At 67.7% G+C, this 56,098-nt stretch carries 51 protein-coding genes (1 of these 51 running past the window's edge); 26 read left to right on the top strand and 25 right to left on the bottom strand.

Annotation, left to right across the window (positions count from 1 at the left end):
• On the bottom strand, nucleotides 1–373 hold the 5' portion of the coding sequence (locus SB771_RS00745; protein ID WP_041491437.1) for a hypothetical protein. The gene continues 11 nt to the left of window position 1, outside the view; the window shows 373 of its 384 coding nt (coding positions 1–373); it begins with the start codon at nucleotides 371–373; its stop codon lies beyond the left edge, outside the window.
• Nucleotides 374–1,074: 701 nt separating this feature from the next.
• Nucleotides 1,075–1,983 (bottom strand): LysR family transcriptional regulator, encoded by a 909-nt coding sequence (locus SB771_RS00740; RefSeq protein ID WP_082089641.1) that lies wholly within the window; start codon nucleotides 1,981–1,983, stop codon nucleotides 1,075–1,077.
• A 126-nt stretch (nucleotides 1,984–2,109) separates the two neighbouring features.
• On the opposite strand from SB771_RS00740, the gene SB771_RS00735 reads away from it, so the two are divergent.
• Nucleotides 2,110–2,862 carry an SDR family oxidoreductase gene (locus tag SB771_RS00735; RefSeq protein WP_011658554.1) on the top strand — a complete coding sequence of 251 codons (753 nt, stop codon included), beginning with the start codon at nucleotides 2,110–2,112 and terminating at the stop codon, nucleotides 2,860–2,862.
• Between the two features lie 256 nt (nucleotides 2,863–3,118).
• Nucleotides 3,119–3,841, top strand: coding sequence for a glutathione S-transferase family protein (locus tag SB771_RS00730; protein ID WP_175659428.1), 723 nt, complete (start codon nucleotides 3,119–3,121; stop codon nucleotides 3,839–3,841).
• A 247-nt stretch (nucleotides 3,842–4,088) separates the two neighbouring features.
• On the opposite strand, the gene SB771_RS00725 is transcribed toward SB771_RS00730, so the two are convergent.
• Genes SB771_RS00725 through SB771_RS00695 form a run of 7 tightly spaced genes read right to left on the bottom strand, consistent with a single transcriptional unit; the run spans nucleotide 4,089 to nucleotide 11,301 of the window.
• Nucleotides 4,089–5,153, bottom strand: coding sequence for a 2-aminoethylphosphonate aminotransferase (locus SB771_RS00725; RefSeq protein WP_175659427.1), 1,065 nt, complete (start codon nucleotides 5,151–5,153; stop codon nucleotides 4,089–4,091).
• Complete coding sequence (gene aepY, locus SB771_RS00720) at nucleotides 5,153–6,334, bottom strand: phosphonopyruvate decarboxylase (RefSeq protein ID WP_175659426.1); 1,182 nt, start codon at nucleotides 6,332–6,334, stop codon at nucleotides 5,153–5,155. Before aepY ends, SB771_RS00725 begins: the two co-directional genes overlap by 1 nt.
• Nucleotides 6,331–8,016 carry a phosphoenolpyruvate mutase gene (gene aepX / locus SB771_RS00715; RefSeq protein ID WP_126225216.1) on the bottom strand — a complete coding sequence of 562 codons (1,686 nt, stop codon included), beginning with the start codon at nucleotides 8,014–8,016 and terminating at the stop codon, nucleotides 6,331–6,333. The genes aepY and aepX overlap by 4 nt, the downstream gene beginning before the upstream one ends.
• The gene (locus tag SB771_RS00710; protein WP_011658559.1) at nucleotides 8,013–8,780 is read right to left on the bottom strand and encodes an NTP transferase domain-containing protein; all 768 of its coding nucleotides are present in this window, start codon (nucleotides 8,778–8,780) and stop codon (nucleotides 8,013–8,015) included. Before SB771_RS00710 ends, aepX begins: the two co-directional genes overlap by 4 nt.
• Before the next feature lie 36 nt (nucleotides 8,781–8,816).
• The gene (locus SB771_RS00705; protein WP_105830122.1) at nucleotides 8,817–9,818 is read right to left on the bottom strand and encodes an HpnL family protein; all 1,002 of its coding nucleotides are present in this window, start codon (nucleotides 9,816–9,818) and stop codon (nucleotides 8,817–8,819) included.
• The gene (locus tag SB771_RS00700) at nucleotides 9,815–10,624 is read right to left on the bottom strand and encodes a 2OG-Fe(II) oxygenase (protein ID WP_011658561.1); all 810 of its coding nucleotides are present in this window, start codon (nucleotides 10,622–10,624) and stop codon (nucleotides 9,815–9,817) included. The genes SB771_RS00705 and SB771_RS00700 overlap by 4 nt, the downstream gene beginning before the upstream one ends.
• Nucleotides 10,621–11,301, bottom strand: coding sequence for a CDP-alcohol phosphatidyltransferase family protein (locus SB771_RS00695; protein WP_011658562.1), 681 nt, complete (start codon nucleotides 11,299–11,301; stop codon nucleotides 10,621–10,623). The genes SB771_RS00700 and SB771_RS00695 overlap by 4 nt, the downstream gene beginning before the upstream one ends.
• 636 nt (nucleotides 11,302–11,937) lie before the next feature.
• On the opposite strand from SB771_RS00695, the gene SB771_RS00690 reads away from it, so the two are divergent.
• Complete coding sequence (locus SB771_RS00690) at nucleotides 11,938–13,452, top strand: acetyl-CoA hydrolase/transferase family protein (protein WP_011658563.1); 1,515 nt, start codon at nucleotides 11,938–11,940, stop codon at nucleotides 13,450–13,452.
• Nucleotides 13,453–13,662: 210 nt separating this feature from the next.
• The gene (locus SB771_RS00685; RefSeq protein WP_165752913.1) at nucleotides 13,663–14,088 is read left to right on the top strand and encodes a helix-turn-helix domain-containing protein; all 426 of its coding nucleotides are present in this window, start codon (nucleotides 13,663–13,665) and stop codon (nucleotides 14,086–14,088) included.
• A gap of 78 nt (nucleotides 14,089–14,166) precedes the next feature.
• Here the strand turns inward: SB771_RS00685 and SB771_RS00680 are convergent, their stop codons facing one another.
• Nucleotides 14,167–15,045 carry a helix-hairpin-helix domain-containing protein gene (locus tag SB771_RS00680; protein WP_105830119.1) on the bottom strand — a complete coding sequence of 293 codons (879 nt, stop codon included), beginning with the start codon at nucleotides 15,043–15,045 and terminating at the stop codon, nucleotides 14,167–14,169.
• A gap of 188 nt (nucleotides 15,046–15,233) precedes the next feature.
• Nucleotides 15,234–16,784, bottom strand: a complete 1,551-nt coding sequence (locus SB771_RS00675; protein WP_175705237.1) for a sigma-70 family RNA polymerase sigma factor — start codon at nucleotides 16,782–16,784, stop codon at nucleotides 15,234–15,236.
• 307 nt (nucleotides 16,785–17,091) lie between these two features.
• On the opposite strand from SB771_RS00675, the gene SB771_RS00670 reads away from it, so the two are divergent.
• Together SB771_RS00670 and SB771_RS00665 are read left to right on the top strand one after the other, a co-directional pair.
• Complete coding sequence (locus SB771_RS00670; protein WP_175659424.1) at nucleotides 17,092–17,541, top strand: hypothetical protein; 450 nt, start codon at nucleotides 17,092–17,094, stop codon at nucleotides 17,539–17,541.
• A 33-nt stretch (nucleotides 17,542–17,574) separates the two neighbouring features.
• The gene (locus SB771_RS00665; protein ID WP_175659423.1) at nucleotides 17,575–18,426 is read left to right on the top strand and encodes an SH3 domain-containing protein; all 852 of its coding nucleotides are present in this window, start codon (nucleotides 17,575–17,577) and stop codon (nucleotides 18,424–18,426) included.
• A 116-nt stretch (nucleotides 18,427–18,542) separates the two neighbouring features.
• Here SB771_RS00665 and ilvD read toward each other — a convergent pair whose 3' ends face one another.
• The 4 genes from ilvD to SB771_RS00645 all read right to left on the bottom strand — a co-directional run bounded on the left by ilvD (nucleotide 18,543) and on the right by SB771_RS00645 (nucleotide 25,166).
• The gene (gene ilvD / locus SB771_RS00660; RefSeq protein ID WP_175659422.1) at nucleotides 18,543–20,402 is read right to left on the bottom strand and encodes a dihydroxy-acid dehydratase; all 1,860 of its coding nucleotides are present in this window, start codon (nucleotides 20,400–20,402) and stop codon (nucleotides 18,543–18,545) included.
• A gap of 459 nt (nucleotides 20,403–20,861) precedes the next feature.
• The gene (locus tag SB771_RS00655; protein WP_175659421.1) at nucleotides 20,862–21,884 is read right to left on the bottom strand and encodes an Ldh family oxidoreductase; all 1,023 of its coding nucleotides are present in this window, start codon (nucleotides 21,882–21,884) and stop codon (nucleotides 20,862–20,864) included.
• Complete coding sequence (locus tag SB771_RS00650; RefSeq protein ID WP_175659420.1) at nucleotides 21,877–23,469, bottom strand: aldehyde dehydrogenase (NADP(+)); 1,593 nt, start codon at nucleotides 23,467–23,469, stop codon at nucleotides 21,877–21,879. The genes SB771_RS00655 and SB771_RS00650 overlap by 8 nt, the downstream gene beginning before the upstream one ends.
• Before the next feature lie 71 nt (nucleotides 23,470–23,540).
• Complete coding sequence (locus SB771_RS00645) at nucleotides 23,541–25,166, bottom strand: APC family permease (RefSeq protein ID WP_175659419.1); 1,626 nt, start codon at nucleotides 25,164–25,166, stop codon at nucleotides 23,541–23,543.
• Between the two features lie 630 nt (nucleotides 25,167–25,796).
• Between SB771_RS00645 and SB771_RS00640 the strand changes: the two genes are divergently transcribed.
• The 7 genes from SB771_RS00640 (at nucleotide 25,797) to SB771_RS00610 (ending at nucleotide 30,784) form a co-directional block, all read left to right on the top strand.
• Complete coding sequence (locus SB771_RS00640; RefSeq protein ID WP_138850182.1) at nucleotides 25,797–26,729, top strand: 4-hydroxyproline epimerase; 933 nt, start codon at nucleotides 25,797–25,799, stop codon at nucleotides 26,727–26,729.
• Nucleotides 26,726–27,853: an NAD(P)/FAD-dependent oxidoreductase gene (locus SB771_RS00635; RefSeq protein ID WP_175659418.1), complete on the top strand. Its 1,128-nt coding sequence runs from the start codon at nucleotides 26,726–26,728 to the stop codon at nucleotides 27,851–27,853. The genes SB771_RS00640 and SB771_RS00635 overlap by 4 nt, the downstream gene beginning before the upstream one ends.
• 100 nt (nucleotides 27,854–27,953) lie before the next feature.
• Nucleotides 27,954–28,187 carry a 2Fe-2S iron-sulfur cluster-binding protein gene (locus SB771_RS00630; protein WP_011658575.1) on the top strand — a complete coding sequence of 78 codons (234 nt, stop codon included), beginning with the start codon at nucleotides 27,954–27,956 and terminating at the stop codon, nucleotides 28,185–28,187.
• On the top strand, nucleotides 28,184–29,452 hold the full coding sequence (locus tag SB771_RS00625; protein WP_175659417.1) for an FAD/NAD(P)-binding oxidoreductase: 1,269 nt from the start codon (nucleotides 28,184–28,186) through the stop codon (nucleotides 29,450–29,452). The genes SB771_RS00630 and SB771_RS00625 overlap by 4 nt, the downstream gene beginning before the upstream one ends.
• Before the next feature lie 133 nt (nucleotides 29,453–29,585).
• Nucleotides 29,586–29,936 carry an ArsR/SmtB family transcription factor gene (locus SB771_RS00620; RefSeq protein ID WP_410721758.1) on the top strand — a complete coding sequence of 117 codons (351 nt, stop codon included), beginning with the start codon at nucleotides 29,586–29,588 and terminating at the stop codon, nucleotides 29,934–29,936.
• Nucleotides 29,926–30,360: a YeeE/YedE family protein gene (locus SB771_RS00615; protein ID WP_175659416.1), complete on the top strand. Its 435-nt coding sequence runs from the start codon at nucleotides 29,926–29,928 to the stop codon at nucleotides 30,358–30,360. Before SB771_RS00620 ends, SB771_RS00615 begins: the two co-directional genes overlap by 11 nt.
• A gap of 1 nt (nucleotide 30,361) precedes the next feature.
• Nucleotides 30,362–30,784, top strand: a complete 423-nt coding sequence (locus tag SB771_RS00610) for a DUF6691 family protein (RefSeq protein ID WP_175654950.1) — start codon at nucleotides 30,362–30,364, stop codon at nucleotides 30,782–30,784.
• A 125-nt stretch (nucleotides 30,785–30,909) separates the two neighbouring features.
• On the opposite strand, the gene SB771_RS00605 is transcribed toward SB771_RS00610, so the two are convergent.
• Nucleotides 30,910–31,260, bottom strand: a complete 351-nt coding sequence (locus SB771_RS00605) for a hypothetical protein (RefSeq protein ID WP_175659415.1) — start codon at nucleotides 31,258–31,260, stop codon at nucleotides 30,910–30,912.
• A 194-nt stretch (nucleotides 31,261–31,454) separates the two neighbouring features.
• Between SB771_RS00605 and SB771_RS00600 the strand changes: the two genes are divergently transcribed.
• Nucleotides 31,455–32,948 carry a PLP-dependent aminotransferase family protein gene (locus tag SB771_RS00600; RefSeq protein ID WP_410721169.1) on the top strand — a complete coding sequence of 498 codons (1,494 nt, stop codon included), beginning with the start codon at nucleotides 31,455–31,457 and terminating at the stop codon, nucleotides 32,946–32,948.
• Nucleotides 32,949–33,092: 144 nt separating this feature from the next.
• On the opposite strand, the gene SB771_RS00595 is transcribed toward SB771_RS00600, so the two are convergent.
• The gene (locus SB771_RS00595) at nucleotides 33,093–33,368 is read right to left on the bottom strand and encodes a hypothetical protein (protein ID WP_175659413.1); all 276 of its coding nucleotides are present in this window, start codon (nucleotides 33,366–33,368) and stop codon (nucleotides 33,093–33,095) included.
• Between the two features lie 96 nt (nucleotides 33,369–33,464).
• Nucleotides 33,465–34,811 carry a cytochrome-c peroxidase gene (locus SB771_RS00590; protein ID WP_175659412.1) on the bottom strand — a complete coding sequence of 449 codons (1,347 nt, stop codon included), beginning with the start codon at nucleotides 34,809–34,811 and terminating at the stop codon, nucleotides 33,465–33,467.
• 31 nt (nucleotides 34,812–34,842) lie between these two features.
• Here SB771_RS00590 and SB771_RS00585 point away from each other — a divergent pair, with 31 nt between their 5' ends.
• Complete coding sequence (locus SB771_RS00585; protein ID WP_175659411.1) at nucleotides 34,843–35,130, top strand: hypothetical protein; 288 nt, start codon at nucleotides 34,843–34,845, stop codon at nucleotides 35,128–35,130.
• Here the strand turns inward: SB771_RS00585 and SB771_RS00580 are convergent.
• Entirely contained in the window at nucleotides 35,117–36,580 is a 1,464-nt protein-coding gene (locus tag SB771_RS00580; RefSeq protein WP_175659410.1) for a metallophosphoesterase family protein, read from the bottom strand. The genes SB771_RS00585 and SB771_RS00580 overlap by 14 nt on opposite strands.
• 180 nt (nucleotides 36,581–36,760) lie before the next feature.
• Between SB771_RS00580 and SB771_RS00575 the strand changes: the two genes are divergently transcribed.
• Entirely contained in the window at nucleotides 36,761–37,609 is an 849-nt protein-coding gene (locus SB771_RS00575; RefSeq protein WP_175659409.1) for a class I SAM-dependent methyltransferase, read from the top strand.
• Between the two features lie 54 nt (nucleotides 37,610–37,663).
• Here SB771_RS00575 and SB771_RS00570 read toward each other — a convergent pair whose 3' ends face one another.
• From SB771_RS00570 to SB771_RS00555, 4 genes are all read right to left on the bottom strand, one after another.
• The gene (locus SB771_RS00570) at nucleotides 37,664–37,975 is read right to left on the bottom strand and encodes a hypothetical protein (RefSeq protein WP_105832692.1); all 312 of its coding nucleotides are present in this window, start codon (nucleotides 37,973–37,975) and stop codon (nucleotides 37,664–37,666) included.
• Nucleotides 37,976–38,345: 370 nt separating this feature from the next.
• Nucleotides 38,346–39,542 carry a porin gene (locus SB771_RS00565; protein ID WP_175659408.1) on the bottom strand — a complete coding sequence of 399 codons (1,197 nt, stop codon included), beginning with the start codon at nucleotides 39,540–39,542 and terminating at the stop codon, nucleotides 38,346–38,348.
• A gap of 118 nt (nucleotides 39,543–39,660) precedes the next feature.
• Complete coding sequence (locus SB771_RS00560; RefSeq protein ID WP_175659407.1) at nucleotides 39,661–42,081, bottom strand: glycoside hydrolase family 31 protein; 2,421 nt, start codon at nucleotides 42,079–42,081, stop codon at nucleotides 39,661–39,663.
• A gap of 27 nt (nucleotides 42,082–42,108) precedes the next feature.
• Entirely contained in the window at nucleotides 42,109–43,380 is a 1,272-nt protein-coding gene (locus SB771_RS00555; RefSeq protein ID WP_175659406.1) for an MFS transporter, read from the bottom strand.
• A gap of 186 nt (nucleotides 43,381–43,566) precedes the next feature.
• On the opposite strand from SB771_RS00555, the gene SB771_RS00550 reads away from it, so the two are divergent.
• The 10 genes from SB771_RS00550 to SB771_RS00505 all read left to right on the top strand — a co-directional run bounded on the left by SB771_RS00550 (nucleotide 43,567) and on the right by SB771_RS00505 (nucleotide 54,233).
• Nucleotides 43,567–43,833 carry a hypothetical protein gene (locus tag SB771_RS00550; protein WP_175659405.1) on the top strand — a complete coding sequence of 89 codons (267 nt, stop codon included), beginning with the start codon at nucleotides 43,567–43,569 and terminating at the stop codon, nucleotides 43,831–43,833.
• Nucleotides 43,830–44,780 (top strand): MurR/RpiR family transcriptional regulator, encoded by a 951-nt coding sequence (locus tag SB771_RS00545; protein ID WP_175659404.1) that lies wholly within the window; start codon nucleotides 43,830–43,832, stop codon nucleotides 44,778–44,780. Before SB771_RS00550 ends, SB771_RS00545 begins: the two co-directional genes overlap by 4 nt.
• Entirely contained in the window at nucleotides 44,777–45,784 is a 1,008-nt protein-coding gene (locus SB771_RS00540) for an isoaspartyl peptidase/L-asparaginase family protein (protein WP_105832697.1), read from the top strand. The genes SB771_RS00545 and SB771_RS00540 overlap by 4 nt, the downstream gene beginning before the upstream one ends.
• Before the next feature lie 27 nt (nucleotides 45,785–45,811).
• Nucleotides 45,812–47,713 (top strand): dipeptide ABC transporter ATP-binding protein, encoded by a 1,902-nt coding sequence (locus tag SB771_RS00535; protein WP_175659403.1) that lies wholly within the window; start codon nucleotides 45,812–45,814, stop codon nucleotides 47,711–47,713.
• A gap of 129 nt (nucleotides 47,714–47,842) precedes the next feature.
• Complete coding sequence (gene gsiB, locus SB771_RS00530; RefSeq protein WP_105832699.1) at nucleotides 47,843–49,405, top strand: glutathione ABC transporter substrate-binding protein GsiB; 1,563 nt, start codon at nucleotides 47,843–47,845, stop codon at nucleotides 49,403–49,405.
• 67 nt (nucleotides 49,406–49,472) lie between these two features.
• Entirely contained in the window at nucleotides 49,473–50,393 is a 921-nt protein-coding gene (gene gsiC, locus SB771_RS00525) for a glutathione ABC transporter permease GsiC (protein ID WP_040139637.1), read from the top strand.
• Nucleotides 50,394–50,400: 7 nt separating this feature from the next.
• A complete protein-coding gene (gene gsiD / locus SB771_RS00520) occupies nucleotides 50,401–51,294 on the top strand; it encodes a glutathione ABC transporter permease GsiD (RefSeq protein ID WP_011658594.1) in 894 nt (297 codons plus the stop codon).
• Entirely contained in the window at nucleotides 51,294–52,376 is a 1,083-nt protein-coding gene (locus SB771_RS00515) for a P1 family peptidase (protein ID WP_175659402.1), read from the top strand. Before gsiD ends, SB771_RS00515 begins: the two co-directional genes overlap by 1 nt.
• Nucleotides 52,373–53,200 (top strand): M55 family metallopeptidase, encoded by an 828-nt coding sequence (locus SB771_RS00510; protein ID WP_175659401.1) that lies wholly within the window; start codon nucleotides 52,373–52,375, stop codon nucleotides 53,198–53,200. Before SB771_RS00515 ends, SB771_RS00510 begins: the two co-directional genes overlap by 4 nt.
• Before the next feature lie 253 nt (nucleotides 53,201–53,453).
• Nucleotides 53,454–54,233, top strand: a complete 780-nt coding sequence (locus SB771_RS00505) for an AraC family transcriptional regulator (RefSeq protein ID WP_175659400.1) — start codon at nucleotides 53,454–53,456, stop codon at nucleotides 54,231–54,233.
• A gap of 440 nt (nucleotides 54,234–54,673) precedes the next feature.
• Here SB771_RS00505 and pcaG read toward each other — a convergent pair whose 3' ends face one another.
• On the bottom strand, nucleotides 54,674–55,267 hold the full coding sequence (gene pcaG / locus SB771_RS00500) for a protocatechuate 3,4-dioxygenase subunit alpha (protein ID WP_175659399.1): 594 nt from the start codon (nucleotides 55,265–55,267) through the stop codon (nucleotides 54,674–54,676).
• Nucleotides 55,268–55,270: 3 nt separating this feature from the next.
• Nucleotides 55,271–55,978, bottom strand: coding sequence for a protocatechuate 3,4-dioxygenase subunit beta (pcaH, locus tag SB771_RS00495; protein ID WP_175659398.1), 708 nt, complete (start codon nucleotides 55,976–55,978; stop codon nucleotides 55,271–55,273).
• Nucleotides 55,979–56,098: the final 120 nt, after the last annotated feature.

The following is a 56,098-nucleotide window of genomic DNA, read 5'->3' as shown; positions in this document are numbered from 1 at the left end:
CGCGCACTTCACCGGTTCCCAGCGCGCTCCGCTGCCGATTGACTTCCGCCCAAAGCTCATCGCTGTCGTCATCGCGCAGCACGATCATGCAGTCCAGTTGATCGTCAGTCACGCCGAAGTATTCCAGGATTTCCCGGCGAACCGAATCGACGAACTGCGCGTATTCCGGGGTTGCCTGGGCCTGAGCGTGCAAGGCGTCGTATGCTGCATCGTCCGCATCGCCGCCGTGCTCGTCGATATAGCGCGAGATCCACTGGTCTCGTTCGTGGTCGTAATCTGCCTCGGCGCGCATCGCTTGCACAGCCGTGTAGAAATCCAATTGGGCAAACGCGGCGATCGCCGCCGTTGTCGCCTCGTCGAAGGTAGTCGTCATTCCATTTCTCATGTCTGTCATGGCACAACATCGCACGGGCTAGGCCCGGCTTGGTGTTGCGGATCCGGACGGCATAATACGCCGTTTTGCACTGGTGTTTGGCCCGAGCAAAAGCACCATGATCGGGAAGTTTACGCCTTCGAGTGCGCCAGTCATCGGGGCCGCCCGGGCAACGGAGCACTCATGTTGCCGCACTGCAAGCCCGGCGATAGCGATGAAAACGAGCGGGCGCGGCAGATCGCAGAACAAGTGCCGAGCGTCTCATCGCAAGCGTTACTCCGGCACTTAAGCGCCAATGCGGGGCGTCGGTCGTGAAGGGCTCGTAATGGCCGAACCGAACTCCGACGGATACCTCGCTGGTGGTCCGTTACTGGCTCAGAACGACCCTAAGCAGCCTTATGAGCGCGCGGGTCGTTGACGGCAGCCTTGACCGGTCATCCGGACGTTCAAAGACATGGAGGAGGCGCTTCAAAAGCAATTGTCGTTGGCGGCAGCACCGCGACTTGCCCGCACGCGCGCTTGCCCCGCTTGATCAGTGACGTTCAGCTTCGTGCGCGCGTAAGTGGCAATGCGGTAGGGACTCCAGCGAAAGCGCCCCCGACTGCTGACAGCCGAGCGTCAGGCGCAGCAGCACCGGCTCCGCCGACGGTGTTCATTTCTTCAGTTTTACAGGAGGTTCCTGGGCGGCTAGCAATCAATCCCTACAGCTTGAGCGAAGGAATATTTTTGTTGAAAGCTGAAATCTTTGAAAATACGTCGGCAATGAATTCAATAAACACGATCGCCCGTGTTGGAAGAAGCCTGTTTGCAACGTAGACGATCTGAACAGGGACGGCCGGATCAGCAAGTCCCGACAGTATTAACTGCAAGCGACCGCTTTCTAACCCTTCCTCAAACAGCCACGCCGGCCCATGCCCAACCCCTAAACCTGCGTTGACCGCCGCGCGAACGGCGTCGGGTGAGTTAACCCTCAGCCTGCCAGAAACGGGAATATCTGTGTCACGAAAGCGCCATGTTGCACCGGACGATAGCAAGGTATAGATCACGCAGTCGTGGTCGCGCAGGTCATCAGGTGTATGCGGCACTCCGCGCTTAGCGAGGTACTCCTTACTGGCCACGACCACCCGCTCGAACATTCCTATGCGCCGAGCGCGTAGCGCACTGTCCTCCAGATGTCCGATGCGAATTGCGAGTTCGATTCCCTCATCAACAAGGTTGACGTAGCGATCGCTGATCTGGATATCCAGCGTCAGTCTGGGATAGCGCTCCAAAAATGCAGGCACGTGTGGTAACACGAATGCATGTGCAAGCGAGGTGGGACAGGCCACGCGCAAGAGTCCCGATGGATCAACATTGTTCCTGAACGACGATTCAGATTCCTCTACAGCATCAAGAATTCGCCGAATGTCTGCGTAGTAGCGTTCGCCCTCCGGCGTCAACGCGAGCTTGCGTGTGGATCGGTGCAGCAGCCGAGTTTGGAGATGATCTTCCAGCGCCGCCACGTAGCGACTAACGTTGGGTTGTCCCAAGCCCAAATCTCGCCCAGCAGCAGAAAAACTTCCCATCTCTACGGCCCGTGCGAAGCATGTCATCAAGAGAAATCGGTCCAAGCTGCCTCCTTATTCATGCAATGAAAGCATGAAATATATGCAAATCGGACATCTTATCGCCAACAGAGCATGGATGCACACTTCTCCTTGTCGACCACTGTTGGTTGCCACTTACTGGAGAACTCAATGTCGCGCTTGCAAGGGAAACGTACTCTCATCACTGGGGGCACCAGTGGCATCGGTCTGGAAACCGCCAAGCAGTTTCTGAATGAAGGCGCCCGCGTCGTCGTTACTGGCGTCAATCCTGATTCGATCGCGAAAGCTAAAGCCGAACTTGGATCCGAGGTCTTGGTTTTACGCGCCGACTCGGCCAGCGTCGCCGCGCAAAGGGAACTGGCACAAGCCGTCAAGGACCACTACGGCCAACTTGACATCGCCTTCCTCAATGCCGGCGTATCCGTCTGGTTGCCGTTCGAGGAGTGGACCGAAGAGATGTTCGATCGGTCGTTCGATGTCAACGTCAAGGGGCCATACTTCCTGTTCCAGGCATTGCTTCCAGTGTTCGCGAGCCCTGCGTCCGTAGTGCTCAACACGTCCGTCAGTGCGCACGTCGGTGCGGAGCGCTCTTCCGTTTATGCCGCCACCAAGGCAGCGTTTCTGAACATGTCCAAGACGCTTTCGACCGAACTGCTTGGACGCGGGATTCGCGTCAACGCAGTCAGTCCCGGCCCGATCGACACTCCGCTGTACGACAAGCTCGGCATCCCCGACGCGTACCGCGAGCAAGCCAACAAGGACATTGCCGCCACCATCCCGCTCGGCCGCTTCGGTACACCGGAGGAGGTGGCCAAGGCTGTGCTGTATCTAGCCTCCGACGAGTCCAGTTGGACGGTCGGATCGGAAATCGTCGTGGATGGCGGCCGCATGCTCAACCGCTGATCGCGCAACGCTGGAGTCCGGTGAAAGCGTCTTGAAGTCGGCAGGAGTCCAGGGCGTCGCGTTCGCCACAGGTCGTCGGATCATTTGCTTCAAGGACATAACCGACTCATCAAGCCATTGAAATCTTCTCCGGACAACCGGCGCTGAATGTGCCTTCGGCCCCAAGCTTTGAGATCTCCGGCGAAACCACGGAAACAGGGGGCACGGAAAAACATCTCTGCGCCCCCTTCCTCTGGACAGGCCATTCGAGCCTCACATGACAATGCCCACGCTTACCCTGATTAGCCACCCGCTGTGCCCGTTCGTTCAACGGGCGGCCATCGTGCTGCTAGAGAAGCAAGTTCCTTTTCAGCGTATCAACGTTGATCTTAGTGACAAGCCCGCTTGGTTCTTGGAAATATCGCCGACGGGCAAGGTACCCGTGCTTCAAGTTCAAGAAGCTGGCGGTTCCAATGAAGTACTGTTTGAAAGTATGGCGATTTGTGAATACCTGCAGGAAACCCATTCTGGTCCGAGCCTGTATCCAGATGATCCACTGGAACGAGCCAAACACCGCGCATGGATCGAGTTTGGCTCGGCGACGCTGGCAGAGGCGTGGGGATATTTGAACGCCAAGGACCATGTCACTGCCAACGTGAAAGCCACTTCGCTCAAGGACAAACTGGCCCAACTCGAAAAAGTTCTGGGCCTTGGTCCATACTTCGACGGAGAGACCTTTGGCATGGTGGATGCGGTCTTTGCCCCCGTCTTTCGCTACTTCGATGTTTTGCAAACAGATAGTGGCCCGTCGCCTTTCCCCGATTTTCCTAAGGTAGATGCCTGGCGTGAAAGGCTCAGGGTAAGAGCCAGCGTTATAGCTGCTGTTTCCGCCGATTATCCGGCGCTTTTTCGAGCGCACTTGCGGCGTCAGAAGGCCTTGCTGATGGAAGAAATTTACGGTGCGTCCCAACCGTATCCGGCCACATCCCACAAGCTCTAGCGCATACGGCCGCCACACCTCGGTCGTGAGCTTGGCATAAAATTTTGTTGTACCAGGCGATCGTACTGATGGCGGCGGGCAGCATTGAAGAGCAGGTCCGGCCACTCCAGCGCCCAGTTTTTCCGGGCGCCGAACGTCGCCTTCTGGCCAAATGCCGCTAGTCCTCCCGCGTTCCCCGTGATCCACGCGAACAACAAAAAAGGCCCTTGCGGGCCTTTCGCGGACGAACGTACGAGCAGCGCAACGCTTACCGCGTCAACTCCGTAAACCCATCCAGCAACCGATCGACGTCAGCCGCCTGAATCGCCCCCATCGTCGAAATGCGGAACAGTTCCTTCGACAACCCGCCTTGCCCCGCATAAATCACGAAGCCACGCGCCTTCAACCCGTCATGCAGCGTCTCGTACGTGACGCCTTGCGGCAGCCGATACGCACGCAGCACGACCGACGATGCGCCTTCGGGCAACACGAGCGACATCCCACGCGCCGCAAGTCCAGCCTGCGCCTGATCAGCGAGCGCCTTGTAGTGAGCATGCCGCGCACGCCAGCCACCGGCCTCATCAAACTCGCGCAACGCCTCTACGAGCGCATAGTAAGCATGCACGGAAGGCGTAAACGGCGTATTCCGCTGATCCTGCAGCTTCGCAAGCCGACCGAGATCGAGGTAATAAGTACGGCTCGCGGCCTTCGCAAGCGCGCTGCGGCGCACGATCACGAACGCGGCACCCGGCACGCCGTGCAGGCACTTGTTCGCGGTAGCGGCAACGGCATCGATCACGCCGCCGGCAAAATCGATCGCCTCAGCCCCAAAGCTGCTCACACCGTCGACAAGCATCTTCACACCACGCGCACGGCATACGTCGGCGATCTTACCGAGATCATTCAACCGGCCCGTCGTCGTTTCGTGATGAATCACCGCAACGTGCGAATACCCACCCGCATCGAGCTTCGCACCAATCTGCGCGGGATCAGGCGCCTGCATCCACTCATGCTTCAGCACATCATGCGCGATCCCGTACTGCGTCGCGATCTGCGTGATGCGCTCGCCGTACACGCCGTTCTCGATCACGAGCAGCTTGCCGTCCTGCGGCACGAGCGCCGCGATCATGCTTTCGACGGCGGCGGTGCCCGAGCCCGTCATCAGCACGGCGGCCCATTCGGCCGGATCGAGTTCGTACGCGGCGACGAGGCGCGCACGCGCTTCATCCTGCAGATCGAAAAACTCGCTTTCGCGATGGCACAGGTCGGGTTGCAGCAGGCTGCGGCGCACGCGTTCGGTGAGCGTGACCGGGCCGGGGTTCAGCAGCAGCATCAATGAGCTCCTTCGGCGTGGGCTTCGGCCTGTGCGGCGCCGATATGCCGCATCAGGCGGGTCTTGACCTCGACCGGCGTGACGGTCGGGCGGGGCAGGCCGTCGGGCACGCCCGTGCGGATCGCAACGCGCACGAACTGCGTACCGTCGGCCTGCGCGGCGAGCGTCGCATCGAGCACGTCGAGCGTGTCGCCTTCGACGGCCGACGCATAGCCGCACGCGGCCGCGACGCCCGCGAACGACACATGCCGCGACACAGTCGCCTGGCCGCCGGTCGACTCGTGCGCGCCGTTGTCGAGCAGCACGTGCGTGAGGTTGGACGGACCGTAGGTGCCGAGCGTCGCGAACACGCCCATGCGCATCAGCGCGGCGCCGTCGCCGTCGACGGCCACCACGCGCAGGTCGGGGCGCGCGAGCGCGAGACCCAGCGCGAGCGGCGTCACGCAACCCATCGAGCCGACCATGTACAGCTGGTTCGGACGGTCGTCGATCGCATAGAGTTCGCGGCCGCAGAAGCCGGTCGACGCGAGCACGACGGTCGAATCGACCGGCGTGTGCGCGATCACGCGTTGCAGCGCGTCGTGGCGGGTCGGCCACGCGGCGGGCGATTCAGCACGTGCGGCCGACTGTGCGGCGACATGCGCGCGCGGCGTCGCCGCCGGGTTCGCCTTCAGTTCATACGGCGCGACGCTGCCTTTCTGCATCACGAGCGCGTACGGGCGGCCGGTTGCGTCCATGTGCGCGATCGCGCGGTCGAGCGCCGGGCCGACCTGTTCGGGATCGGTCGGGAACGTCTCCCACGGGATCTCCATGGTATCGAGCATGGCCGGCGTGATCGGCCCCATCAGCGCGTGCTGCGGCTCGTCGGATACGCCCGGCTGGCCGCGCCACGTGACGATCAGCAACTGCGGCAGCCGGAACGTCCAGGTCAGCGACGTGAGCGGGCTCACCGCGTTGCCGAGCCCGGAGTTCTGCATCATCGCGATTCCGCGCTTGCCGCCGAGCGTGGCTCCGGCGATCAGCGCGACCGCGTCGCCTTCGTTCGCGGCCGACAGGTAGTGCAGCGTCGGGTCCTGCAGCACGTAATTGATGAACGGCGTCAGGTACGAGCAGGGCACGCCCGCGTACCAGTCGAAACCGCGCTCGCGCGCGGCCTCGACGAACTGGGCCGCTTCGATCATTGCGCGCCCCCGTTGCCGGCGCCCGGCTCGGACAGCGGCGTCTGGCCGTGCGCGAAGTCGCCCGCGCGGCGGAAGTCTTCGAGATCGTTGACGCCGCGCCAGTGGCCGTGCACGTACTGCACCTCGATCTTCTCGCCGGCGGCGATCAGTTCGTTGAGCAGGGACGGGATATCGAGCGTGTCGAAATCAGGACGTGCCTGCAGCGTCGCGAGCATCGCCTTCAGGCGGTCGACGCCTGCGCCGCGCACGTTCAGCAGGCCGATCCAGCGGCCGTGCGGCGTGCCTGCGGCGACGTCGCTCGATACGCGTTGCAGGTAGGTTTTCTGACCGAACAGGCCGCGGTCGTCGGCGGCCGAGCAGAGCGCGAAATCGCGCACGCTCTGGTTGGTCTCCGTGAGCGACGAATCGACGACGACGCTGAACTCGGCCTCGCTCTCCGCGAGGTCGCGCACGATGTAGCTGCGGAACAGCAGGTCGCCGTAAGAGATCACGGTGTCGCCGGTCAGGCGTTCGGCCGCGCACGCGAGCGATGCGAGCTCGCCCGTCTGCGCGTGACGCTCGTTGACGACGAGCTTGATGCCCGACGTGTCGATCGCGTCGGCGCGATAGCCGCCGACCACGGTGATGTCGTTCACGCCGTGCGTCTTGAAGCCGTCGACGAGCCAGCGCAGCAGCGGCTTGCCGGCGACCGGCAGCATGACCTTGGGCTTATCCTCGGTGACGGCCTCGAGCCCCTTGCCGCGGCTCGCGGCGAGCACGATCGCGGCGTTCGACGCGCGCGACGACGACGACAGGTAGATGCGCTCGGCTGCCGAGTATTCGTCGGCGTCCTGCAGGCGGAAGATCTCGTTGACGGACGCGACGCGGTCCTCGACGTTGATCAGCGTCTCGTTTTCATGGATCTCGCGCGCGACGGCCTGCATGGCCGATGCCGATGCGCGGATCAGGTGGTTCGCCCAGATCACGGTGCTGATGCCGGCCTGGCGGAACACGTCGGTCGGCGTGCTGTAGTACTTGGTCGGCACGATCACGAGCGGCGCCTTGCCGCTCCATTCGCGTGCGAACTGGAGAATTTCGTCCGGGCGCGACAGCTTGCTGTGGATCAGGATCGCGTCCGCACCGGCTTCCGCATATGCGTTCGCGCGGCGCAGCGCCTCGTCCATCCCCCAGCCCGCGATCAGCGCTTCGACGCGCGCGACGATCGAGAAGTCGGCGTCGCTCTGCGAATCCTTGCCGGCCTTGATCTTGCCGCAGAACTCGTCGATTTCCGCGAGCGGCTGGCGCTCGCCGCCGATGAAGCTGTTGGTCTTCGGGAATTGCTTGTCTTCGATGCACACGCCGGCGATGCCGCGCTGCTCGAGCTTCTTCACGAGGCGGCGCACGTTGTTGAAGTTGCCGTAGCCGGTGTCGCCGTCGAGCAGGATCGGCAGGTCGCTTGCGTCGGCCATGAACTCGAGCACGTCGACGACCTGCGTCCAGCTCGCTTCGTTGTTGTCGCGCACGCCGAACTGCGCGGAGATCGCGAGGCCCGATGCCCAGATCCCCTTGAAGCCGGCTTCGCGGACGATCCGCGCGGACAGGCCGTTGTGCGCTTCCATCAGGAATTCGAGTTCGTTGCTGACGAGCATGCGGCGCAGGCGTGCGCTGCGCGATTCGGAAAAGTTGGGTTCGCGAGCGTTCATCGTGCGGCTCCTGCCGTGGTGCGTTGAATCAGGGGAAGAATGTCTTGTGTCGCGCGTGCGACGTCGTTCGGGAAGTCGATCTCGATCCACGGCGAACCCGTGACGTCGGCGACGTCGAACGAATGGCCGCCTTCGAGCAGCAGGTCACGCACGGCTTCCTCGTGCGGCATGTTCGCGCGGCCGCTGTCGACGTAGCCGGCGACGATCTTCGCGAGGCGGCGCGCGGTGCCTTCGGTGAAGCGGAAGAAGCCGACCGATTCGCCGATCGTGTCGTAGTCGAGGTCGACGGCGAGCTGCTTGCGCAACTCGACGGGCACGCCGTTCTTCAGGCACAGCTTGACGGGCTCGTCGCCGGCTTCGAAGTCGCGATCGATCAGCAGGCGGTCGACCGCCTTGTCCGAGTCGGCCACCAGTGCGTGCAGGATGTTCTCGTCGTAGAGCACGTCGGCGTCCATCAGCAGCACGTCGCCGCCGCGCGTCATCGCATCGGCGACGGTGTGCACGGTCAGCACGCTGCCGAGGTCGTAGCGCTCGTTGATCACGATCTCGGCGGTGCGGCCGAGGCGCTTCAATTCCTGCTCGACCTTCTCGGACTGGAAGCCGAGCCCGAGCACGATTTCATCGACGCCGGCGGCATCGAGCACGCGCAGATGGCGCTCGAGCAGCGACACGTCGTCGAAGCGCAGCAGGCACTTCGGGTATTGCGCCTCGGGTGGTTGTTGCAGGCGCAAGCCGAGGCCTGCCGCAAGAATGATGGCTCGCATGGGTTCTCCAACCAAAAAGCCGGCGGATCTGAACGATCAGTCGGCGAGAGGCTGCGGCGCATGGCGCCGCTGCCAGTTTCTTTCACTGAAATGCAGATAGAGCAGGCCGGGCAGGCCGAGCGCGAGTTCGCGCGCGCGCTTCGCGAGCGACAGCGCGAGCGCCGCGTCGGGCGGCAGGCCGACCAGCGGGGCGAGCAGCAGGTAACCGCCTTCCTGTGCCCCGAGCGAGCCCGGGATCGCGAACGCCGCACCGCGAATCGCCTGGCCGACGCTCTCGAGCAGCAGCGCGTCGAGCCAGCTGACCGGGTGCCCGAGGAAGTGCAGCGCGAGCCACACTTCCGCGGTGCCGGCGATCCAGCCGGCGAGGCTCAATGCGAAGGTCTTCGCGACCTTCGCGCGATCGCGGTACAGCGCGGCGACCGCGTTGTCGATCGCATCCGCGCGGGTCGCCAGCGACGACCAGTCGCGCGGGCCGAGCAGCTTCGACGCGAGACGCATTCCGCGGCCGAACAGCCCGCGCCGCTGCGCCGCGTAGAACGCGACGGCGAGGGCGCCGAGCACGCCGGTGGCGATCAGCGCGGGCGTGCGCAGGTGAGCGACCGAATCGTGGGTCGCATACAGGCTGAACGCGGCGATGCCGATCAGCGCGAACGCCATCTGCGCGAGCGCCTGCATCGTCGTGCCGACGGTCATCGCGGCGGCCGCATCGGCCATCCGCGTGCCGCGCTGCGCGAGGTAGCGCACCATCAGCACCGGGCCGCCGATCTGCCCGGCGGGCAGCAGGCTGTTCACGGATTCGCCGACCCAGCGCGCACGCAGCGCATTGCCGAGCTCGGCGGCCGGTTGACCGCGGCGAAACATCACGGACACCGCGAACGCGTCGATCACGAGCGGCACGACGTGGAACGCCGCGACGAGCGCGAGGCCCCAGCCGGCCGCGAGGAGCGTCGACGCGACCGCGCCGACGCCCTGCCACGCGAGCAGGGCGATGAAGAGTGCCGTTCCGAGGGACAGCAGGATCAGGCCGGCGCGTGTCATGACCCGCTCGACCGTCGCGTGGCCAGTTGCTTGAACACCTGGCGGAAACCGAAATACGCGATCGCGTCCTTCATGTTCGAGATGAAGCGCTTCCACGGCCGCATGCCGGGGTTGGTCACGTATTCGAAAGTCAGCGATACGCGCGTCTCGTTCTGGCCGAGCGGCGTGATCCGGTGGCGCAGCTTGTCGCCGTCGAACAGCACGATGCCGCCGTCGGCGATCTGCACGGAGCCCGGTTCGTCGGGCACGTCCGGATTGCGCGTATGCAGTTCGTAGTCGAGCCGGCACGACGATTCGTCGATCACGCCGATCAGCAGCGTATAGCGGCGGCCGTCGTAGTACGACGTGTCGTAGTGCCAGCCGATGTGGTCGCCCGGCTTCGTGTAGTAGTACAGCGCGTACGCGTGCGGATCGTTCTCCGGCGACACCATCAGCTTGTCGCCCGTGATCTTCTCGAGGAAGCCGATCAGCGCCTTCGAGCGGTACAGCTCCGCGATGTACGGTGCCTTTTCGTCGATCGTGTGCCGGCTCACGCTGCCGCCCTGCTTGTGGCCGGGCAGGTAATTGCGGTTCAGGCCGGGCTGCAGCGCGCGGGCGGCGGCCGCGAGTTTCGCGTGCGCGTCGGGCGGCAGGAACGCGTCCAGATACAGGAACGACCCCTGGCGCGTGTAGTCGCTGCGCAGGCGGTCGAGGTCGAGTTGGCCGACACAGCCGGCCACGGTGCGATCGGGATCGGCCGCCGCCGCGCGCGCAGGCGCGGGGCGTGCCGGGCTCAGCACGGAGTCGTCGCGCGTGCTAGAAGTCATTTGGAAGCCTGGATTTCGGTTGAATTCTGCGGGGTGTTGCCGCGGCGCACGATGCGCCACCAGTCGATCACGACCCATGCGGCGAACAGCGGGGCGCCGATCGACGCCGCGAGCAGGAACGGCTGGACGCTGTCGGTGAGCGTCACGAGCGGCAGCAGGTAGAGCACGTCTTCCGTCTCGAAGCCGCCGGCGAACGCCTGCTTGGTGCCGGCCTTGCCGGCGACCGACTCGATCCGCATGCGCAGGAAGAAGATCAGCGCGACGGCACCGCCGGCCAGCGCACCGAGCAGCACCGGCGACGCGGCCATCTGGCCGCCCTGGGCGACGATGCCGACGCCCATGCTGACGAACAGCGCGACCGTCACGAGCGCGTCGGCCGCGAGGTCGTAAAAGTGACCGATCTTGCTGGACTTGCCGCTGATGCGCGCGAGTTCGCCGTCGGTGTGGTCGACGAAGTTCGACAGCACGATCAGGAATGCGCCTGCGTTGCTCCAGCCGAAGCCGCCTTGCGCCAGGCACCAGGCGCCGGCGAGGCCGATCAGCAGACGAAGGGTAGTGAGGTGATTCGGGGTGACCGGCGTGTCGATCAGCGGCCGGACGAGCGCGCGCGCGAGCCGCGCATCCCAAGTGCGTGGCAGCGGCGGTTCCGGGTGTTTGGCGGTTTTTCTTTGGTCCATCGGCGAAATATATACGGAATTGTAACTTGTTGCTTTTTCTTCGATCAATGTCCTGACATGCGGGAGTGTTAACGCGATTCCGCGCATCGGTCGGTTACGCGTCGGAGGCGCGAAACGGCGTTCGCGCACCCGGGCCATATGTCATCCAGTGTGGTTCGCATGGCGCGACTGTCAAGGGCCCGCGGGCCTTGCCCACCGGGCTCCGCGGCGAGGCGCGCGCGTCGCCGGGTTGATGTGCATCAGGCCCGAAAAAGCGGCGCCGGGCGACAATTGGCCGCGTTGATCTTCGATCGGCCGCGGCATATTGATTCCCTGCGTTCAGGCAGTCAATCCGAAACGTCACAGTGTGACGTGCGGTCATTCGTCATCCGCGGGCGGCAAATCGGCGATTCGCTTTCGCGCACCTTTCGGGTGCATTGGGCAGATTGCTCCGCCTGTCACAGAACGGCCGTTCGATACCCGGCGCATTCAGTAAGTATCTTTTGCATTCAGCGGACATTTCGCGGCGATGGCCTCTGCGATACTCCGACCGTGCCTGTGGTGCCGGCCGCCCCTCGCGGCCCCAAGGGCTTCGCGTCGCTCAGGAGACACCCCCCGCGACGTCAACGACAGACCAAAAGCGTCAGATATACAGCCATGTCTTCATCACGCATCCTCGCTCCCGCCCTGCGTTCGCTCGTCCGCACCGCCGACGAAGCCGCCGCGCTGATCCGTCCCGGCATGACCGTCGCGATGAGCGGCTTCACCGGCTCGGGTTATCCGAAGGCCGTGCCGGCCGCGCTCGCCGCCCACATCGAGGCCGCCCACGCGCGCGGCGAGGACTTCCGGATCAACGTGCTGACGGGCGCGTCGACCGCGCCGGAGCTCGACGGCGCGCTCGCCCGCACCAACGGCATCTCGATGCGCCTGCCGTACCAGTCCGACCCGACGCTGCGCGACAAGATCAACAGCGGCGAAGTCGACTATCAGGACGTCCACCTGAGCCACGTCGCGCAATACGCGTGGTTCGGGCTGTACGGCGACCTCGACGTCGCGATCGTCGAAGTCGCGGGCATCCGCGAGGACGGGCTGCTGATTCCGTCCGCATCGATCGGCAACAACAAGACGTGGCTCGAGCAGGCGAAGCACGTGATCCTCGAAGTCAACTCGCGCCAGCCGCTCGGCCTCGACGGGATGCACGACGTCTATTACGGCACCGCGCTGCCGCCGCACCGCAAGCCGATTCCGCTGACCAAAAGCGACGACCGGATCGGCGAGCCGTACCTGCGCTGCCCGGCCGACAAGATCGTCGCGATCGTCGAGACCGACGCGCCGGACCGCAGCAACGCGTTCTCCGCGCCGGACGCCACGTCCAAGCAGATCGCGCTGCAACTGATCGATTTCCTGCGCCACGAAGTGAAGCGCGGCCGTCTGCCGGAAAACCTGCTGCCGCTGCAGTCGGGTGTCGGCAACATCACGAACGCGGTGCTCGCGGAACTGAGCTCGGCCGGCTTCTCGAACCTGACCGCGTACACCGAGGTGATCCAGGACGGCATGCTCGACCTGCTCGACGACGGCACGCTGAGTTTCGCGTCGGCCACCGCGCTGTCGCTGAGCCCGGCCGCCGTGCAGCGCTTCGCCGACGAGATCGCGACGTTCCGCGAAAAAATCCTGCTGCGCCCGCAGGAGATCAGCAACCATCCGGAACTCGTGCGCCGGCTCGGCTGCATCGCGATGAACGGGATGATCGAAGCCGACATCTACGGCAACGTGAACTCGACGCACGTGATGGGCACGAAGATCCAGAACGGCATCGGCGGCTCGGGCGACTTCGCGCGCAACGGCTACCTGTCGTGCTTCATGTCGGCCAGCACCGCGAAGGGCGGCGCGATCTCGCGGATCGTGCCGATGGCAAGCCACGTCGACCATACGGAGCACGACGTCGCGGTGGTCGTCACCGAGCAGGGGCTCGCCGACCTGCGCGGCCTGTCGCCGAAGCAGCGTGCGCGCAAGATCATCGCGACCTGTGCGCATCCCGATTACCGTCCGATGCTCGAGGACTACTTCGAGCGCGCGTCGCGCGAGAGCTTCGGCAAGCACACGCCGCACCTGCTCGCCGAGGCGCTGTCGTGGCACGAACGCTATGTGCGTACCGGGACGATGAAGGCCTGAGACGGCCCGACGGGGCGCCGGCGCGCACCGCGCGCAGCCGTCGCCTCGTCAGTCCATCGCCGCGTGCGCGACGTCGACGCTCGCCGTTTTCCGCGGCGGGCGGGAGCGCGCCGGGAAAGGAGTCGGTTTCGGCGGGTTCATGGCGGTCCAGTCTTGTGTCGAAGGAGTCGAGCGGCTATCTTGCAACTTCAAGTTAACTTGAGGTCAAGCATGAGCCGTCTGGATATCGCCGATGTCGCGCGTCGCTCGGGATTGCCCGCGTCGACGCTGCGTTACTACGAGGAAAAGGGATTGATCGTGCCGAACGGCCGTCACGGGCTGCGGCGCCAGTACGACGAGTCGGTGCTGGAGCGCCTTGCGCTGATCGCGCTTGGCCGGGAAGCCGGTTTCGCGCTCGACGACATCCTCGCGATGTTCGGTGCGGACGGCCGCCCTGCGATCGATCGCGCGAAGCTCGACGACAAGGCCGACGAGCTCGACCGTACGATCCGCCGTCTCGGTGCGGTGCGCGATGCGCTGCGGCATGCGGCCGTGTGCCCGGCGCCGAGTCATCTCGAGTGTCCGTCGTTCCGCAAGCTGCTGCGCGTCGCCGCGCACCGTCATCCGGCGCGTCGCACGAAGACGGAAGTCGCGTAGGCGGTTCGGCTTGCCGGAGTGGGGCGCGCGAGCGTGCGACGGGGCAGGCAAGCTGCGGCGGCTAATGCCCCGCGCGCGTCATCCCGCGTAATAGACGCGGCATTCCATCTCGCGTCCGCGCACGATGCGCTTGCCGACGAGCGAACCGAACGTTTCGGTGACGACTGTGCGCTGGTGCTCGCATTGCAACGCATCGTAGAAGTAGAGCGCGACCCAGTCCGCGGTGCGGCCGGCCTCGTGCGGGCGGGCGGGATAGGGGCATAGCGCGGTGAAATGCCAGCCGCCTTTCGTCATGTGCATCACGGGCGGCGACACGCTGACGTCCGCGTTCACGCGACGCGTTACCAGCATCGGCAGGATGCCGGCGGCGGCCTTGTTGCGGTACAGGCGGTCGATGTAAAGCAGCAGTTCGACAGGCGGCTCGGTGCCGAGGTCGGCGTCCTGCGCGTGGCCTTGCCAGCGCCGGCGCCGGCTCAGCACGTCGTCGAGCGCCGCGCGGATGCCGGCCGCGCGACGCGGGCCGACACCCGAAATCGCGTCGAGCTGGCCGCTGCGGGCCGCGCGTTCGAGCTCCTCGAGCGTATCGATGTGCAACTGGTCGTGAATCCGCAGCGCGAGCGCATGCCCGATGCCGGGCACGGCTTCGAACGCGGACACGCGCTCCGCATCGCCGCGCAGCCGATCGAGCAGGCGCCATCGCCCGGTCACCAGCCATTCGGCGATCGCCTGTGCGACGCCCGTGCCGACCTCCGGCAGCGCGCCGAGCGCATCGACACCGCCCGCGTTGAAGCGGGTGCGGATGCCGTCGTCGAGCGACTCGATCGTATCGGCCGACGCGCGGTAGGCGGCAACCCGGTAAGGATTCGCTCCCTGGTCGGCAAGCAACTGCGCGGCTTCGCGCAGGCAAGCCGCGATCTGCCGGTTTTCCTCGTGCGTCTGGCTGATGGTCGTCTGCATGGTGCGGGACCTGGGGAAGCGCAAACGGAATGAACGGCGCGCGCAACGCGCGGGCCGCCGTTCATTTCAGCACATTGTCACGGGAAGCGACGAACAAAAATTGATGCGTGTCAATAGCAAACGTTGCACAGGCGGGAACCGCGCCGCGCGCGCGTTCGTGCCGGGATAGGGCACGAACGCGCGACCGGTTACGCGTCGAGGAACGACTCCGCGCCCTCGGCCTCTGCGGCCGTGCGCAGCGTGGCGAGCGCGCGCTTCTCGATCTGCCGCACGCGTTCGCGCGACATGCCCGCGTCCTGCGCGATCGCGTCGTAGGTGTCCGGCTCGGCGCCGCCGAGGCCGAACCGCCGACGCAGCACGTCGGCTTCGGCTGGCGTGACCGAGCGCAGCAGCGACGTCACGCATTCGCGCATGCGCGTGTCCGCCAGGCGCTCGAACGGGCTCGCCGACGCCTGGTCCTCGATCAGGTCGACGAGGCCCGTCTCCGCATCGGGCAGCGGCGTGTCGAGCGACAGCGGCTCGGCAGGCAGCGCGAGCACCGCGCGCAGCTTGCCCTCGGGGAGCCCGGATTCTGCGGCCAGTTCGGCCGGCGTCGCGCGGCGGCCCGTGCGTTGGCGGAACCGCAGCGCATGCCGCTGCACGCGCTGGTACTGGTCGCCGACGTGCACGGGCACGCGGATCGTGCGCGAACGGTCGGCCACCGCGCGCGCGACCGCCTGCCGGATCCACCAGGTCGCATAGGTCGAGAACTTGAAGCCGCGCCGGTATTCGAACTTCTCGATCGCCCGCATCAGGCCGAGGCAGCCGTCCTGCACGAGGTCGGGCAGGTCGACGCCGCGGTTCATGTACTTGCGCGCGATCGACAGCACGAGCCGCAGGTTCGCCTCCAGCATCGCGCGGGTACCGTCGCGCACCTTTTGCTGACCGTCGCTCAGCGCGGCGCCGAGCGCACGGCGCGCGACCGCGTCGAAGTGCGCGGCGTCGCTGTCGGCGGCGGCGTTGGCCGGTGCGGCGGCGAGCGCGCGCACGACGCGAGTCGCATCGTCGACGGCCGGCGCAACCCACGCGAGCGAACCGAGCAGGGCGGCGAGGCGGTTGCGCGCGTCGCGGTATTCGGCCGAGCGGCAGCCTTGCGCGTGCAATGCGCCGCGCAGGGCCGTGATGGCGTCCTGCAGCGTGTCGTAGCGCGCGGGTGCCGGCGTGTCGCCTTCGCCGTCGCCGCTGTCATCGGCTTCGTCTCCGGCCGCCCCGCTTCCACCCGTTGCACCATGGCGCGCGAGCAGCGCATCGACCGCCGCCGGATAGCCGGCGAGCGCATGCAGGATCTGATGGCGGCCCGTTTCGATCTCGCGGGCGAGCACGATTTCATCCTCGCGCTTGAGCAGCGGCACCGCGTGAATGCGTCGCATGTAGAGCGCGAGCGGATCGGTCGACGCGCTCGTGCCGCGGGCGAGATCGCCGAGCAGCGCGCGGCCCTCGTCGAGCGCATCGCGATCGACGTCGACCGGTGCCGCGCCCGCAAACGGCGCCGGCGCGGCCGGCTCGTCGAGCACGGCGATGCCGATGTCCGCGAGCGCGGCGCGCACGACGTCCAGCGCGTCGGGGCTGTCGCTTTCCGGCGGCAGCGCGTCGACGAGGTCGGCGTGCGTCAGATAACCCTGTTCGCCGGCGAGCGCCAGCAGCTGGATGATCGGATCGAGGGGCGTGTCCGCCCGAAGCGTGGGGCGTGGCGTAGTCATGTCGATGGCGGCGTGAGCCGCGTTCCTGTTGGGCGGGCCGAAGTCCGCTGGTTTCAGGCCGCCGGGGGCCGCGAACACCCGTCCGCGCCGGCCAGCCTGACTGAATATCCAAGTGAGGGCATTTGCGCCAACTTCAACGCCGGCGCGCCAGACGCGCGAGCACGCAGCGTACCCGCGCGGTGCGACCCCTTCAATTGTGATGGCGAAACAAAAAGTAACCGATCAAACCCGCAGAAATATGCAGGGGACGTAAGCTAGAGTCAGGCGCGCGCCACGCGGCGACGCACGAATTCCTGCGGAGCTTCAAATGAACCCGATTCACGCCGCGAGGCCAGCCGTCATCGTGCTGGCGATCCTCGCGCTGAGTGGCTGCTATTACACGAGCCCTTACGGATATGCACCGTATTACGCACCCGTGCCCGCCGTGGTGTCGCAGCGCGAGATCCCGGTGACGCCGGCCAATACGGGCCCGGCCGCGTCGTCCACACCCGCCGTGCCGGCCGTGCCGCCGCCAGCGGACGATTATGCCTACGCGTACCCGCCGGCGCCCGTTTATGCCGCGCCGGCCTATGTGCCTTATCCGGCCTACTACCCCGCGTACTACCCGGGCTGGTACGGGCCGCCCGTCACGATCGGCTTCGGCTTCCGCGGGTATTGGGGCGGCGGCTACCGGGGCTGGCACCGTCCGTGGGGTGGCGGCCACTGGGGTGGCGGACATTGGGGCGGGGGACACTGGGGCGGCGGCCATCGACACTGACCGACGCGCGGCGGCACCGCGCGGGAGAGCAACATGAGCAACACCATCATTAGAAGTCTGTGCGTCGTCCTGTTCGGCATCGCGGCCGTGCCGGGGGTCGCCGACGCGCAAAGCAGCGCCTACACGAACTCGGGGGCCGAACTCTTTGCGGGGCCGGCGCCCGATTATCCGGTCGTCGCGCAACTTCCGCCCGGCACCGCGGTGGACGTGTTCGGCTGCCTGAGCGACTACTCGTGGTGCGACGTCGCGCTGCCGGGCGTGCGCGGCTGGATCGACGCGCAGCAGCTCGACTACCCGTACCAGGGCAATTACGTGCCGCTGCTCGAATACGGGGCGATCATCGGCGTGCCGGTGACCGGGTTCGCGATCGGCACGTACTGGGACCGTTATTACCGCCACCGGCCGTGGTTTCACGATCGCGATCGCTGGGAGCATCGTGCCGAGCCTCGCGTTGGCCCCGGCGGGATGCCGCCCGCCTACTACGGCCGTCCGCAGCCGGGCTGGCCGGCCCAGCGCGAGCCGCGCGGCGCGCCGCCCGTGCAGCATGATGCGCGGCCGTCGGCCACGCGCGGCGGCTGGAATGGTCCGAACCGCGCGCCGGCGCCGCAGGTTGCGCCCGCGCCCGCACGCGCGCCCGCGCCGATGCCTGCACCCGCACCGATGCCCGCGCCCGCACCGATGCCCGGCGCGGCCGGTGTCCGTCAGCCGGCGCCGCCGCCCGCCCAACCCGCGCAGCCCGCACCGAGCGGTGGCGCGGTCCAGATGATGCCGCCGGCACATCAGGGCGGCGGCGGTTACGGCGGTCGGCCGCAAGGCGGCGGGGACGGGGGCGGAAACCACGGCGGTGGTGGAGGCCGGGGCCGCAGCGACGAGTTCCGTCGTTGATCGACTGAAGGCTCAGATGTCGCAGCCGCCAGCCGGCGCCGGATGAAAAAAAGCCGCTCCGGAGAGCGGCTTCTGGGTCCGGCGGGCGGGCCGTTCGTGCGGCCCGCTGCCCGGCATCAGTCTTCCAGCAGCGACAGGTCGCGCACGGCACCCTTGTCGGCCGACATCACCAGCTTCGCATAGGCCTTCAGCGCCGCGGACACTTTGCGCGGACGCGGTTGCGCCGGCTTCCAGCCCTTCGCGTTCTGCTCTTCGCGGCGACGCGCGAGTTCCTCGTCCGACACCAGCACGTCGATCGTGCGGTTCGGGATGTCGATACGGATCTTGTCGCCGTCGCGCACGAGGCCGATCGCGCCGCCCGCTGCCGCTTCCGGCGAGCAGTGACCGATCGACAGGCCCGACGTGCCGCCCGAGAAGCGGCCGTCCGTCAGCAGCGCGCATGCCTTGCCGAGACCCTTCGACTTGATGTAGCTCGTCGGGTACAGCATTTCCTGCATGCCGGGGCCGCCCTTCGGGCCTTCGTAGCGCACGATCACCACGTCGCCGGCCTTGACCTTGTCGTTCAGGATGTTCTCGACCGCTTCGTCCTGCGATTCGGTGACGTGGGCCGAACCCTCGAACACGAGGATGCTTTCGTCGACGCCGGCCGTCTTCACCACGCAGCCGTCGAGCGCGATGTTGCCGGTCAGCACGGCCAGGCCGCCTTCCTTCGAGAACGCATGCTCGTACGAGCGGATGCAGCCTTCCGCGCGGTCGAGGTCGAGGCTCGGCCAGCGCGTATTCTGGCTGAACGCGACCTGCGTCGGGATCCCGGCCGGGCCGGCCTGGTAGAACGTGCGCACTGCCGGGTCGTCGGTGCGGACGATATCCCACTGGTCGAGCGCATCCTTCAGCGTCGGCGCGTGCACGGTGGGCACGTCGGTGTGCAGCTTGCCGGCGCGATCGAGCTCGCCGAGGATCGCCATGATGCCGCCCGCGCGGTGCACGTCCTCGATGTGGTACTTGTTCGTGTTCGGCGCGACCTTGCACAGCTGCGGCACGCTGCGCGACAGGCGATCGATGTCCTTCATCGTGAAGTCGATGCCGGCTTCCTGCGCGATCGCCAGCAGGTGCAGGATCGTGTTGGTCGAACCGCCCATCGCGATGTCGAGCGTCATCGCGTTCTCGAACGCCTTGAAGCCGACCGAGCGCGGCAGCGCGCGCATGTCGTCCTGCTCGTAGTGCTGGCGGGTCAGCTCGACAATACGGCGGCCGGCGCGCTTGAACAGTTGCTCGCGATCGGCGTGCGTCGCGACGACCGTGCCGTTGCCGGGCAGCGACAGGCCGAGCGCTTCGGTCAGGCAGTTCATCGAGTTCGCCGTGAACATGCCCGAGCACGAACCGCAGGTCGGGCAGGCCGAGCGTTCGACTTCGGCGACGTCGGCATCCGAATACGCCGGGTCGGCCGCGATCACCATCGCGTCGACGAGGTCGAGCTTCTTCAGTTCGACGGTCTTGGTGACCGGGTTCGCGAGACGCGTCTTGCCGGCTTCCATCGGGCCGCCCGACACGAAGATCACCGGAATGTTGAGGCGCATCGCGGCCATCAGCATCCCCGGCGTGATCTTGTCGCAGTTCGAGATGCACACCATTGCGTCCGCGCAGTGCGCGTTCACCATGTATTCGACGGAGTCGGCGATGATGTCGCGGCTCGGCAGCGAATAGAGCATGCCGTCGTGGCCCATCGCGATGCCGTCGTCGACCGCGATCGTGTTGAATTCCTTCGCGACGCCGCCGGCGGCCTCGATCTCGCGCGCGACGAGCTGGCCGAGATCCTTCAGGTGCACGTGCCCGGGCACGAACTGCGTGAACGAGTTGACGACCGCGATGATCGGCTTCGAGAAATCGTCGTCTTTCATGCCGGTGGCGCGCCACAGCGAGCGCGCGCCTGCCATGTTGCGGCCGGCGGTGGAGGTTTTGGAACGGTATGTGGGCATTGTGATGGCTGAAGAAATATCGCGGAAAAGGGTGGAGGCACGGGATTGAAGGCCTCTCGCGCGCCCGTGCGAACAACCTCTTGAGCTGCGCCCTGGGCAAACTGGGCGATTATCCCACAGGCGCCGGGCGGGCGGCGCGGGCGGGAGTGGGCGAAGGGCGCGGGCGGGGAGCCGGGCAGGCGCGCACCAGGGGCGCAGGGCCTTGCCGGTGCAACCGTCGGCGGAACCGGGCGACGAATCGGATGGCGGAACTGGGCGGCAAATCGGGCGACGAATCGGGTGGCGGAACCGGGCGGCAAATCGGGCGACGAATCGGGTGGCAGAACCCGGCGGCAGAATCAGGCGGCGAACCGGGTGGCGGAACAGGCGGCGGAACAGGCGGCGGAACAGGCGGCGGCTTCATCGCCTTCTACCGGCGATGAAGCCGCGCCGCGAGCCGCGCCGCGCAACGTGATCGCGTCAATCGAGCAGCGTCAGGATTTCGTCGTACAGCGCCTTCGGAATCCGCACGCCATGCGCGATGCTGCGCGCGCGGGCGTCGAAGCGCCGCTGCGACGGCAGCCGCGCGCCTTGCCCGGAGATCGACGCGAACATCCGCTCGCCGCGCGCGAGGCCCGCGTCGAGTTCGTCGCCGAGGAACACTTTCGGGTCGAACGCGATCACGAGCTCTCCATGGCACGGCGTCGCGCCGACGCCTTCGTCGAAGTCCATCGACTCCCGGCTCGTCATGTCGCCGATCAGTGCGCCGCCGAGCAGCTCGACCATGGCCGCCAGCGCCGAGCCCTTGTGGCCGCCGAAGGTGCGCATCGCGCCCTGCAGTGCGGCCTTCGGATCGGTGGTCGGCTGGCCGTCGGCATCGATCGCCCAGTGCGGCGGGATCGCCTTGCCCTGTTTCGCGTGCAGTTCGATGTCGCCGCGCGCGATCGCGCTGGTCGCGAAGTCGAACACGAATGGCACGCCGCCCGGGCGCGGCCACGCGAACGCGATCGGGTTCGTGCCGAACACCGGTTCGCGGCCGCCCTCCGGCGCGACCCAGCTGTGGCTCGGGTTCATCGCGATGCCGACCAGCCCCTCGGCGGCGATCGCCTCGACCTCGGGCCACAGCGCCGAGAAGTGGTAGCAATGGTTGATCGCCATCGCCGCGATCCCGTGCTGCTTCGCCATCTCGACGAGCACCGGCAGGCCGGTTTCGAAGCTGAGCAGCGAGAAGCCGCGATGCGCGTCGACCGCGACGATCGACGACGACAGCCGGCGCAGCGTCGGCACGGCCTGCGGATCGACCTTGCCCTTCTTCAGCGAGCGCACGCAGACGAGCAGCCGGTACACGCCGTGCGAGTGGCATTCGTCGCGCTGGCCCTGCGTGATCACGTTCGCGATCGCCTGCGCGTGCGCGGCGGACATCCCGTTGTGCGTCAGCACGCGCAGCGCGAGTGCGTGCACCTCATCGAGCGACAGGACGACTTCGGCGAGCGGCTCAGACATCGCGCGCTTCCCGCGGCGCGGGCACGCCGTCGATGCGTTGCGGCACGTTCAGCGGGTTGCCGGTGCGGATGGCGTCGGGCAGCAGCGCGTCCGGCACGTCCTGGTACGACACGGGGCGCAGGAAACGCTCGATCGCGCGTGCACCGACCGACGTGGTGCGCGTGTCGGACGTGGCCGGGAACGGGCCGCCGTGCACCATCGCGTGACCGACCTCGACACCCGTGCCGAAGCCGTTGACGAGAATGCGGCCGGCCTTGCGCTCCAGCGTCGGGCGCAGCGCGGCAAACAGCGCGGCGTCGCCGTCGGCGAGATGCGCGGCGATCGTCAGTTGGCCTTCGAGCGACTTCAGCACACGATGCAGCGTGTCGGCATCCGGGCAGCGCACGATCAGCGACGCGGGGCCGAACACTTCGTCACGCAGTTCCGGGTGCGCGATGAACGCGGCCGCCGACGTCGCGAACAGCGCAGCACGTGCCTGGTAGCGGCCGCCTTCCAAACCTTGCGCCAGCAGCTCGACCGCGTCGTGCGCGCGCAGGGCGGCCACGCCTTGCGCGTAGCTCGCGTGGATGTGCGGCGTGAGCATTGTCTGCGCGGCGCTCGCTTGCACGGCGGCGGCCGCTGCGGCCTCGAACGCGCGCAGTGCGGGGCCGTCGACCGCGAGAACGAGCCCCGGGTTCGTGCAGAACTGGCCGGCGCCGAGCGCGAGCGACGCGGCGAACTGCGGCGCGATCGTGTCGTGGCGCGCGTCGAGCGCGGCCGGGAACAGCAGCACCGGATTGATCGAGCTCATTTCCGCATAGACCGGAATCGGCTCGTGGCGCGCGGCCGCGATGTTCATCAGCGCGACGCCGCCGCGGCGCGAGCCGGTGAAGCCGACGGCCTTGATGCGCGGATCGGCGACGAGCGCCTGGCCGATCTCGCGCGACGCGTCGAACAGCAGCGAGAACACGCCGGCCGGCAGCCCGCATTCGCGCACTGCCTGCTGGATCGCGCGGCCGACGAGCTCGGACGTGCCCGGATGCGCGGAGTGCGCCTTGACGATCACGGGGCAGCCGGCCGCGAGTGCCGACGCGGTATCGCCGCCCGCGACCGAGAACGCGAGCGGGAAGTTCGACGCGCCGAACACGGCGACCGGCCCGATCGCGACGTTGCGCAGGCGCAGGTCGACCCGCGGCAGCGGCTTGCGCTCCGGCCGGGCCGGGTCGATGCGCGCGTCGACGTAACCGCCGTCGCGCACGAGCGACGCGAACAGCGCGAGCTGGCCGACCGTGCGGCCGCGTTCGCCTTCGATGCGTGCGCGCGGCAGGCCCGTTTCGGTGACGCAGCGCTCGATCAGGTCGTCGCCGAGCGCCATGATGTTGCGGCCGATCGCGTCGAGAAACGCGGCGCGTTGCTCGGGAGGCGTTTCGCGGTACGTGTCGAACGCGTCGTCGGCGAGCGCGCAGGCCGTCTCCAGGTCGTGCAGGCTCGCGCCGCCGAACGCGGGGTCGAGCGGTTCGCCGGTCGCGGCGGCGATCGCGTGGAGGGTGCCGTTCTGTCCGGCGATGGCCGACTGGCCGATCAGGAGCTGACCTGTGAGTTGCATGGTTTTTCCTCGGAAAATGCGGGGCCGGGCGTGATGCGCCCGGCCGGAGTGGAAAGGGGAAAGCGGGGGCGTCAGTCTTCGTCGTCGTCGAGCTGCAGCTTGTCGGAACGGATGCCGGTGTTGGCGCCCCAGTAGTAGATGACGAGCGCGACGGCCGCGACGACGACCGTGTCGTACGGATGCGCGAGCTGGCCCGTGCCGCCGAAGCCGCCGAAGTACGACAGCACGATCATGGCCGCGTAGAACGCGATCAGCCACGCGGAGGAACGCACCTGCTCGGCGATGCTCAGGTGCGCGGTCGGCACCCAGCGGCGGCATGCGAGATAGATCACGAACATCGCGATCTGCAGGCCGAGCAGCCAGGACACCGTGCCCCAGCCCGACCAGTAGACGATCAGCGCGGCGATCACGAACGACGCGGGGCCGGTGATGCCGAACGCCACCGCGCGGAACGGTCGCGGCAGGTCGGGCGCGGTGCGGCGCAGCGCGGCGACCGACACGGGCGCGACCGCGTAGCTCAGCACGAGCGCGGCCGATACGATGTTGATCAGCGCTTCCCATGACGGGAACGGCATCGTCCAGAAGATCGAGAGGCCGAACGTGAGCCACAGGCCCGCACGCGGGATGCCCGACGCTTCGTCGACGCGCGTGAACACCTTGAAGAACGTGCCCGTCTTCGCCCAGCCGTAGACGACGCGCGGCGTCGCGTTCATGTAGATGTTGCCGCAGCCGCTCGGCGAGATCATCGCGTCGGCGACGACCATCACCGCGAGCCAGCCCACGCCCAGCGCGAGCGCGATGTCGCGGTACGGCAGCGAGAACGCCTTGCTCACGTCGTGCCAGCCGGCGGCGAGCATGTCGGTCGGGATGCTGCCGATGAACGCGAGTTGCAGCAGCACGTAGATCAGCGTCGACAGCAGGATCGACAGGATCAGCGCGATCGGGATCGTGCGCTGTGGATTGCGCACTTCGCTCGCGACCGACACGATCGGCGTGAGGCCGAGGTACGCGAAGATGATCCCGCCCGCCGACACGGCCATCTCGATGCCGGGCATGCCGAACGGCGCGAAGCCGTGGATCGTCAGATTGGCGGGCTTGAAGAACGTGAACAGCACCGCGATCACCGACAGCGGCACGATGAACTTGAAGATGCTGATGACGTTGTTCGCCTTCGCGAACGTCTTCACGCTCGAATAGTTCAGGTAAAAGAAGAAGCACAGCAGCCCGGCCTGCACGAGCCAGCCGAGCGTCGTCGGGTCGCTCGATCCGGCCTTGGTGAGGCCGGGGAACCACGCGGCCGCGTACTGGCGCGCGGCGACCACTTCGATCGCGATCAGGCTCGAGAACGCGATCAGCGTGATGAAGCCCATCAGGTAGCCGAGCAGCGGGCCGTGCGAGAACACCGGGTAGCGGACCACGCCGCCCGCGCGCGGCAGCGCGGCGCCGAGCTCGCAGTAGACGATGCCCAGCAGCAGCACCGAGAAGCCGCCGAGCAGCCACGAGAAGATGCCGGCCGGGCCGGCGATCGTCGACACGTGACTCGCGGCGAACAGCCACCCCGAACCGAAGATCGCGCCGAGACCGATGAACGTCAGGTCGGTCAGCGACAGCTGTTTCTTGAACTTGCCGTGACCGCCGTCGGCGGGCACGGAACGGGAAAGCGGGACGGAAGGGTGTGTGTTGCCTTGGCCTGGCATGGGTTTGTCTCCTGGGAAATATCGGGGCAGGTGAGGTTGCGCCGCGCTCCGACGGAGCAGCGGCGCACACCTGCCGGCCGGCATGCGACCGGTTCGAACGACCGGGCGGGCCGACGGCCGTTCATGCGCGGCGCAGACTGGCGACGCGGCGAACGGACCCGTGCGGGCCATGCCGGACGGGAAGTGGCGATGCGACGGGGGAAGCCGTTGCACCGCCGGGGGAAGTCGCTCAGCGGTTCGCCCGGTTCTGTTCGGCGCGGTGCGCGGCGTCGAATGCGATGGAAGCGGCCGGTGCGAACCGGTTGCTGAGGGCGGGGGAAACTTCGGTCCGCTGGATGGCGTTTCGGCTCACTGCAATCTCCTGCTTCGTATTGCTTCCTGTTGCTACGTATCGCTTCATCTCGGCCGGCGACAGGCGCGTCGACGTGCAACCAGTATCGCCGTGCAAACACCCATCACGCTTGAGTCGTATCGCGGAGCAGAATGACGAAATCGGCACAGTGGCCGCAAGGGCTGCGAAAGGCGTTTCGCACTGTGCCGATTTCGTCGCCGTCCTCATCGAAAAGCCACAAGCGGACGGACGCGCGACGGAGGAAGCTATGCTCCTTTCCCCACTTCGGACGGCTCATGATGAAGCGCATTCAGATCATCGATTCGCACACGGGCGGCGAACCCACGCGGCTCGTCGTGTCCGGCTTCCCCTCGCTCGGCAACGGCACGATGGCCGAGCGCCGCGACGTGCTCGCGCGCGAGCACGATCGCTACCGCACCGCGTGCATTCTCGAGCCGCGCGGCAGCGATGTAATGGTCGGCGCGCTGCTGTGCGAACCCGTGTCGCCGGAGGCGGCGGCCGGCGTGATCTTCTTCAACAACAGCGGCTACCTCGGGATGTGCGGGCACGGCACGATCGGCGTCGTGCGCACGCTGCATCACATGGGCCGCATCGAGCCGGGCGTGCACCGGATCGAAACGCCGGTCGGCACCGTCGAGGCGACGCTGCACGACGACCTGTCGGTCAGCGTGCGCAACGTGCTCGCGTATCGCCATGCGAAGGCCGTCGCCGTCGACGTGCCGGGCTACGGCTCCGTGAAGGGCGACATCGCGTGGGGCGGCAACTGGTTCTTCCTGATCAGCGATCACGGCCAGCGCGTGGCCGGCGACAACGTCGCGGCGCTGACCGCCTATTCGTCCGCCGTGCGTGAAGGGCTCGAGCGTGCGGGCATCACCGGCGCGAACGGCGGCGAGATCGACCATATCGAACTGTTCGCCGACGATCCCGAGCACGACAGCCGCAGCTTCGTGCTGTGCCCGGGCCATGCGTACGACCGTTCGCCGTGCGGCACCGGCACGAGCGCGAAGCTCGCCTGCCTCGCGGCCGACGGCAAGCTCGAACCGGGCGTCGTGTGGCGGCAGGCGAGCGTGATCGGCAGCGTGTTCCAGGCGAGCTATGCGCAGGCCGACGGCGGCATCGTGCCGACGATTCGCGGCAGTGCGCATCTCAGCGCGGAAGCGACGTTGCTGATCGAGGAAGACGATCCGTTCGGCTGGGGCATCGTGTCGTGAGCGAGGCCAGGACCGACGTCGTCGTGATCGGTGCCGGCATCGTCGGCGCCGCATGTGCGCACGAACTCGCGCAGCGCGGGTTGCGCGTGCTCGTCGTCGACGACGCCAGCGGCGGCGCGACCGGTGCCGGCATGGGGCACCTCGTCGCGATGGACGACAACGCGGCCGAGCTCGCGCTGAGCCATTACTCGATCGAGCTGTGGCGCGCGCTGAGCGGCGACATGCCGGAAGGCTGCGCGTACCGCAACTGCGGCACGCTGTGGCTCGCGGCCGATTCCAACGAGATGGACCTCGCGCGCACCAAGCAGGCGACGCTCGCCGCGCATGGCGTCACGGGCGAGCTGATCGACGCGGCGACGCTCGCGCGGCTGGAGCCGATGCTGCGCGCGGGGCTTGGCGGCGCGCTGAAGATCCCGGGTGATGCGATTCTCTATGCGCCGGTCGCCGCGAGCTGGCTGTTGCAGCGCGCGCCGGGCATCACGTTGCGGCGCGACCGCGCGGTGGCGGTCGATGGCCCGAGCGTGACGCTCGCGAGCGGCGACACGCTGCGCGCGGAACGCGTCGTCGTCGCGAACGGCGTCGCCGCGCGCACGCTGTTGCCCGAATTGCCGCTGCGCCCGAAGAAGGGCCATCTGCTGATCACCGACCGCTACCCGGGCCAGGTGTCGCACCAGCTCGTCGAGCTCGGCTATGCGGCGAGCGCGCACGCGAGCGACGGCACGTCCGTCGCGTTCAACGTGCAACCGCGGCCGACCGGCCAGCTGCTGATCGGCTCGTCGCGCCAGTTCGACACGGAAGACGCGCGCATCGAGCCGCCGGTGCTCGCGCGCATGCTGCGCCGTGCGGCCGGCTACCTGCCGGATCTGGCCGACCTGAACGGAATTCGCGCATGGACGGGCTTTCGTTCCGCGAGCCCCGACGGCCTGCCGCTGCTGGGCGAACATCCGGCGCGGCCGGGCGTGTGGCTCGCGGTCGGGCACGAAGGGCTCGGCGTGACGACCGCGCCGGGCAGTGCGCGAATCGTCGCCGCGTTGATGACCGGCGAGCGGCCGCCGATCGATATCGAACCGTATTTGCCGGGACGTTTTCTGACGACGTCCCCCGTAGCCGGAGCGCTGACATGAAACGACCCCCACGCTCACTTCATTCGCTAGGGGGGACGCAGTCCCCCCATCCCTCGAAGGCCGATTCCCGTACGTGCAGGGCGGCCTGGCGGAGGCTGACATGATCATTCATCTGGACGGCCGCGCGCTGACGGTGGCCGACGGTGCGACCGTCGCGGCCGCCGTCGCGGCCAGTGGCGATGACACGACGCGCGTGTCGTGCACGGGTGCGGCGCGCGCGCCGTTTTGCGGTATGGGTATCTGCCAGGAGTGCAGGATGACGATCGACGGCCGCCGTCGTCTGGCCTGCCAGACGTTGTGCCGCGACGGGATGCGGGTGGAGCGCACGCGATGAAACAGGAACGACTGAGCGTCGACGTCGCGATCGTCGGCGCGGGCCCGGCCGGATTGTCGGCCGCGCGGGCCGCCGCACGAAGCGGCGCAACGGTCGCGATCGTCGACGACAACCCGCGCGCGGGCGGACAGATCTGGCGCCAGGCCGCCGCCGCGACGCCGGTGGCGGCCGCGGCGGAACGCCTTGCCGTGCTGCGGCAGCCGAACGTCACGCATCTCGCGGCCACGCGCATCGTCGCCGAAACGCAGCCGGGCACGCTGCTGCTCGAGGACGACGAGCGCGGCTTTCTGCTCGAATTCCGCACGTTGATCCTGTGCTGCGGCGCGTGTGAGTTGCTGCTGCCGTTCCCGGGCTGGACGCTGCCGGGTGTCACCGGCGCGGGCGGCCTGCAGGCGCTGATCAAGTACGGCCTCGACGTGCGCGGGCAGCGCACGGTGATCGCCGGCAGCGGCCCGCTGCTGCTCGCGAGCGCGGCAACGGCCCGACAGGCAGGTGTGCAGGTGTCGCATGTGCTCGAACAGGCGGCATGGGGCGACGTGGCCGGTTTCGGCGCAGGGCTGTGGCGCTGGCCGTCGAAACTCGCGCAGGCCGCGAAGCTCGTCACGGCCGCGTACCGGCCCAATGCCTACGTCGTCGAAGCGTTCGGCGACAAGCGGCTGGAACGCGTGCGGATCCGGCAGGGCGAGCGCGAGTTCGACGTCGACTGCGACCGGCTCGCGTGCGGCTTCGGCCTCGTGCCGAACACCGTGCTGCCGAGCCATCTCGGTTGCCGGATCGAGAACGGCGCGGTCGTGGTCGACGCGCATCAGCGCACGAGCCGCGACGGGTATTTCGCCGCGGGCGAGTGCACGGGTGTCGGCGGCAGCGAACTGGCGATGGTCGAAGGCGAGATCGCCGGCTGTGCGGCCACCGGGCAGGCGGCGCCGCTGGCCGCGCTGGTGGCGCGACGCGCGCACTGGCAGGCGTTCGCGGACGCGGTGCGCGAGCGCTTCGCGATCCGCGAGCCGATCCGCCGGCTCGCGCGGCCCGATACGCTGCTGTGCCGTTGCGAGGACGTGCGCTTCGACGCGGTCGCGCCGGCGCCCGGCTGGACGGCCGCGAAGCTGCAGACGCGCTGCGGGATGGGCGCTTGCCAGGGCCGCGTGTGCGGCGCGGCCGCGCAGGCACTGTTCGGCTGGACGCCGCCGGTGCCGCGCACGCCGCTCGTGCCCGCGCGGGTCGGTACGTTGATGCTGGACGACACGGCGTTCTGCGACGGTGCCTGACGCGCGTTGGCGGCGCGGCCCGGTTTGAGCCGGGCCCTCGGCGCCTTCTGAGGGACGGCAGCGGGCGATGGTGCGAATCGTCAATATATAAGTTGATATAATATCGATTCGTTAATCGTGTGCCGCCGCTCCCATGAACGCCGATCCTTCCGCCGGGCTGCCCGAGCCCGACCAGATGCGCGCAGCCGCCGAATCGGCGTGCGCGCTGCTCAAGGTGCTGTCCAATCCAGACCGGTTGCTGCTGCTGTGTGAACTGTCGCAGGGCGAACGCTGCGTGAGCGATCTCGAGGCGCGGCTGGATATTCGCCAGCCGACGCTGTCGCAGCAGCTCGGCGTGTTGCGGGACAACGCGCTCGTCCGCACGCGCCGCGAAGGCAAGAACATTCACTATTCGCTCGACAGCCCGGCCGCGATCGCGGTGATGGGGGTGTTGTACGAACAGTTCTGCGGCCCGGCCGCGAAAGGGAAGCGCCATGCAGCTTGATGCGCTTCATTTCACGCCCTGGCTGTCGCTTGGCGGCGGCGTGCTGATCGGGCTGGCAGCTGCGTGGCTCATCGCGTTCAACGGGCGGATCGCCGGGATCAGCGGCATCGTTGGCGGCCTGTTCACGGCCGGCGCCGCGGAGCGCGACTGGCGTGCCGCATTCGTCGCCGGGCTGATCGCCGCGCCGCTGATGATGCGCATCGCCGGTGCCGCCGTGACGCCGCAGGTCGATGCAGGCTGGGGCGAATTGCTGGCGGCCGGCCTGCTGGTCGGGATCGGCACGCGCTATGCGGGCGGATGCACGAGCGGTCACGGGGTCTGCGGGTTGTCGCGCGGCGCGACGCGGTCGATCGTAGCAACGGCAGTGTTCATGGTCGCCGGCTTCGCGACCGTATTCGTGCGGCGGCACGTGCTTGGAGGCTGACATGCAGGCAGGATTCGCGTTTTTGGCGGGGCTGTTGTTCAGCGTCGGCCTCATCGTGTCGGGGATGGCCAACCCGCGGAAAGTGCTCGGCTTTCTCGACCTGGCAGGCCGTTGGGATCCGTCGCTCGCGTTCGTGATGGTTGGCGCGATCGGTGTCGCCGTGGTCGCGTTCGCATGGGCGAAGCGCCGCACGCGGTCGTGGCTCGGGCTGCCGATCCAGTGGCCGGCCACCCGGACGATCACCGTACGGCTCGTCGCCGGGAGTGCCGTGTTCGGCATCGGCTGGGGGCTTGCGGGGTTCTGCCCGGGGCCGGCCCTCGTGTCGATCGGTCTGGGCTCGGTCAAGGGCATCGCGTTCGTCGTCGCGATGCTGGTCGGGATGGCATTGTTCGAATGGATCGAGCGTGCGCGGAAGGTGCGGTAACCGAAGATCTCTGCCCGGTTGAATCGGTCCTGCGCGGCGACGGCGCCGGACGCGATCACGCTCGCCGCCGAATGAGGCGATACGGTAGTTGCACGACGATACCAGCGACAGCGCGAGCCATCGCGTCAGGGCTGTTCGCGCACATGCCGCTCGCCGAATGGCCACGCGGCCACCCGCTTCAGCCACGCCCGCCACGCGGCGAACGCCCCGGCCCGGGCCGCGGGTTCCGTAACGGTCGCGTCGACCGGCGCGGCACCGCTGGCAGTCAACGTCGCGTGACCGGCGGTCTCGATCGTCAGGCATTCGCCTTCATCGAGCACGCGACGGACGTAGTGCGGCGCATCAGGCAGCCAGTCGAGCCCGCCGTGGCGCAACGTGACCGCGAGCGCGCCGTCGAGCACGACGACCTGGCTGCCTTTGTCGAACCACGCAAAGTGGCTTTGCCCGGCGTCGAGCCGGATGTCTTGTGTTCGCATGGCGAGTCCCTTTCCCGGTTGCGCAGCCCCGCGACGGCGGGGCGACAGCGTGCAATCAGGTTAGGGAAACGCGCGCGGGCCGGACAGATTCAGGGGACGGGAATCTGTTACGGTGCAGGCAGCGATTTTGGCCCGCTGTATCGGTGGGTTTTCCCCGAATCTGTATCTGGCGTGCGCCAGGGCGCGCGGGCACGATGACCCGCATGACATCCCTCACCGACGCGCCCCGCACACCTTTGCCGATGGCCGGCGAGCCGCTGTACGAACGACTCGCCGAGCATTACCGCCGCATCATCGCGGCCGGCACGCTGTCGCCCGGCGACCGGATGCCGTCGGTGCGCGGATTCATGGCGCAGCACGGCGTGAGCCTGTCGACCGCGATCCAGGCGTTCCGGCGGCTCGAGGATACGGGCTGGTGCGAAGCAAGGCCGCGCTCGGGCTATTTCGTGCGGCGGCGCGCGGCGGCCGCGCTCGCAACGCTGCCGGAGTGCGACGGGCCGCCGCTGAGCGTCGAGCCGCCATTCGCGGGGCTGCACGAACGCGTGTCGCGCGTGATCGATCGCGCGAACGCATCTCCCGATGCATTGAATCTTGGCGGCGCGTCCGCACTGGCGACGCTGTATCCGGCCGAGCGCCTGCAGGCGCTGGCGATCCGGCTGCTGCGGCGCAAGCCGACGCTGTTGACCGACGCGGGGCCGGTCGGCGGTTCGCCCGAATTCCGCCAGACGATGGCCAAGCGTGCGCTGTCGTACGGCGTGACCGTGTCGCCGGACGACGTGATGTCGACGAGCGGTGGCGTCGATGCGATGAATCTCGCGCTGCGCGCGGTGGCGCGCCCCGGCGACACGATCGCGATCGAATCGCCGGCCTTTTTCGGCTTGATCCAGCTGCTCGAAAGCCTCGGTCTGCGTGCGCTCGAGATCCCGGCCAGCCCGACGACCGGCCTGTCGATCGAAGCGCTCGACGTGGCGCTGACCGCGTACCCGGACATTCGGGCGGTGGTCGTCGTGCCAAACCTGCAGAACCCGCTCGGCAGCGTGATGCCCGACGAGCGCAAGGCCGCGCTGGTTGCGCTGTGCTCGCGCCGCGGCGTGGCCGTGATTGAGGACGAGCCTTATCGCGAGCTCGTCGAAGCCCCGCAGGCGGTGAAGCCCGTGAAGGCATGGGACCGCGACGGCACGGTGATCTACTGCCCGTCGTTCAACAAGGTGCTGGCGCCCGGGATGCGGCTCGGCTGGATGAGTGCAGGCCGCTGGCACGCGCGCGTGAAGATGCTCAAGTTCGCGCACAGCCGGCACAACGCCGCGTTGCTGCAGGCCGTCGCCGCCGAATTCGTCGGCTCGGGTGCGTTCGATCGCCACCTGCACCGATTTCGCGAACAGCTTCGTGTGCAGCGCGACGTGACGATCGATGCGATCGCGCGTCATTTTCCGGCCGGCACGCGGATGAACCGGCCGCCGGGCGGCATGCTGCTGTGGATCGCGCTGCCGGACGGCGTGCGTTCCGAAGCATTGTTCGATGCGGCGCTGGCACGTGGAGTAAGGATCGCGCCCGGCTCGATCTTCTCGAATTCCGACCGCTTCGATGCCTATATCCGGCTTGGGTGCACGCGGGTATTCGACTCGGCTCACGAAGCGGCCATCGAAACGCTAGGCGAACTGATACGCGACGCGGCGGCCGCCGCGTAAGCGGGCCGGCTTTCGGCCGGGCCGGGAGGCCGGCTACCGGGCTCGGCTGGCGTGACGGCGGCACGGGCCGCCCGATCGGGCACGCCGTGCTCACCGCGGCCGGCCGCCGCGCCATCACGCGCCGACGATACGATTTCGGCGATTTCATCGGCCGACCGTATGCGCAGCGAGGTGCTGACGAATCAGCGACAGGTAGCGATCGCCGACCGAGAAGTCGCGCGCGGCGCGCGGCCGCTCCGTCTGGCGCAGCGTGGCCGGCGCGCTCATGCCGAGGTATCGGCACAACGCGGACGGAAACGGCTTGCGCGTCGCCCCAAGCTGGCGCGCCGCGCGCTCGACGCGGGCATCGCCGACCTGCGCACGCAGCCATGCCAGCACTTGGCGATCGGTGTCGTTGACGATACGGACCAGATGTTCCATCGCGCACCTCACTGTTCATAAATACAGTACTGTAAATATAACCAGTATATGAGGCGGCCGCAAGCGGCACGCATGCGCTTGGCCGTTCGGCCAGGGTCAGCGCGCCGGCGCGGCGAGGCGGACGGCCGGGGATCCGGTGATACGGGCGACAGGCGCTGCGGGTGAGGCGGCTGGAGCGGCCGGAACGAGATTCGCGTAGCGCGCGTCGGTCAGCGTGCCGAGGAACGCGACGATGTCGTCGATTTCCGTGTCGGTCAGCGCGGGCGGCGTGCCCGGACGGCGGTTCATCGGCGTCGAATTGACGTTGATGTTGCCGCGATAGGCGACCGGCACGTCGTCGAACGTTGTGGCGCCGTGATACCAGTGGCGCGGATCGGTCGAGCGCGTGTTGTAGAACGCGACCGCATCGCGCAGCGTCGTGAACACGCCGTTGTGCATGAACGTCTGCTTGATCGCGACGTTGCGCAGCCCCGGCGTGCGCAGGTAACCGCACCATTGCGTCGGTTCGGGCCAGCGCAGCCGCGCGGCCGTGTCGCACAGGCCGTTGTCGAAATGGCGCGGATCGCGGTTCGCGGGCAACGCGCGATTGCGCGGCACCGCGATCGCGTCGTAGCCGAAATCGGTGAAGAGCGAGCGCTCCGGCCGGCGCGATGTCTCCGACAGGGTGTGGCAGCTCATGCAGTTGCCCTTGTCGGGATTGCGGAACAGCGCCAGACCGCGCATCTCGGCCGGCGCGAGCGGCTTGCGGGTGCGCAGGAATGCGTCGAAGCGCGACGTGAACGGCGCCATGTCGTCGCTCTGCAGATAGGCCTCGACGGCCGACCCGAGCGCGCGCACCAGTTGCTCGGGATCGCGCCGCACCGACGCGCCGTAGCGCGCGGCCAGATCGCCCGCCAGTTCGGTGCCGTCGACTTTGCGCAGCAGCGCGGCCGGCGACCGGTTGTTCATCTCGTTCGGATCGAACAGCGGCCCGCGGATCTGTTCGGCGAGCGTGTCGGCGCGGCCGTCGCTGAAAAGCCCGCCGAATGGCGACGGCGCGGGCGCATCGTCGTCCTGGTAGAAGTGGCGGCGCGGCACGTAGCGCACGTAGAGCAGCGACGGCGCGTTGCGCTGGCTGAAACGTCCGTGGCGGCTGCCTTCCGGCACGCCGGGCCCCGCGAGCGAAGCGGCCGGCAGCGTCGGCGCGAATGCACGCGCCGGATCGTGGCAGCCCGCGCATGACATGCCGCGCGGCTCGGACAGCCGCGGATCGAAGAAGATCCGGCGGCCGAGCGCGACGAGCGTCGGGTCGGGCGCGAAGCGGGCGGTCGCCGCGTCGATCTTGCCGGTCACCTGCGGCGTGCCGTTGCCGATCGTGTCGACGACGCGCGACGGCGGGGCGCCGGGGAGCAGGATCGTTTCGGACGGCGCGGCGTGGGCCGCGAGCGCCGCGCCGGCGAGCACGGCGGCGGCAAGTAGGCGTACCGTGCGGGCGGTGCCGGCGACCGACGCCGAAGCGAAAGCCGAACCCTCGGCGCAGGTGGCCGACGACACCAAAGCGGAAGCCGAACACTCGGCGCAGGTGGGGGAAGACACCGAAGCGGAAGCCGAACGCCCGGCACAGGCGTCCGACGAAACCGAAGCGCAAACCGAACGCCCGGCACAGGCGGCCGACAAAATCCGCCGCTTCCCCAATCCGTCCATCCGTCGCCGGCGACCGCTTGACCCCGTCGACCCCGTCAAACCATCATGCAATCGAACTTCGTCGGTCACGGCGCGATGAATCCCGTCTTGTCGCAGGCGAGCGTCGTGCCCGACTGGTCGCACGACGCGAGCAGCTTGCCCGCCGCCGAATACGCACGGAACACCCAGCCCGTCGCCGGCGCCGCACGCCGCTCCATGATCAGGAAGCCGAAAGTGTTGTTGTGCGACAGCCGCTCGATCACGGCGCCTGGCGCAGGCGTCAGGCCGGCCGGGAACGGGTCGGGCAGCGCGACGTCGAGGTTGTCGCCGCCGTTGCCGGACACGATCGTCGCCGGATGTCCGGACGAGAAGTTGATCGCCTGGAAGTCGTGCACGTGCCCGTGCAGCGCGACGTGGACACCGGGCGGGTAGTACGCCTGCGCGTTCAGGCTCGACATCACCGACTGCAGCGCGAGGTTGCCCGGCGCGGGCGTGCTGCCTGCGATCGGCGCGAACGCGAGGATCGGATGGTGGTTCGTGAAGATCGTCGTCGTGATGCCGGCCTTCGACGCGAGCGCCGCGACCGTCTGGAACTGCTTCTGGTAGATCCGGAATTGCGCGTCGGTCGTCTTCAGCGGATTGCGGCCGACCTTCGCGGTGTCGAACACGATCACCTGCGAGCCGCCGCCGAGCGACACCGCATAGGGATCCGAGTAATTCGCGTCGTTGTCGTTGGCCGGATCGTTGCACGAACGGCCCGCCGAATACGGGCGCGGATCGAGGAAGCGGTACCAGCCCTGGCCGGCCCGCGCGCATTCCTCGTGGTTGCCGCGCACGACCACCCATGGCGCCTTCGCGAACAGCGGCGCGGCCGGGCGGAACAGGTCGGCCTGCCACGTATCCCAGCCGTAGCCCCACGGGCTGTCCTTGCAGCCGGCGATGTCGGGCGGGCACGCGTTCTCGCGATAGTGATAGTCGCCAACATGCAGCACGAGATCCGGCGACAGCTTCGCGACGCTCGCCGCGATCGTGTCGAACGGCCAGACTGTCGCGTCGTTGCACGCCTGCCATGCGTTGTCGGCCTTCTTCATCCGGCAGCCGGTATCGGCGATGATCGCGATGCGCTGCGGCTGCGCTTTCGGCAGCGGCAGCGCGCGGCCCGCGACGCTCGCCGTCTGCGCATCGGCCGGCAGCGTCGTTTCGCACACCGACACCGGGAAGCTCGACGGTTTCGAGTCGGCCGGGTCGCTGGCGGTCGGGCGCTGCGCGACGGTCGAGGCGCCGGCGCGCAGCGTCATGCGCGACAGCTTGCCGTCGACGGACAATTGCGGACACAGCGGATCGCTCGCGGAAGCCGGGCTGTAGTTCGTGATCACGCGCGCGATCGCCTGGTTCGTATCGCCGATCTCGACCCATGCGGCCTGGACGTTGATCGCGGCGCTGGCCGGGTCGGCGGGCGTATCGATGTGGTTCGAGCACGCGGACAGCGCCGCGAGGGCAACAAGCGGAGCGCAACGCACGAACAGTGCGCGAGAGAGGAGTCGTCGCATGGGAGGCACCGTAGGAAAGCCGTCAACGATACGCAGCGTGAATGTAAGAAATGTGAAACGCGTGGTGTGACAAGCGCCCGGCGCGCGAGTGGTGCCGCGGTCGCGGGCTTGATCTCAAGCCGGCTTGAAGCAGCATAGTGTGCATCACGGTCAACGAGGCAGGAAAAAGGAGAATCGGCGATGGAAGACAACCGGGCAAACGAAGCGCAGTCTGCACTGTGGAACGGTCCGTCGGGGCTTGCGTGGGTCGACGCGCAGCGCTCGCTCGACCGGATGTTCGAGCCGTTCGAGACACTGCTTGCGGATGCGGCGGTGGCGGCGTCGGCTCGCCGCGTGCTCGACGTCGGCTGCGGCACCGGCGCGGTGACGCTCGCGATTGCACGGCGGTTGGGCGCGCATGCGCACTGTACGGGCGTCGACATCTCGGCGCAGTTGATCGCCGCCGCACAGGCACGCGCCGAGCGCGAGGGCCTCGCCGCCGGCTTCGTGCATGCCGACGCGCAGACGCATGCGTTCGCGCCGGATCAGTTCGACATGGTCGTGTCGCGCTTCGGCGTGATGTTCTTCGACGATCCGGTGCGCGCGTTCGCGAACCTGCGGCATGCGGCACGCGCGAACGCGCAACTGCGATTCGTCGCATGGCGCAGCGCCGCCGACAATCCGTTCATGACGACGGCCGAGCGTGTCGCGGCGCCATTGCTCCCGAACCTGCCGGCGCGGCAGCCGGGCGCGCCGGGACAATTCGCGTTCGGCGACCGGCAGCGCATCGCGTCGGTATTGTCGGACAGCGGCTGGGCCGATATCGCGATCGAGCCGATCGATGTCGCGTGCGCGTTGCCGGCGGCCGCGCTGGACGACTACGTCACTCGACTGGGCCCGGTCGGGCTCGCGCTTCGGGAGGTGGATGACGCGACGCGTCGACGGGTGATCGATACGGTTCGCGCCGCTTTCGAGCAATACGTGCAGGGCGCGGATGTACGCTTCGACGCGGCGTGCTGGCTCGTCGCGGCGCGGGCGCCGTCCGCATGACGCTTCGGTTTCAGTAGATGGCGGCGTGCCGACGGGGCCATGCAAGGCCAGGTATCAACTGCGCCTTGCACGCAACATCAACCAAGCGCAGCCGGCTGCGACGAGCGCGAGCCCCAGCAGCACCGCCTCGACGCCGAGCGCGAAACCCGGCGGCATCTCGCCGCTGTTCGGTATCGGTGACAGGTTCGCGGTCATCGCGATGGCGCCGCCGGCCAGCAGGGCGATGCAGGCGATCCAGTAGAGCTTGCCGCGCGGCGCAGCGGTGCGAATTCGCCACAACGCGAGACCGACGCCGCCGAAGTAAAGCAGCGCGAGCGTCGCGAGTGCGATGACGTCGCCAGTGCGATCGTGCACGAGGCCGCTCATCGCGCGGCTCCGTCGATCGTCGCGCACGGGCGTGACGGGGCGAAGGCGGCGCGGCCGACCGTTGGCTCGAGCGGGGAAGGTGTCGGGAGGCGGGATTCCGGCATGGCTGGCATCCAGTTGTGGGCGCAACGAAGCGCGACGCCGTCCGGCCGCGCTTGTCGCGCGCCGGACCCTGATACGGCGTGCGTCGAGTGTACCGCGGTGTCAGGGCTGCACGAAGGGTCGTGCAGGAATCAACCTGACGGATTGTAAGCGATCGGCTCGCATGCGAAAACCGCCCGGGCTGCGCGGCAGGCTGACAACCCGGACGACGCACCGGCATGCGCATCGTCCGGGCAACAAGCAGCGCGCGATGCGCCGCCGCGAGCATTCAGAACGTCACGGCGATCCCGGCCATGCCGACGAACTGGCCGTGCGTCGTCGACGGCGTGAGCTGTTGCGAATCGCCGACGATCGGTGCCGCGTCGACGATATGGCCGGCGCCTTGCGCGCCGAGCGTCTGCCCGCTCGCATGCGTATACGCCTGCAGCGCATAGAGCGTCGTGCGCTTCGACAGGCTGTACGACTCCTTCAGCGAATATTGCTGGTAGCGGGCCGCGCCGGACACGCCGTTCGCCTTCGACGCGAGCGTGTACGCGAACGCGCCGGCCACCGAGAAGGTCGGCGTGAAGCGGTACGCGGCGAGCGCGCCGTAGGTATTGAACACGGCCGTATTCGTGAACGCGGAGCCGTTGCCGGGCAGGTACTTCACGTTCGAGTAGTTGACGCCCATCGTCAGGTTGCCGAGCGTGGTGTTGCCGGCCGCCGCGACCTGCTCGACGGCCTTCGCGCTCAGGTAGCCCTGGTTCAGCACGGACACCGCGAAGCTGCCCGACGCCGCGGTCGCCGGATTCAGGAAGCCGGCCGATGAACCCGAGCTGTTGATGCGCAGGTAGCCGGCCGCGATCCCGACCGGCCCGTTCGCATAGCGCAGCGCCGCGCTGAATGTGTTGCCCTTGCCGGTCGCACCGGCGATGCCGCCGAACGCGTACATCGCGCTCGCGGTCAGCCCCGAGAGGGTCGGCGACGTATAGGTAACCGAATTGTTCACGCGGATCGTCGTGTCGAGGCCGTCGATATCGCCCGGATGCGCGCCGGTCGCGCCGGTCAGCCAGCTGCTCGGCGCGTAAGGTCCGACCAGCAGGAAGTACGGCGTGTACTGGCGGCCGGCCGTCACCGTGCCGTAATGGTCGTTGCGCAGCCCGACGTAGGCCTGGCGGTTGAAGATCGTGCCGGCGGCCGCTTGCGCGCCGGTGTTCAGGTTGAAGCCGGATTGCAGATCGAAGATCGCGTGCGTGCCGCCGCCGAGATCCTCGTCGCCGCGCAGCCCGAACTTCGACGCATACAGGTTGCCGTCGCGCAGGTACACGTTCGAGTGGCCTTGCTGGTTGTTCACGTACGCGATCGAATCGTCGACCACGCCGTACAGCGTCACGCTGCTCTGTGCATGGGCTGCGAAGGCGCCGAACGACGCGGCCGATAAAATCAGGATTGCAAAACGATAGTGCGGGGAGTGCGGTGCATTCATCGTCGATCTCCATGTCTCTTCAACGGGGCGGGAGGCTGGGGGCCTCCTCTTTGGTGGGTGGCGGGCCGTGGGTACGGCCCGCCCGATCAGGGTTTCAAGTTCGCGCAGCCTTGCGCGATCACTCGACGAGCGCCACGACGATGCGACGCCACGCGCCGTCGCGCGCATCGTGCTCGACGCGCGCGCCGCGCACCGCAAGCGCGCCTTTCAGCGACGTCGGCAGCAGGATTTCGACGCGCTCGGCGGGGCGGCGCATGCGGCCTTCCCAGCGGACCGACACGCCGAGTTCGCCCGATGCCTCGCGTCCGGTCTCGATGCGCCACAGCCCGTATTCGCCGTCGCGCCACGCTTCCGTTTCGCCGTCGTCCTCGACGCATTCGCCGTACGCAACACCGTCCTCGATGCGCGGCGCGACGAGGAAGCCGCGCGTGTCGGCGCGTGCGCCGAACCGCTGCGCGGCTACGTTCAGCGGCAGCACGCGGCCTTCGCGCAATAGCATCACCGGCGTGTCGAGCGGCGCGGGCAGCGTCACGCTCGCACCGCCGTCGAACGACTGCGCGCTCGCACAGCACATCCAGCGTGCGCCGGACGGCAGGTAGACCGTGCGCTCCGTGCGGCCCGCGTCGACGACCGGCGCCACCAGCAGCGCGTCGCCGAGCATCATGTCGTCGCATTCGTCGTAGCAGCGCCGGTCGCCGGGGAAATCGCCGAAGGTCGGCCGCAGCACGGGCTCGTAGCGCGTGGTCGACAGCCACAGCAGGTGGTAGAGATAGGGCAGCAGCCGGTAGCGCTGCTTGATCAGCGACGCGATCTGCGCGGTGATCTCGGGATACATCCACGGTTCGTTGACGGTGCCGTCGTCATTCCACGAATGGATGCTGAAGCGCGGCATGAAGATGCCGAACTGCACCCAGCGCAACAGCAGCTCGGGCGACGGCGCGGGACCGGAGAAGCCGCCGATGTCGTGACCGATGTTCGACACGCCGGACAACGCGAGCCCAAGGCCCATCTTCAGGTTGTAGCGCAGCGTTTCCCACGACGTGTAGTTGTCGCCGGACCAGGTCTGCACATAGCGCTGCATGCCTGCGCCGCCCGAGCGCGACACGAGGAACGGCCGCTGCGCCGGCGCATGCGCGCGCTGCGCGTCGCGCGACGCACGCATCATCAGCATCGTCTGCAGCACCTTTGCCTCGCGCGCGGGAAACGGCTGGCCGAAGCCGTGCGCGATCGCGTCGGGCGACCAGATCTCGTATTCGTTGTTGTCGTTCCACGTCGACTCGATCCCGTAGTCGAGCAGCGCCGACGTGACCTGCTCGCGCCACCAGCGGTAGGCGTCCGGCTGCGTGAAGTCGATATACGCACCGACTTCGTCCCAGAACTGCACCCACGCCGGTTCGCCGGACGCCGAGCGGATCAGCAGCCCGCGCCGCGCGGCGTCATCGAATGCGGGGTGGTCGCGCAGCAGGCACGGCTTGATGTTCGCGCACAGCCGGATGCCGTGGTCGCGGTAGTGCTTCACGAAACCCTTCGCGTCGGGAAACTTCTCGCGGTTCCAGTTGAACACGTAGCGCTTCGCGCCGATCGACGTATAGCCCGACGACAGGTGGAACGAGTCGCACAGGATGTCGTGCGCGTCGCACTGCTCGACGAACTGGTTCATCTGCCGCTGCGCGTCCGGCGCATCGGTGTAGCTCATCGTCGAGCCCGAATAGCCGAGCCCCCATTTCGGCGTGCGCGCGGGGCGCCCGGTAAGCCACGTGAAGCGCCGCGCGGCCGTGAGCGGCGTGTCGGGCGACGCGATGAAGTAGTAGTCGAGATCGCCGTGCTCGGCGACGAAGTAGCGGTACAGCCCGTGGTAGTTGTCGAGCTCGCGGCCCATGTCGAACGTGCAGTCCGACAGCGTGTCGTAGAACAGCCCGAAGCCCTGGCATGCGTCGGGCGACCACGTGATGGTGAACGGGATGTGCTTGTACAGCGGATCCGTGTGCTTCGCGCTGTAGCCCATCGCGTCGATGTTGCGCATCTCGAAGCGTGCACCGGTGCGGTCGAGCTCGCCCGCGCGTTCGCCGAGACCGAACACCTTGTCGCCGCGCTCGCGTGCGACGTAGTGGTAGGCGCGGTCGTCCCACCAGCCGAAGTTGTATGCCTGCGTCGCGCGGTCGGCGAGCACGACGCGCCACGCGCCGTCCGCGCCGCGCATCGACCACGTGCAATGGCCGCCTTGCCGGCGCACCGCGAGACGGACCTGCGCGGTCTCGATGCGCACGTCGAGGTCATCTTCAGCGAACGCGTAGGCCGGCAGCGCGAAGCCGCTCAGGTCGAGACGATCGCGCCCGTCGAGCGGCACGTCGTCGAGACCCGGCGCGATCGTCCACGTGCGCGGATTGCGCGCCGTCGCATCGGGCAGGATGCGCACGCGCACGATGTCGTCCTCGAGCACGAAGATCTCGAGGGTCGCGCCCGCGTCGGAGGCGAGCAGCACGCGGTTCGCCTGCCGGTCGGCGACGCGGAACACGGGCGGATGAAGAAGCGAAGTCATGAAGGTGATTCCTGGTGAGAACGGATGTCAGGCATGCTGCGCGAGCAGGCGTTCCTGCTTCGACTGCCCGCGGATCAGCACCGCGAGCAGCGTGACGCCGATGATGTCGAACAGACCGAGGCACGCGAACAGCGGCGCGTAGCCGATCTTGTCGGCGAGCGCGCCGACCAGCAGCGAGAAGCCGAGCCCGCCGATCCACGCGGCCATTCCCGCGAAGCCGCTGGCGGTGCCGACTTCCTCGGAATCGAACACATCGGCCGACAGCGTGTTGACGAGTGCGGAGATCATCTGGTGCGCGAAACCGCCGACGCAGAACAGCGCAATGGCCGTGTACGGCGACGACACGAGCCCGATCGTCGCCGGCCCGAGCATCAGCACCGCGCCGAGCGCGACGCCCGCGACCCGCGACCACACGAGCGGCAGACTGAACCGTTTCGCGAGGTAGGGCGACAGGTAGCCGCCGGCGATGCCGCCGAGGTCTGCCGCGAGGAACGGCATCCACGCGAAGATCGCGATCTCCGTGAGCGCCATGTGGCGTTCGGTCGCGAGATACAGCGGAATCCAGAAGCTGAAGGTCTGCCACGCGGGTTCCGCGAAGAAGCGCGGCAGCGCGATCGCCCAGAAGCGGCGCGCGGTGACGACGTCGCGAATCCGGCGCTTCGACACGGCCGGCATCCTGGCCTGGCCGTCACTGATCAGCGTGCGCTCCTGCGACGTGATGCGCGGATGCTCGGCCGGTGACCGGTACTGCGTGTACCAGAGCACGGCCCATGCGAAGCCGAGCGCGCCGGTGACCATGAACGCGGATTGCCAGCCGAACCGCATCGACAGGAACACGACGAGCGGCGGCGCGATCGCGGCGCCGAGCGACGTGCCCGCGTTGAAGTAGCCGACCGCGACGGATTTCTCGCGATCGGGAAACCATTCGGCGACGGCCTTCATTCCCGACGGAATCGCCGCGGCCTCGAACAGCCCGAGCAGCCCGCGCAGGATGCCGAGCGACAGCCAGCCCGACGCGAAGCCGTGCGCGACGCCGACCACCGACCACAGCATCGCGAACAGCGCGAAGCCGAGCCGCAGCCCGATCAGGTCGACGATGAATCCGCACACCGGCTGCATGATCGTGTAGCCGATCTGGAACGCGCCGACGATGTACGAGTACTGCTGCGTCGAGATCGCGAACACATGCTTCAGTTCCGGTGCGAGCACCGCGAGGGAATTTCGTGCGAGATAGTTGAGGATCGTGCCCAGACATACCAGCACGATGATCCACCAGCGCAACGCCTTGACTGTCTTCACTGCTGTCTCCTGATTCATGCAAATCCGCCCCGGCTGGGGGCGCCTTGCTCAGTCTTATTCATACGATGTCCGATCTTAGCGAGCACCGATTCGCCTGACTCCTTTGCGAAAGGGCCGTGTTCGCTCGAACATTCGGCTGGAATCGAAAGTTACGTTATCTGACGACTGATCATTTTCGAACATCCTATGTTCGAATTCGAAGCCGGTCAACGTGAATCTGCATTCGAACGAACGTACTCGGGGTTTTCCCGAGCGGCATGCGAATACGGCGTCCGTCGCGAAGCGCGCCACCGCGTGCCGAATGCCCGCGCGACGGAACCGAGCACCGGCCGCACGACTCACCAACCAGAAAGCCGCGACAGGGCCGTGACAACCCTGATGAAAATTTATTTTTTTCCGGACGGCGGATTGTGTAAATTGATTTTCATCTACCTTGCAAAACCCTTCGCATGACGCCTCTCGCTCCGCACGAAGCCAGTCAGGATGAATCCGCGATCGCGGAGCGCATCGCGTCGGCCATGCCGCGGATGACGCCGATCCATCGCCGGATGGGCGAGTTCGTGCTCGCGAATCCGTTTCGCGCGGCGACGATGCGGATCGACGAGCTCGCGCAGGCGGTCAATGCATCGATCGCGACCGCGAACCGCTTCGCGAAGGCGCTCGGCTTCGATGGCTATCCGGCGATGCGTGCGGCGCTCGTGCGCGGCTTCGAAGCGACGCTCGGCCCGGTCGAGCGGCTGCGTTCCGCGCAGGAGCAGGAACAGGAGCAGGGCGTTCGCGGCGCCGCATGGATCGATGCGGTGTTCGACCAGGCCATCGAGAACATCGAGAACACGCGTGCGCGGCTGGATGCGACCGACGTCGAGGCGGCCGTCGAGGCGATCGTCGGCGCGCGGCGCGTGCTGATCCTCGGCGCCGGGTCGAGCGCGTTTCTGACCGGCCTGATGGAACACGGCTTGTCGGTGTGTCACGACAACGTGCAGTCGCTGGCGCTGCTCGGCGGCCCTACGCATGCGGCGCGGCGCTTGTATTCGGCCGACTCGCGCGATCTCGTGATCGCGCTCGCGTTTCCGCGCTACGTGAAGGACACGATCGAGCTTGCCCGCCGCGCGGCCGCGCGTGGCGCACGCGTGCTCGGCATTTCCGACGGACCGGGCTCGCCGCTTGCGCCGGTCGCGTCGCTGAACCTGTACGTGAAAGCCCAGCGGCGTTTCGCGGCCACGTCGGAAGCGGCCGTGCTGACGATGATCGAGGCGCTGATCGATGCGGTCGCGCTGCGCACGCACCGCTCCGCGAAGTCCGCCGCCGAAATGACCGAATTCCTGTTGCCGTGGCTGATGCAGCCGCAAGCGGCGCTGCCGGCCGCCAACCCTTCTTCCTCCGGTCCGAAAAAATCATGACTTCACCCGCGATCATCGCGATTCATGGCGGCGCAGGCACGATCCTGCGCGAGGCGATGGATACCGACACCGAACGCCGGTACCGCGCCGAGCTCACCGCGATCCTGCAGGCCGCGCAACAGGTGCTCGCCGACGGCGGCAGCGCGCTCGACGCCGTCACCGTCGCCGTGCGGATGCTCGAGGACTGTCCGCTCTTCAACGCCGGGCGCGGCGCCGTCTATACGGCCGAAGGCAAGCACGAACTCGACGCGGCCGTGATGGACGGCGCGACGCTCGCGGCCGGCGCGGTCTGCAGCGCGACCCGCGTGCGCAATCCGGTGCTCGCCGCCCGGCGCGTGATGGAGGCGAGCGAGCACGTGCTGTTCGCCGGCGCGGGCGCCGACGCGTTCGCGATCGAGCAGGGCCTCGAACTCGCCGAGCCCGGCTATTTCGACACCGAAGCGCGTCATGCGCAGTGGGTCAAGGCACGCGCGGCGGCGGCCGGCACGATGCTCGATCACGACGCCGCGAGCTTCGCGTTCGGCGCAGGGCAAGTGGCCGGGGCGGCCGCGCCGGCCGAGCCGCTCGATCCCGATCGCAAGCTCGGCACGGTCGGCGCGGTCGCGTGCGACCTCAACGGGCATGTCGCGGCGGCGACGTCGACCGGCGGCATCACGAACAAGCAGCCCGGACGCGTCGGCGATTCGCCGATCATCGGCGCCGGCTGCTACGCGGACGACGCGACCTGCGCGGTATCCGCGACGGGCACCGGCGAGATGTTCATCCGGCTCGCGACCGCGCACGACGTGGCCGCGCAGATCGCGTATCGCGGCGCATCGCTCGCCGACGCCGCGCACGACGCCGTGATGAACAAGCTGCCGCGCCTGGCCGGGCGCGGCGGGATCATCGCGGTCGATGCGCACGGCAACGTCGCGATGCCGTTCAATACGGAAGGGATGTATCGCGGCTATGCGCGCGTCGGCGAGACGCCCGTGGTCGGCATCTATCGAGACGATGCGGCCTGATTCCGGATCGCACCAGGAGACCTACGCATGACTTCGAGCCGAACCCCGTCCGCGCTGGTGCTGCCGGATCAGCGCGTCGTCGCAGTCGACGACCTGTCGGTCATGTTCCGTCGCGGCGCCGCGACGTTCGATGCGGTGCGCAACGTGTCGTTTCACGTCGATCGCGGCGAGACGCTCGCGATCGTCGGCGAATCGGGCTCCGGCAAGTCGGTCACGTCGCTCGCGCTGATGCGGCTCGTCGAGCACGGCGGCGGCGAGATCACGAGCGGCCGGATCGCGTTGCGGCGTCGCGGCGGCGCGCTCGTCGACCTCGCTCAGGCGAGCGCGGCGACGATGCGCGGGATCCGCGGCGCGGACATCGCGATGATCTTTCAGGAACCGATGACGTCGCTGAACCCGGTGTTTACGGTCGGCGACCAGATCAGCGAGGCGATCGCGCTGCACCAGTCGAAAAGCGCGGCCGAAGCGCGCGCGGAGGCGTTGCGGCTGCTCGATCTCGTGCGCATCCCGGAGGCGCGCCGCGTGTTCGCGCGGTATCCGCACCAGTTGTCCGGCGGGATGCGGCAGCGCGTGATGATCGCGATGGCGCTGTCGTGCCGGCCTGCGCTCCTGATCGCCGACGAGCCGACGACCGCGCTCGACGTGACGATCCAGGCGCAGATCCTGCAGCTGATCCGCGGGCTGCAGGACGAAATGAACATGGGCGTGATCTTCATCACGCACGACATGGGCGTGGTCGCCGAAGTGGCCGACCGCGTGCTCGTGATGTATCGCGGCGAGAAGGTCGAGGAGGGCGAGTCCGAGCGCATTTTCGCGACGCCCGCGCATCGCTACACGCGTGCGCTGCTCGCGGCCGTGCCGCGGCTCGGCTCGATGCAGGGCACCGATATCCCCGAGAAATTTCCGCTGCTGAAGGTGGACGCCACGGGCGCGGCCGCGCCGGCGCCTGCCGCGCACGACGCCGCCGACGCGCAGCCGGCGGTCGATGCGGCCGCGCCGCCGATTCTGCGCGTGCGCGATCTCGTCACGCGGTTTCCGGTGAAGAGCGGCGTGTTCAGTCGCGTGTCGCAGTACGTGCATGCGGTCGAGCGCGTGAGCTTCGAGCTGCGCGCGGGCGAGACGCTCGCGCTCGTCGGCGAATCGGGCTGCGGCAAGTCGACCACCGGGCGCTCGCTGCTGCGCCTCGTCGAATCGCAAAGCGGCTCGATCGAATTCGACGGCCGCGACATCAGCGCGATGAAGGGCGCAGACCTGCAGGCGCTGCGCCGCAACATCCAGTTCATCTTCCAGGATCCGTTCGCGTCGCTGAACCCGCGCCTGACGGTCGGCTTCTCGATCATGGAGCCGCTGCTCGTGCATGGTGTCGCGAGCGGCCGCGAAGCGCAGGCGCGCGTCGACTGGCTGCTCGACAAGGTCGGCCTGCCGCCGGAGGCCGCGCGCCGCTATCCGCATGAATTCTCGGGCGGCCAGCGCCAGCGGATCGCCATCGCGCGCGCGCTCGCGCTGAACCCGAAGGTCGTGATCGCCGATGAATCGGTGTCCGCGCTCGACGTGTCGGTGCAGGCGCAGATCGTCAACCTGATGCTCGACCTGCAGCGCGAGCTCGGCGTCGCGTATCTGTTCATCTCGCACGACATGGCGGTGGTCGAGCGCATCAGCCATCGCGTCGCGGTGATGTATCTCGGCCAGATCGTCGAGATCGGCCCGCGCCGCGCGGTGTTCGAGGCGCCGCAGCATCCTTATACGAGAAAGTTGATGAGTGCGGTGCCGGTGGCCGACCCCGCGCGCCGGCATGCGCCGCGCCAGCTTGCGGCGGACGAGATTCCGAGCCCGATCCGCGCGATCGGCGACGAGCCGACGGTCGCGCCGCTCGTCGCGGTCGGCCCCGATCATTTCGTCGCGACGCATCGCGTCGGCGGCGCGTATTGAATTGAACGGCGAGGCGCATATGGACCGCAGCTGCGCACGCGCCAGGCAACGGCGTCATTTCCCCAGCGGATGCAGTCACGCCGCGATTTCCACCACGCGTTACCGAATCATCCACAGGAGCCAGACAAAATGAACAAGCCGCATTCGTTCCCGGTGTTCCGTCCACGCGCACTTTTCGCCGCGGGGGCAGGCGCGCTCGCGCTGTCGGTCGCGGCGCCCGCGTTCGCGCAACAGAACGTCGTGGTCGCCGTGTACTCGACGTTCACGACGATGGACCCGTACGACGCGAACGACACGGTGTCGCAAGCCGTCGTCAAGTCGTTCTACGAAGGGCTGTTCGGCTTCGACAAGGACATGAAGCTCGTCAACGTGCTGGCGACGGGCTACCAGGCGTCGCCCGATGCGAAGGTCTATACGGTCAAGCTGCGCGAGGGCGTGAAGTTCCAGGATGGTACCGACTTCAACGCCGCCGCGGTGAAGGCGAACTTCGACCGCGTGACCGATCCGGCGAACAAGCTGAAGCGTTACGGGCTGTTCCGCGTGATCGAGAAGACCGAGGTGGTTGATCCGATGACGGTGAAGTTCACGCTGCACGAGCCGTTCTCCGCGTTCATCAACACGCTCGCACACCCGTCGGCGGTGATGATTTCGCCGGCCGCGCTGAAGAAGTGGGGGCGCGACGTGTCGCTGCATCCGGTCGGAACCGGCCCGTTCGAGTTCGTCGAATGGAAGCAGACCGACGACATGAAGGTGAAGAAATTTGCCGGCTACTGGAAGAAGGGCTATCCGAAGGTCGATTCGATCGACTGGAAGCCGGTGGTCGACAACAACACGCGCGCCGCGCTGCTCAAGACCGGCGAGGCGGATTTCGCGTTCACCATTCCGTTCGAGCAGGCCGCCGACCTGAAGAGCAACCCGAAGGTCGAGCTGATCGAGCGGCCGTCGATCATCCAGCGCTACATCTCGCTGAACACGCAGAAGAAGCCGTTCGACAATCCGAAGGTGCGTGAGGCGCTGAACTACGCGGTCAATAAGGAAGCGCTCGCGAAGGTCGTGTTCGCCGGCTATGCGACCCCGCAGACGGGTGTCGCACCGATCGGCGTTGAATACGCGACCAAGCTCGGGCCGTGGCCGTACGATCCGGCGAAGGCGCGCGCGCTGCTGAAGGAGGCCGGCTATCCGAACGGCTTCGAATCGACGCTCTGGTCCGCGTACAACCATTCGACGGCGCAGAAGCTGATCCAGTTCGTGCAGCAGCAGCTCGCGCAGGTCGGTGTGAAGGTGCAGGTCCAGGCGCTGGAGGCCGGCGAGCGGGTCGCGAAGGTCGAGAGCGCGCAGGATCCGGCCGCGGCGCCGGTGCGGATGTACTACAGCGGCTGGTCGGCATCGACGGGCGAAGCGAACTGGGCGCTGTCGCCGTTGCTCGCGTCCACGTCGGCGCCGCCGAAGCTCTACAACACCGCGTACTACAAGAACAGTGCGGTCGACGACGCGCTCGCGAAGGCGCTCGAGACCACCGACCGTGCGAAGAAGGCCACCCTGTACGCCGATGCGCAGAAGCAGGTGTGGGCCGACGCGCCGTGGATTTTCCTGGTGCAGGAGAAGATCGTTTATGCGCGTAACAAGCGCCTGCACGGCATGTACGTGATGCCGGACGGTTCGTTCAACTTCGACGAAATCTCGGTGAAATGACGGCGGTTCGCCCGCTGCGCAGTGCCGGCGGCGCAAGCTGCCGGCGCGCTGATTCGATCGGTGCCCCATGCTGAATTTTCTCGTCAAACGCCTGTTCGGCCTGCTGCCCACGCTCGCGATCGTCGCGGTGCTGGTGTTCCTGTTCGTGCACCTGCTGCCGGGCGACCCGGCGCGGCTCGCGGCGGGCCCCGAAGCCGACGACGCGACGGTCGCGCTGGTGCGCGCCGATCTCGGCCTCGACCGGCCGCTGCCCGCGCAGTTCGCGAACTTCTTCGTCAAGATCGCGCACGGCGATTTCGGCACATCGACGCGCAGCAAGCGGCCGGTGTCGACCGAGATCGGCGAGCGCTTCATGCCGACGCTGCTGCTGACGCTCGTCAGCATGGTGTGGGCGACGGCGTTCGGAATGGCGATCGGGATCGCGTCGGCGGTGTGGCGCAACCGCTGGCCCGACCGCGTCGGGATGACGATCGCGGTGTCGGGCATCTCGTTTCCGGCGTTCGCGCTCGGCATGCTGCTGATGGAAATCTTCTCGGTGAAGCTCGGCTGGCTGCCCGTCGTGCCGGACGGCACGTGGAAAAGCTACGTGCTGCCGTCGCTGACGCTCGGCGCCGCGGTCGCGGCCGTGATGGCGCGCTTCACGCGCGCGTCGTTCGTCGAGGTGCTCAACGAGGACTTCGTGCGCACCGCGCGCGCGAAGGGCGTGCACGAGCCGATGGTCGTGCTCAAGCACTGCCTGCGCAACGCGATGATCCCGGTCGTCACGATGATGGGGCTGCAGTTCGGCTTCCTGCTCGGCGGCTCGATCGTCGTCGAGGCCGTGTTCAACTGGCCGGGGCTCGGGCGCCTGCTGGTCGACGCGGTGACGATGCGCGACTACCCGGTGATCCAGGCGATCGTGCTGCTGTTCTCGCTGGAATTCATCCTGATCAACCTGACCGTCGACGTGCTGTACGCGGTCATCAACCCGACCATCCGGTTCAAGTGAGGCGCGCATGAACGCGACTGTCCAGCCCGCGGCGCCGGCCGCATCGAACGCGGTCCGCACGCCGTGGCACGAATTCTGGCGCAAGTTCCGCAAGCAGACCGTCGCGCTCGTCGCGGGCGGTTTCGTGCTCGCGCTCGTCGTGCTGGCGTTCGTCGGCCCGCACATCGCGCCGTTCGATCCGGAAAACTATTTCGACTACGACGCGCTGAACGCGGGGCCGTCGGCCGTGCACTGGTTCGGCGTCGACTCGCTCGGCCGCGACATCTTCAGCCGCATCATCACCGGCACGCGCATCTCGCTCGCGGCCGGCTTCTTCTCGGTCGCGCTCGGCGCGCTCATCGGCACGTTCTTCGGGCTGCTCGCCGGCTACTACGAAGGCTGGTGGGACCGCATCACGATGCGCGTGGCCGACGTGCTGTTCGCGTTCCCGGGGATCCTGCTCGCGATCGGCGTGGTCGCGATCCTCGGCAACGGGATGATCAACGTGATCTGCGCGGTCGCGATCTTCAGCATTCCGGCGTTCGCGCGGCTCGTGCGCGGCAACACGCTGATGCTCAAGCACATGACCTACGTGGAAGCCGCGCGCAGCATCGGCGCGTCCGACTGGACGATCATCATGCGGCACATCCTGCCGGGCACCGTGTCGTCCGTCGTCGTCTACTTCACGATGCGGATCGGCACGTCGATCATCACGGCCGCCAGCCTGTCGTTCCTCGGGCTCGGCGCGCAGCCGCCGACGCCGGAGTGGGGCGCGATGCTCAACGAGGCGCGCGCGGACATGGTGAGCGCACCGCACGTCGCGATCTTCCCGAGCCTGGCGATCTTCCTGACCGTGCTCGCGTTCAACCTGCTCGGCGACGGGCTGCGCGACGCACTCGATCCTAAGCTGGAGCGCCGTTGATGCGTGCGGTGCCGATGTGGGCCGCGACGCTGCCGGCCGGGCCGCGCGGCACGATCGCCGACGTGCCGGGCGTGACGGTCGGCCATGCGACGCTCGATGCCGGCGACGTGCAGACGGGCGTCACCGTTGTGAAGCCGCACCCGGGCGACCTGTACCGCAGCAAGGTGCCGGCCGGCGCGGCCGTGATCAACGGCTTCGGCAAGAGCGTCGGGCTCGTGCAGGTCGACGAGCTCGGCACGCTCGATACGCCGATCGCACTGACCAATACATTCGGCGTCGGCGCGATCGCGCACGCGCAGATCCGCGCGGCGATCGCGAACAATCCGCAGATCGGCCGCGACTGGTCGACCGTCAATCCGCTCGTGTTCGAGTGCAACGACGGCTATCTGAACGATATCCAGGCGTTCGCGGTGACGGCCGCGCATTACGACGACGCGTGCCGCACGGCGGCGCGCGACTTCGCGCGCGGCGCGGTGGGCGCCGGGCGCGGGATGTCGTGTTTCGACCTGAAGGGCGGAATCGGCTCCGCGTCGCGCGTGGCGGTCGCGGCCGGCCGGCCGTATACGGTCGGCGCGCTCGTGCTCGCGAATTTCGGCAGGCTGCCGATGCTGACGCTCGGTGGCGTGCCGCTCGGGCGCATCGTCGCGCAGCGGCGCGCCGCCGCGGCCGCGCAGGCGGCGGCGCCCGAGCAAGGCTCGATCATCCTGCTGCTCGCGACCGATGCGCCGCTCGACGCACGGCAACTGTCGCGGCTCGCACGCCGCGCGGGTGCGGGCCTGGCGCGCACCGGTTCGGTCTACGGGCACGGCAGTGGCGACATCGCGCTCGCATTTTCCACCGCCTACACGATCGCGCACGACGCGTCGACTCTCGCACTGCCGGCCCTCGTGGCCGATGCGGCGCTCGATCCGCTGTTCATGGCCGCGGCCGAAAGCGTCGAGCATGCGATCGCCGACGCGCTGCTGCAGGCCGTGACCGTGGTCGGGCGCGACGGCCACGTTCGGCAATCGCTGCGCGACGCGGTGCCCGATCTCGAGCGCCTGTTCAACGACGACAACGAAGGACGTCATATCCCGTCATGAAAATCCTGATCTCGACCGACATCGAAGGTGTCGCCGGTGTGTTTGCCGTCGAACAGACGCGGGCCGGCAATCCGGAGTACGAACGTGCGCGCCGCTGGATGACCGCGGAGGCGAACGCGGCGATCGAAGGTGCATTCGCGGGCGGCGCGCAGACCGTCTGGGTCAACGACTCGCATGGCGGCTTTCGCAATCTGCTGCCCGACGGGCTCGATGCGCGTGCGCGCGTCGTGCTCGGCAAGCCGCGCACGCTCGGGATGATGGCGGGCCTCGAACAGCAACCCGATCTCGTGTTCATGATCGGCTTTCACGCGAAATCGCAGACGCACGGCGTGCTCGCACACACGATCAACAATTTTGCATTCACGCAGGTGTGGCTGAACGGCGTCGAACTCGGCGAGGCCGGGCTGTACGGCGCGCTGGCGCGCGAATACGGCGCGCACGTCGCGCTGGCGTCGGGCGACGACGTGTTCGCCGAGGAAACCCGGCCGCTGTTTCCGGACGCGCGTTTCGAGACGGTCAAGACGGCCCACGGCGCGTCGAGCGGCGACACGCTCACGCCGGCCGCGTCCTGCGCGCGCATCGCGACCGCCGCCCGTGAAACGGTCGCGCATGCGCTGTCGTCCGGCTGGCGCGCAACCGCGCATCGGCCCGCGCCGGCCGCTTGCACGCTGCGCGTGCAGACGGCCGCGCTCGCCGATCTGTTCTGCATGCTGCCGACGCTCGAGCGCGTCGATGCGGTGACGTTGCGCTTCGACGGGCCGTCGGTCGAGCACGTGGTGCGCACGTTGAACAGCCTGTCGGCCATGTCGTTCATGCTGCGGTGAGGCGCGGCGCGTCACGCAGGCCCGGCGGGTGTCTCGAGCCGGAACGCTGCAATCGCGGCGGCTGGCGCAAAGATGGGTTCAGTCCCACACACGATGAAACGTAGTCGGCATCTCCGCTCCGATGAAGTCGCAATCCGGCCGATTGGGCCGTCGGGTCGTGCGGCCGTCCGGTCGCACAGGCGTGGAGCGGATCTCGGACCGATCGAAGGTGACCCGCCTTCGATACCAGATCATTCATGATGGAATTCCGGCCTTGAGAAATACGCTGCCAGATCCCTACGACCACATTCCCCGTAGCGTGGTCGTGACCGCCAACGACTATCCGGCGGGCACGACGTTTCCGGAGCACGCGCACGGGCGCGGGCAGTTCGCGTTCGCGTCGCGCGGCACGATCAGCGTGTCGACGCCGCACGGCCGCTGGCTCGTGCCGCCGCAGCGCGCGTGCTGGGTGCCGCCCGGCGTGCGGCACGAAATGACGATGACCGGCGCGGTCACGATGCTCAACACGTTCGTGTCCGACGACGCGGCCCGGGCCGCGGGGCTGCCGGACCAGTGCGGCGTGTACGGCGTGTCGCCGCTGTTGCGGCAACTGATCGACGATGCGATCGACCTGCCGGCGATGTACGACGTCGATGGCCGGGCGGGCAAGCTGATGGCGCTGCTGGTCGCGGAAATCGCGACGATGCCGCGGCTGTCGCTGCACGCGCCGCTGCCCGCCGACGCGCGCCTCGCGAGTATCTGCCGGCACCTGTTCGCGTCGCCGTCGATCGCGGCCGATCTCGACCAGGTGGCGACCCATGCGGGGGTGAGCCGGCGCACGTTTACGCGGCTGTTCCGCGCGCAGACCGGCGTGAGTTTCGCCGCGTGGCGTCAGCAGGTCTGCATGCTCGCGGCGATTACGCGCCTGAGCGACGGCCAGCCGGTGACGCGGGTCGCGTTCGAGCTCGGCTATGCGAGCGCGAGCGCCTTTACGTCGGCGTTTCGCCGCATCCTCGGCGATACACCGAGCCGGTATCTGGAGGTTCGCCGCTAGTCGCGGCGGCGCTGCGGTCGCGGACGAAAAAAACGCGCCTGCCAGGATTCGGTCAGGCGCGCTTAAAGGCACTCGGTCAGAAAAAATGCGCGACCAGCCGGCGGGGCGGCGTTCGCGCATTCATTCATGAAAATTGTTGCCTATCCCGATTCAATTCCATCGGCGTATCGCGGATAGCAAAGCATACGCCGCATAACGCGCGAACGAAATCGCGTGCTCCCAACGATTCATGTGCTGCCGCAGCATGCGTTTCAATCGCGCGTTCGATGCCGAGGTCGGAGGCGGCCAATCATGGACTTTGGCGATGGCCGTCGCGCGTGCTGCGGCACAACATCGAATGTCGTGCCCGAAAACGAAAAACCGCCGCGCGACGCGATGCCTGTCGGTATCGCGCCACACGGCGGTTCGGTGCGAGCAGCCGGCCTGCGCCGGCTCGCGCGTCACACGTCGAAGAACACGGTTTCGTCCGGCCCCTGCATGCGGATGTGGAAGCGGTACACGACGGGGCGGCCCGGCTGCGCATCGCGCTTCGCGACGAGCGTTGCACGGCGTTCGGCCGGCACCAGGTTCAGCACCGGATCGGCCGCGTTCGCCGCGGCTTCGTCGTCGAAATACACGCGGGTGAACGCGTGCGTCAGGATCCCGCGCATCATCACGGTCACGTTGATATGCGGCGCTTCGTCGGCGGCGATGCGGCCCGGCTTTACCGTCGGGACCACGAAGCGGTTCTGCGCATCGGTGCCCGTGCCGACGCGTGCGAAGCCCGTGAAGCCGGACTTCGCGATGTCGTCACGCGACGCGGGATAACGGCCCGCACCATCCACCTGCGTGAATTCGAGCACCGCGTCGCCGACGACGTTGCCGTCGCCGTCGAACACCTGACCGACCAGCAGCACGTGCTCGCCTTCGGCGTCCGGCGTCGCGATCGCCGGCGTGAACAGGCTCTTCAGATCGTAATCGTATTGCTGCGGGCACAGGCCGTATGCGAAGTACGGGCCGACCGTTTGCGAAGGGGTTTGCTTCAGCGTCGTCATGGTTCAGCGCTCCATCGGGGTAGCGTCGCGGCCGCGCAGCACGATGTCGAATTCGTAGCCGAGCGCATAGCCTTCTTCGGTGATGTCCATCGAGAAGCGCGAGATCAGGCGATCACGCGCGGCTTCCGGCGTGCCCTGGAAGATCGGGTCGTACGCGAGCAGCGGATCGCCGGGGAAGTACATCTGCGTGACGAGGCGCGAGCCGAAGTAGTCGCCGAACAGCGAGAAGTGGATGTGATTCGGGCGCCACGCGTTCGGATGGTTGCCCCACGGATAGGCGCCGGGCTTGATCGTCAGGAAGCGGTAGCGGCCTTCGTCGTCGGTCAGGCAGCGGCCCGCGCCGAGGAAGTTCGGATCGAGCGGCGCGTCGTGCTGGTCGACCTTGTGCACATAGCGGCCGGCGGCGTTCGCCTGCCATACCTCGACGAGCGTGTTGCGCACGGGCTTGCCGCCTTCGTCGAGCACGCGGCCGGTGACGACGATGCGCTCGCCGAGCGGCTCGCCGTTCTTTACCGAGTTCTTGGTCAGGTCGTGGTCGAGCGCGCCCAGATCCTCCGCGCCGTAGACGGGCGCGTACTGGTCGCGCAGCTTTTCCTTCAGCGGGATCATCGGGCGCGTCGGGCCGCGCTTCACCGACGAACGGTACTCGGGGTGGACATACGCGGGATGCGACGGCCAGTCGCGCGGCGTGAGGATCGTGGGGGAATCCATCGGGTGTCTCCTGATAGGTATTTCGCGAGGGGATGGCAAGACTGTAACCAATCCGGAAAGTTATGCAAAATGACCTTTTTTAGCGAATCGCATAACCGTTCGTTATGTTCGGCGACACCA

This window comes from Burkholderia sp. SIMBA_051 (assembly GCF_046534915.1).
Lineage (GTDB): Bacteria > Pseudomonadota > Gammaproteobacteria > Burkholderiales > Burkholderiaceae > Burkholderia > Burkholderia ambifaria.
Note: the sequence above shows the minus strand (reverse complement) of the source record. Positions and strands in the feature narration are given on the sequence as shown.

Excerpts from the sequence above, each read along its gene's own strand:
- SB771_RS00665 (WP_175659423.1), top strand. The coding sequence starts at position 17,575 with ATGAGCAACACCATCATTAGAAGTCTGTGCGTCGTCCTGTTCGGCATC.
- SB771_RS00620 (WP_410721758.1), top strand. The coding sequence starts at position 29,586 with ATGAACGCCGATCCTTCCGCCGGGCTGCCCGAGCCCGACCAGATGCGC.
- SB771_RS00570 (WP_105832692.1), bottom strand. The coding sequence starts at position 37,975 with ATGAGCGGCCTCGTGCACGATCGCACTGGCGACGTCATCGCACTCGCG.
- SB771_RS00670 (WP_175659424.1), top strand. The coding sequence starts at position 17,092 with ATGAACCCGATTCACGCCGCGAGGCCAGCCGTCATCGTGCTGGCGATC.
- SB771_RS00575 (WP_175659409.1), top strand. The coding sequence starts at position 36,761 with ATGGAAGACAACCGGGCAAACGAAGCGCAGTCTGCACTGTGGAACGGT.
- SB771_RS00625 (WP_175659417.1), top strand. The coding sequence starts at position 28,184 with ATGAAACAGGAACGACTGAGCGTCGACGTCGCGATCGTCGGCGCGGGC.
- SB771_RS00700 (WP_011658561.1), bottom strand. The coding sequence starts at position 10,624 with ATGACTTCTAGCACGCGCGACGACTCCGTGCTGAGCCCGGCACGCCCC.
- SB771_RS00705 (WP_105830122.1), bottom strand. The coding sequence starts at position 9,818 with ATGACACGCGCCGGCCTGATCCTGCTGTCCCTCGGAACGGCACTCTTC.
- SB771_RS00655 (WP_175659421.1), bottom strand. The coding sequence starts at position 21,884 with ATGTCTGAGCCGCTCGCCGAAGTCGTCCTGTCGCTCGATGAGGTGCAC.
- SB771_RS00540 (WP_105832697.1), top strand. The coding sequence starts at position 44,777 with ATGACTTCACCCGCGATCATCGCGATTCATGGCGGCGCAGGCACGATC.
- SB771_RS00685 (WP_165752913.1), top strand. The coding sequence starts at position 13,663 with ATGAGCCGTCTGGATATCGCCGATGTCGCGCGTCGCTCGGGATTGCCC.
- gsiB (WP_105832699.1), top strand. The coding sequence starts at position 47,843 with ATGAACAAGCCGCATTCGTTCCCGGTGTTCCGTCCACGCGCACTTTTC.
- SB771_RS00650 (WP_175659420.1), bottom strand. The coding sequence starts at position 23,469 with ATGCAACTCACAGGTCAGCTCCTGATCGGCCAGTCGGCCATCGCCGGA.
- SB771_RS00695 (WP_011658562.1), bottom strand. The coding sequence starts at position 11,301 with ATGGACCAAAGAAAAACCGCCAAACACCCGGAACCGCCGCTGCCACGC.
- aepY (WP_175659426.1), bottom strand. The coding sequence starts at position 6,334 with ATGATCGAAGCGGCCCAGTTCGTCGAGGCCGCGCGCGAGCGCGGTTTC.
- SB771_RS00730 (WP_175659428.1), top strand. The coding sequence starts at position 3,119 with ATGACAATGCCCACGCTTACCCTGATTAGCCACCCGCTGTGCCCGTTC.
- SB771_RS00550 (WP_175659405.1), top strand. The coding sequence starts at position 43,567 with ATGTTCGAATTCGAAGCCGGTCAACGTGAATCTGCATTCGAACGAACG.
- aepX (WP_126225216.1), bottom strand. The coding sequence starts at position 8,016 with ATGAACGCTCGCGAACCCAACTTTTCCGAATCGCGCAGCGCACGCCTG.
- SB771_RS00710 (WP_011658559.1), bottom strand. The coding sequence starts at position 8,780 with ATGCGAGCCATCATTCTTGCGGCAGGCCTCGGCTTGCGCCTGCAACAA.
- SB771_RS00640 (WP_138850182.1), top strand. The coding sequence starts at position 25,797 with ATGAAGCGCATTCAGATCATCGATTCGCACACGGGCGGCGAACCCACG.
- SB771_RS00535 (WP_175659403.1), top strand. The coding sequence starts at position 45,812 with ATGACTTCGAGCCGAACCCCGTCCGCGCTGGTGCTGCCGGATCAGCGC.
- SB771_RS00560 (WP_175659407.1), bottom strand. The coding sequence starts at position 42,081 with ATGACTTCGCTTCTTCATCCGCCCGTGTTCCGCGTCGCCGACCGGCAG.
- SB771_RS00675 (WP_175705237.1), bottom strand. The coding sequence starts at position 16,784 with ATGACTACGCCACGCCCCACGCTTCGGGCGGACACGCCCCTCGATCCG.
- SB771_RS00615 (WP_175659416.1), top strand. The coding sequence starts at position 29,926 with ATGCAGCTTGATGCGCTTCATTTCACGCCCTGGCTGTCGCTTGGCGGC.
- SB771_RS00605 (WP_175659415.1), bottom strand. The coding sequence starts at position 31,260 with ATGCGAACACAAGACATCCGGCTCGACGCCGGGCAAAGCCACTTTGCG.
- SB771_RS00545 (WP_175659404.1), top strand. The coding sequence starts at position 43,830 with ATGACGCCTCTCGCTCCGCACGAAGCCAGTCAGGATGAATCCGCGATC.
- SB771_RS00595 (WP_175659413.1), bottom strand. The coding sequence starts at position 33,368 with ATGGAACATCTGGTCCGTATCGTCAACGACACCGATCGCCAAGTGCTG.
- SB771_RS00735 (WP_011658554.1), top strand. The coding sequence starts at position 2,110 with ATGTCGCGCTTGCAAGGGAAACGTACTCTCATCACTGGGGGCACCAGT.
- pcaH (WP_175659398.1), bottom strand. The coding sequence starts at position 55,978 with ATGGATTCCCCCACGATCCTCACGCCGCGCGACTGGCCGTCGCATCCC.
- SB771_RS00725 (WP_175659427.1), bottom strand. The coding sequence starts at position 5,153 with ATGCTGCTGCTGAACCCCGGCCCGGTCACGCTCACCGAACGCGTGCGC.
- SB771_RS00690 (WP_011658563.1), top strand. The coding sequence starts at position 11,938 with ATGTCTTCATCACGCATCCTCGCTCCCGCCCTGCGTTCGCTCGTCCGC.
- SB771_RS00630 (WP_011658575.1), top strand. The coding sequence starts at position 27,954 with ATGATCATTCATCTGGACGGCCGCGCGCTGACGGTGGCCGACGGTGCG.
- ilvD (WP_175659422.1), bottom strand. The coding sequence starts at position 20,402 with ATGCCCACATACCGTTCCAAAACCTCCACCGCCGGCCGCAACATGGCA.
- pcaG (WP_175659399.1), bottom strand. The coding sequence starts at position 55,267 with ATGACGACGCTGAAGCAAACCCCTTCGCAAACGGTCGGCCCGTACTTC.
- SB771_RS00580 (WP_175659410.1), bottom strand. The coding sequence starts at position 36,580 with ATGCGACGACTCCTCTCTCGCGCACTGTTCGTGCGTTGCGCTCCGCTT.
- SB771_RS00600 (WP_410721169.1), top strand. The coding sequence starts at position 31,455 with ATGACCCGCATGACATCCCTCACCGACGCGCCCCGCACACCTTTGCCG.
- SB771_RS00565 (WP_175659408.1), bottom strand. The coding sequence starts at position 39,542 with ATGAATGCACCGCACTCCCCGCACTATCGTTTTGCAATCCTGATTTTA.
- gsiD (WP_011658594.1), top strand. The coding sequence starts at position 50,401 with ATGAACGCGACTGTCCAGCCCGCGGCGCCGGCCGCATCGAACGCGGTC.
- SB771_RS00680 (WP_105830119.1), bottom strand. The coding sequence starts at position 15,045 with ATGCAGACGACCATCAGCCAGACGCACGAGGAAAACCGGCAGATCGCG.
- SB771_RS00610 (WP_175654950.1), top strand. The coding sequence starts at position 30,362 with ATGCAGGCAGGATTCGCGTTTTTGGCGGGGCTGTTGTTCAGCGTCGGC.
- gsiC (WP_040139637.1), top strand. The coding sequence starts at position 49,473 with ATGCTGAATTTTCTCGTCAAACGCCTGTTCGGCCTGCTGCCCACGCTC.
- SB771_RS00510 (WP_175659401.1), top strand. The coding sequence starts at position 52,373 with ATGAAAATCCTGATCTCGACCGACATCGAAGGTGTCGCCGGTGTGTTT.
- SB771_RS00515 (WP_175659402.1), top strand. The coding sequence starts at position 51,294 with ATGCGTGCGGTGCCGATGTGGGCCGCGACGCTGCCGGCCGGGCCGCGC.
- SB771_RS00645 (WP_175659419.1), bottom strand. The coding sequence starts at position 25,166 with ATGCCAGGCCAAGGCAACACACACCCTTCCGTCCCGCTTTCCCGTTCC.